General features: G+C 69.3%; 53 protein-coding genes and 3 pseudogenes. 32 read left to right on the plus strand and 24 right to left on the minus strand.

Annotated elements, in window-relative coordinates; translation table 11 throughout:
* Window positions 1–110: 110 nt before the first annotated feature.
* The 3 genes and pseudogenes from ACFZDJ_RS36630 to ACFZDJ_RS36640 form a co-directional block, all read right to left on the minus strand.
* A pseudogene (locus ACFZDJ_RS36630) lies at window positions 111–597 on the minus strand (transposase).
* The gene (locus tag ACFZDJ_RS36635; RefSeq protein ID WP_391065445.1) at window positions 594–1,190 is read right to left on the minus strand and encodes a winged helix-turn-helix domain-containing protein; all 597 of its coding nucleotides are present in this window, start codon (window positions 1,188–1,190) and stop codon (window positions 594–596) included. Before ACFZDJ_RS36635 ends, ACFZDJ_RS36630 begins: the two are co-directional and overlap by 4 nt.
* A 52-nt stretch (window positions 1,191–1,242) precedes the next feature.
* Entirely contained in the window at window positions 1,243–1,647 is a 405-nt protein-coding gene (locus ACFZDJ_RS36640; protein ID WP_391065448.1) for an alpha/beta fold hydrolase, read from the minus strand.
* A gap of 427 nt (window positions 1,648–2,074) precedes the next feature.
* On the opposite strand from ACFZDJ_RS36640, the gene ACFZDJ_RS36645 reads away from it, so the two are divergent.
* The 3 genes from ACFZDJ_RS36645 (at window position 2,075) to ACFZDJ_RS36655 (ending at window position 5,016) form a co-directional block, all read left to right on the plus strand.
* Window positions 2,075–2,803 (plus strand): alpha/beta fold hydrolase, encoded by a 729-nt coding sequence (locus ACFZDJ_RS36645; protein WP_391065450.1) that lies wholly within the window; start codon window positions 2,075–2,077, stop codon window positions 2,801–2,803.
* A 978-nt stretch (window positions 2,804–3,781) separates the two neighbouring features.
* Window positions 3,782–4,504, plus strand: coding sequence for a hypothetical protein (locus ACFZDJ_RS36650; RefSeq protein WP_391065453.1), 723 nt, complete (start codon window positions 3,782–3,784; stop codon window positions 4,502–4,504).
* 365 nt (window positions 4,505–4,869) lie between these two features.
* Complete coding sequence (locus ACFZDJ_RS36655; protein WP_390933961.1) at window positions 4,870–5,016, plus strand: hypothetical protein; 147 nt, start codon at window positions 4,870–4,872, stop codon at window positions 5,014–5,016.
* A 9-nt stretch (window positions 5,017–5,025) separates the two neighbouring features.
* Here the strand turns inward: ACFZDJ_RS36655 and ACFZDJ_RS36660 are convergent, their stop codons facing one another.
* The 5 genes from ACFZDJ_RS36660 to ACFZDJ_RS36680 all read right to left on the minus strand — a co-directional run bounded on the left by ACFZDJ_RS36660 (window position 5,026) and on the right by ACFZDJ_RS36680 (window position 8,034).
* Window positions 5,026–5,832: a recombinase family protein gene (locus tag ACFZDJ_RS36660; protein WP_391065969.1), complete on the minus strand. Its 807-nt coding sequence runs from the start codon at window positions 5,830–5,832 to the stop codon at window positions 5,026–5,028.
* Window positions 5,833–5,841: 9 nt separating this feature from the next.
* Entirely contained in the window at window positions 5,842–6,141 is a 300-nt protein-coding gene (locus ACFZDJ_RS36665) for a hypothetical protein (RefSeq protein WP_391065456.1), read from the minus strand.
* Between the two features lie 331 nt (window positions 6,142–6,472).
* Complete coding sequence (locus ACFZDJ_RS36670) at window positions 6,473–6,901, minus strand: DUF4267 domain-containing protein (RefSeq protein WP_266435123.1); 429 nt, start codon at window positions 6,899–6,901, stop codon at window positions 6,473–6,475.
* Between the two features lie 238 nt (window positions 6,902–7,139).
* The gene (locus tag ACFZDJ_RS36675) at window positions 7,140–7,526 is read right to left on the minus strand and encodes a VOC family protein (protein ID WP_391065459.1); all 387 of its coding nucleotides are present in this window, start codon (window positions 7,524–7,526) and stop codon (window positions 7,140–7,142) included.
* Window positions 7,527–7,683: 157 nt separating this feature from the next.
* Window positions 7,684–8,034: an antibiotic biosynthesis monooxygenase gene (locus ACFZDJ_RS36680; protein WP_014173895.1), complete on the minus strand. Its 351-nt coding sequence runs from the start codon at window positions 8,032–8,034 to the stop codon at window positions 7,684–7,686.
* 262 nt (window positions 8,035–8,296) lie between these two features.
* Here ACFZDJ_RS36680 and ACFZDJ_RS36685 point away from each other — a divergent pair, with 262 nt between their 5' ends.
* Complete coding sequence (locus ACFZDJ_RS36685; protein ID WP_014173896.1) at window positions 8,297–8,878, plus strand: TetR family transcriptional regulator; 582 nt, start codon at window positions 8,297–8,299, stop codon at window positions 8,876–8,878.
* A gap of 247 nt (window positions 8,879–9,125) precedes the next feature.
* Here the strand turns inward: ACFZDJ_RS36685 and ACFZDJ_RS36690 are convergent, their stop codons facing one another.
* From ACFZDJ_RS36690 to ACFZDJ_RS36705, 4 genes are all read right to left on the minus strand, one after another.
* On the minus strand, window positions 9,126–11,711 hold the full coding sequence (locus ACFZDJ_RS36690; protein WP_391065462.1) for a Tn3 family transposase: 2,586 nt from the start codon (window positions 11,709–11,711) through the stop codon (window positions 9,126–9,128).
* On the minus strand, window positions 11,708–11,983 hold the full coding sequence (locus ACFZDJ_RS36695; protein WP_391065465.1) for a hypothetical protein: 276 nt from the start codon (window positions 11,981–11,983) through the stop codon (window positions 11,708–11,710). The genes ACFZDJ_RS36690 and ACFZDJ_RS36695 overlap by 4 nt, the downstream gene beginning before the upstream one ends.
* Before the next feature lie 301 nt (window positions 11,984–12,284).
* Window positions 12,285–12,602, minus strand: coding sequence for a hypothetical protein (locus ACFZDJ_RS36700; protein ID WP_391065468.1), 318 nt, complete (start codon window positions 12,600–12,602; stop codon window positions 12,285–12,287).
* A gap of 469 nt (window positions 12,603–13,071) precedes the next feature.
* Complete coding sequence (locus tag ACFZDJ_RS36705; protein ID WP_384921929.1) at window positions 13,072–13,683, minus strand: TetR/AcrR family transcriptional regulator; 612 nt, start codon at window positions 13,681–13,683, stop codon at window positions 13,072–13,074.
* A gap of 164 nt (window positions 13,684–13,847) precedes the next feature.
* On the opposite strand from ACFZDJ_RS36705, the gene ACFZDJ_RS36710 reads away from it, so the two are divergent.
* The 7 genes from ACFZDJ_RS36710 (at window position 13,848) to ACFZDJ_RS36740 (ending at window position 22,431) form a co-directional block, all read left to right on the plus strand.
* Window positions 13,848–14,420, plus strand: a complete 573-nt coding sequence (locus ACFZDJ_RS36710; RefSeq protein WP_391065470.1) for an ester cyclase — start codon at window positions 13,848–13,850, stop codon at window positions 14,418–14,420.
* A gap of 379 nt (window positions 14,421–14,799) precedes the next feature.
* On the plus strand, window positions 14,800–15,675 hold the full coding sequence (locus ACFZDJ_RS36715; protein ID WP_390933951.1) for a helix-turn-helix domain-containing protein: 876 nt from the start codon (window positions 14,800–14,802) through the stop codon (window positions 15,673–15,675).
* Between the two features lie 200 nt (window positions 15,676–15,875).
* A complete protein-coding gene (locus ACFZDJ_RS36720) occupies window positions 15,876–17,867 on the plus strand; it encodes an iron-containing alcohol dehydrogenase (protein ID WP_391065473.1) in 1,992 nt (663 codons plus the stop codon).
* A gap of 14 nt (window positions 17,868–17,881) precedes the next feature.
* Window positions 17,882–19,645, plus strand: a complete 1,764-nt coding sequence (locus tag ACFZDJ_RS36725; RefSeq protein ID WP_391065476.1) for an FAD-dependent monooxygenase — start codon at window positions 17,882–17,884, stop codon at window positions 19,643–19,645.
* A gap of 116 nt (window positions 19,646–19,761) precedes the next feature.
* Entirely contained in the window at window positions 19,762–20,544 is a 783-nt protein-coding gene (locus tag ACFZDJ_RS36730) for a CoA transferase subunit A (RefSeq protein WP_384921944.1), read from the plus strand.
* Window positions 20,544–21,188 (plus strand): CoA transferase subunit B, encoded by a 645-nt coding sequence (locus tag ACFZDJ_RS36735; RefSeq protein ID WP_385385512.1) that lies wholly within the window; start codon window positions 20,544–20,546, stop codon window positions 21,186–21,188. The genes ACFZDJ_RS36730 and ACFZDJ_RS36735 overlap by 1 nt, the downstream gene beginning before the upstream one ends.
* A 52-nt stretch (window positions 21,189–21,240) precedes the next feature.
* The gene (locus ACFZDJ_RS36740; protein WP_391065480.1) at window positions 21,241–22,431 is read left to right on the plus strand and encodes an acetyl-CoA C-acyltransferase; all 1,191 of its coding nucleotides are present in this window, start codon (window positions 21,241–21,243) and stop codon (window positions 22,429–22,431) included.
* Between the two features lie 16 nt (window positions 22,432–22,447).
* Here ACFZDJ_RS36740 and ACFZDJ_RS36745 read toward each other — a convergent pair whose 3' ends face one another.
* Window positions 22,448–22,909, minus strand: a complete 462-nt coding sequence (locus ACFZDJ_RS36745) for a MarR family winged helix-turn-helix transcriptional regulator (RefSeq protein WP_168504994.1) — start codon at window positions 22,907–22,909, stop codon at window positions 22,448–22,450.
* Window positions 22,910–22,994: 85 nt separating this feature from the next.
* On the opposite strand from ACFZDJ_RS36745, the gene ACFZDJ_RS36750 reads away from it, so the two are divergent.
* The 3 genes from ACFZDJ_RS36750 to ACFZDJ_RS36760 all read left to right on the plus strand — a co-directional run bounded on the left by ACFZDJ_RS36750 (window position 22,995) and on the right by ACFZDJ_RS36760 (window position 25,490).
* Window positions 22,995–23,555, plus strand: coding sequence for an NADPH-dependent FMN reductase (locus ACFZDJ_RS36750; RefSeq protein ID WP_067375024.1), 561 nt, complete (start codon window positions 22,995–22,997; stop codon window positions 23,553–23,555).
* Window positions 23,556–23,738: 183 nt separating this feature from the next.
* Entirely contained in the window at window positions 23,739–24,734 is a 996-nt protein-coding gene (locus tag ACFZDJ_RS36755; protein WP_391065482.1) for an LLM class flavin-dependent oxidoreductase, read from the plus strand.
* Window positions 24,735–25,361: 627 nt separating this feature from the next.
* Window positions 25,362–25,490 (plus strand): hypothetical protein, encoded by a 129-nt coding sequence (locus ACFZDJ_RS36760; protein ID WP_391065484.1) that lies wholly within the window; start codon window positions 25,362–25,364, stop codon window positions 25,488–25,490.
* Window positions 25,491–25,820: 330 nt separating this feature from the next.
* On the opposite strand, the gene ACFZDJ_RS36765 is transcribed toward ACFZDJ_RS36760, so the two are convergent.
* Window positions 25,821–26,939, minus strand: coding sequence for a SpoIIE family protein phosphatase (locus ACFZDJ_RS36765; RefSeq protein ID WP_391065487.1), 1,119 nt, complete (start codon window positions 26,937–26,939; stop codon window positions 25,821–25,823).
* A gap of 598 nt (window positions 26,940–27,537) precedes the next feature.
* Between ACFZDJ_RS36765 and ACFZDJ_RS36770 the strand changes: the two genes are divergently transcribed.
* Window positions 27,538–28,068 carry a DoxX family membrane protein gene (locus ACFZDJ_RS36770; protein ID WP_391065971.1) on the plus strand — a complete coding sequence of 177 codons (531 nt, stop codon included), beginning with the start codon at window positions 27,538–27,540 and terminating at the stop codon, window positions 28,066–28,068.
* Between the two features lie 237 nt (window positions 28,069–28,305).
* On the opposite strand, the gene ACFZDJ_RS36775 is transcribed toward ACFZDJ_RS36770, so the two are convergent.
* Complete coding sequence (locus tag ACFZDJ_RS36775) at window positions 28,306–28,755, minus strand: MarR family winged helix-turn-helix transcriptional regulator (protein ID WP_168505006.1); 450 nt, start codon at window positions 28,753–28,755, stop codon at window positions 28,306–28,308.
* A gap of 75 nt (window positions 28,756–28,830) precedes the next feature.
* Between ACFZDJ_RS36775 and ACFZDJ_RS36780 the strand changes: the two genes are divergently transcribed.
* Window positions 28,831–29,658 (plus strand): SDR family NAD(P)-dependent oxidoreductase, encoded by an 828-nt coding sequence (locus tag ACFZDJ_RS36780; RefSeq protein WP_391065490.1) that lies wholly within the window; start codon window positions 28,831–28,833, stop codon window positions 29,656–29,658.
* Window positions 29,659–30,072: 414 nt separating this feature from the next.
* The gene (locus tag ACFZDJ_RS36785; protein WP_391065492.1) at window positions 30,073–32,184 is read left to right on the plus strand and encodes an acyltransferase family protein; all 2,112 of its coding nucleotides are present in this window, start codon (window positions 30,073–30,075) and stop codon (window positions 32,182–32,184) included.
* A 235-nt stretch (window positions 32,185–32,419) separates the two neighbouring features.
* Here ACFZDJ_RS36785 and ACFZDJ_RS36790 read toward each other — a convergent pair whose 3' ends face one another.
* On the minus strand, window positions 32,420–32,575 hold the full coding sequence (locus ACFZDJ_RS36790; protein WP_095856802.1) for a DUF6131 family protein: 156 nt from the start codon (window positions 32,573–32,575) through the stop codon (window positions 32,420–32,422).
* 115 nt (window positions 32,576–32,690) lie between these two features.
* Window positions 32,691–34,022 (minus strand): annotated as a pseudogene (locus tag ACFZDJ_RS36795) (PP2C family protein-serine/threonine phosphatase); the annotation flags it as partial.
* Between ACFZDJ_RS36795 and ACFZDJ_RS36800 the strand changes: the two are divergent.
* Window positions 33,922–34,734 (plus strand): SAM-dependent methyltransferase, encoded by an 813-nt coding sequence (locus ACFZDJ_RS36800; protein WP_385382150.1) that lies wholly within the window; start codon window positions 33,922–33,924, stop codon window positions 34,732–34,734. The pseudogene ACFZDJ_RS36795 and the gene ACFZDJ_RS36800 overlap by 101 nt on opposite strands.
* 118 nt (window positions 34,735–34,852) lie before the next feature.
* On the opposite strand, the gene ACFZDJ_RS36805 is transcribed toward ACFZDJ_RS36800, so the two are convergent.
* Together ACFZDJ_RS36805 and ACFZDJ_RS36810 are read right to left on the minus strand one after the other, a co-directional pair.
* Entirely contained in the window at window positions 34,853–35,257 is a 405-nt protein-coding gene (locus ACFZDJ_RS36805) for an ANTAR domain-containing protein (protein WP_390933941.1), read from the minus strand.
* A complete protein-coding gene (locus ACFZDJ_RS36810) occupies window positions 35,254–35,490 on the minus strand; it encodes a hypothetical protein (RefSeq protein ID WP_390933940.1) in 237 nt (78 codons plus the stop codon). The genes ACFZDJ_RS36805 and ACFZDJ_RS36810 overlap by 4 nt, the downstream gene beginning before the upstream one ends.
* A gap of 132 nt (window positions 35,491–35,622) precedes the next feature.
* Here ACFZDJ_RS36810 and ACFZDJ_RS36815 point away from each other — a divergent pair, with 132 nt between their 5' ends.
* The 4 genes from ACFZDJ_RS36815 (at window position 35,623) to ACFZDJ_RS36830 (ending at window position 41,569) form a co-directional block, all read left to right on the plus strand.
* Window positions 35,623–35,997 carry a MarR family transcriptional regulator gene (locus tag ACFZDJ_RS36815; RefSeq protein WP_390933939.1) on the plus strand — a complete coding sequence of 125 codons (375 nt, stop codon included), beginning with the start codon at window positions 35,623–35,625 and terminating at the stop codon, window positions 35,995–35,997.
* A gap of 490 nt (window positions 35,998–36,487) precedes the next feature.
* Window positions 36,488–37,051: a hypothetical protein gene (locus tag ACFZDJ_RS36820; protein ID WP_391065495.1), complete on the plus strand. Its 564-nt coding sequence runs from the start codon at window positions 36,488–36,490 to the stop codon at window positions 37,049–37,051.
* Window positions 37,051–39,360, plus strand: coding sequence for an ABC transporter substrate-binding protein (locus ACFZDJ_RS36825; protein ID WP_391065498.1), 2,310 nt, complete (start codon window positions 37,051–37,053; stop codon window positions 39,358–39,360). The genes ACFZDJ_RS36820 and ACFZDJ_RS36825 overlap by 1 nt, the downstream gene beginning before the upstream one ends.
* 10 nt (window positions 39,361–39,370) lie before the next feature.
* Window positions 39,371–41,569, plus strand: a complete 2,199-nt coding sequence (locus ACFZDJ_RS36830; RefSeq protein WP_391065501.1) for an ABC transporter substrate-binding protein — start codon at window positions 39,371–39,373, stop codon at window positions 41,567–41,569.
* Window positions 41,570–41,601: 32 nt separating this feature from the next.
* Here the strand turns inward: ACFZDJ_RS36830 and ACFZDJ_RS36835 are convergent, their stop codons facing one another.
* The gene (locus tag ACFZDJ_RS36835; protein ID WP_391065504.1) at window positions 41,602–41,748 is read right to left on the minus strand and encodes a hypothetical protein; all 147 of its coding nucleotides are present in this window, start codon (window positions 41,746–41,748) and stop codon (window positions 41,602–41,604) included.
* 300 nt (window positions 41,749–42,048) lie between these two features.
* Between ACFZDJ_RS36835 and ACFZDJ_RS36840 the strand changes: the two genes are divergently transcribed.
* Complete coding sequence (locus tag ACFZDJ_RS36840; RefSeq protein ID WP_168505022.1) at window positions 42,049–43,500, plus strand: cytosine permease; 1,452 nt, start codon at window positions 42,049–42,051, stop codon at window positions 43,498–43,500.
* A 54-nt stretch (window positions 43,501–43,554) separates the two neighbouring features.
* Here the strand turns inward: ACFZDJ_RS36840 and ACFZDJ_RS36845 are convergent, their stop codons facing one another.
* On the minus strand, window positions 43,555–44,112 hold the full coding sequence (locus ACFZDJ_RS36845; protein WP_384908827.1) for a TetR/AcrR family transcriptional regulator: 558 nt from the start codon (window positions 44,110–44,112) through the stop codon (window positions 43,555–43,557).
* Between the two features lie 75 nt (window positions 44,113–44,187).
* On the opposite strand from ACFZDJ_RS36845, the gene ACFZDJ_RS36850 reads away from it, so the two are divergent.
* The gene (locus tag ACFZDJ_RS36850) at window positions 44,188–45,483 is read left to right on the plus strand and encodes an MFS transporter (RefSeq protein WP_391065508.1); all 1,296 of its coding nucleotides are present in this window, start codon (window positions 44,188–44,190) and stop codon (window positions 45,481–45,483) included.
* A gap of 185 nt (window positions 45,484–45,668) precedes the next feature.
* Here the strand turns inward: ACFZDJ_RS36850 and ACFZDJ_RS36855 are convergent, their stop codons facing one another.
* Window positions 45,669–45,860 carry a hypothetical protein gene (locus tag ACFZDJ_RS36855; RefSeq protein ID WP_030190387.1) on the minus strand — a complete coding sequence of 64 codons (192 nt, stop codon included), beginning with the start codon at window positions 45,858–45,860 and terminating at the stop codon, window positions 45,669–45,671.
* Window positions 45,861–46,035: 175 nt separating this feature from the next.
* Here ACFZDJ_RS36855 and ACFZDJ_RS36860 point away from each other — a divergent pair, with 175 nt between their 5' ends.
* A complete protein-coding gene (locus ACFZDJ_RS36860) occupies window positions 46,036–47,169 on the plus strand; it encodes a glutathione-independent formaldehyde dehydrogenase (protein ID WP_168505026.1) in 1,134 nt (377 codons plus the stop codon).
* Between the two features lie 276 nt (window positions 47,170–47,445).
* Here the strand turns inward: ACFZDJ_RS36860 and argG are convergent, their stop codons facing one another.
* Complete coding sequence (gene argG / locus ACFZDJ_RS36865) at window positions 47,446–48,894, minus strand: argininosuccinate synthase (protein WP_390933932.1); 1,449 nt, start codon at window positions 48,892–48,894, stop codon at window positions 47,446–47,448.
* Between the two features lie 213 nt (window positions 48,895–49,107).
* Between argG and ACFZDJ_RS36870 the strand changes: the two genes are divergently transcribed.
* A complete protein-coding gene (locus ACFZDJ_RS36870) occupies window positions 49,108–49,806 on the plus strand; it encodes a LuxR C-terminal-related transcriptional regulator (RefSeq protein ID WP_391065510.1) in 699 nt (232 codons plus the stop codon).
* Between the two features lie 126 nt (window positions 49,807–49,932).
* Here the strand turns inward: ACFZDJ_RS36870 and ACFZDJ_RS36875 are convergent, their stop codons facing one another.
* Window positions 49,933–50,964, minus strand: coding sequence for a substrate-binding domain-containing protein (locus ACFZDJ_RS36875; protein ID WP_391065513.1), 1,032 nt, complete (start codon window positions 50,962–50,964; stop codon window positions 49,933–49,935).
* 134 nt (window positions 50,965–51,098) lie between these two features.
* On the opposite strand from ACFZDJ_RS36875, the gene ACFZDJ_RS36880 reads away from it, so the two are divergent.
* The 6 genes and pseudogenes from ACFZDJ_RS36880 to ACFZDJ_RS36905 all read left to right on the plus strand — a co-directional run bounded on the left by ACFZDJ_RS36880 (window position 51,099) and on the right by ACFZDJ_RS36905 (window position 56,052).
* Window positions 51,099–51,263, plus strand: a complete 165-nt coding sequence (locus ACFZDJ_RS36880; RefSeq protein ID WP_385382193.1) for a hypothetical protein — start codon at window positions 51,099–51,101, stop codon at window positions 51,261–51,263.
* Window positions 51,264–51,476: 213 nt separating this feature from the next.
* Window positions 51,477–52,496 (plus strand): substrate-binding domain-containing protein, encoded by a 1,020-nt coding sequence (locus tag ACFZDJ_RS36885; protein WP_391065516.1) that lies wholly within the window; start codon window positions 51,477–51,479, stop codon window positions 52,494–52,496.
* Window positions 52,497–52,501: 5 nt separating this feature from the next.
* A pseudogene (locus ACFZDJ_RS36890) lies at window positions 52,502–52,677 on the plus strand (ABC transporter permease); the annotation flags it as partial.
* Window positions 52,678–52,879: 202 nt separating this feature from the next.
* Window positions 52,880–53,737, plus strand: coding sequence for a TIM barrel protein (locus ACFZDJ_RS36895; protein WP_391065974.1), 858 nt, complete (start codon window positions 52,880–52,882; stop codon window positions 53,735–53,737).
* Between the two features lie 84 nt (window positions 53,738–53,821).
* Window positions 53,822–55,018: a Gfo/Idh/MocA family oxidoreductase gene (locus tag ACFZDJ_RS36900; protein ID WP_391065519.1), complete on the plus strand. Its 1,197-nt coding sequence runs from the start codon at window positions 53,822–53,824 to the stop codon at window positions 55,016–55,018.
* Between the two features lie 35 nt (window positions 55,019–55,053).
* Window positions 55,054–56,052, plus strand: coding sequence for a TIM barrel protein (locus tag ACFZDJ_RS36905; RefSeq protein ID WP_391065523.1), 999 nt, complete (start codon window positions 55,054–55,056; stop codon window positions 56,050–56,052).
* The last annotated feature ends 122 nt before the right edge of the window (window positions 56,053–56,174 follow it).

Consider the following 56,174-nt stretch of genomic DNA (forward strand, 5'->3'; position numbering starts at 1 on the left):
TCAACTCGGAGAACGTCATCTACCTCGCCATGGCCATGCTGCTCCTACGGCGACTCGCAAGAGCGCCCCGCTGACCGGCTTTTCAGACGCCCTCTACTGACTTCGGCGCATTAGGGTGACGCTGGGTCGTCGAAGGTCAGGCCGGTGCCTGCTATGAAGCCGTCAAGAGTGTCGGGCCGGTACTGGAGGCGTTTGAGCCGGTGGCGTACGAGGACTTCGAGCCGGTCGAGGGCGACGACGGCGAGGTTGGCCAGGCTGCGCTTGACATGTGCCCATACCCACTCGACGGGGTTCAGGTCCGGCGAGTACGCGGGCAGCAGGAATACCGTCAGCCATTCACGCTCGGCGATCAACTCACGTATGGCGTGGGAGACGTGGGTGTTCAGCCGGTCCCAGACCAGCACGATCGGGGCCTTGACGAGGTGGTGGACACCGTCGATCAGCGCGATGAAGTCGCGTTCGCCCATGCTGCGGCGTTTGCCTTTGCCCGCGGGATGGGTGCGCAGGCGGTGGCACAGCCGGGTGCGGGAGCCGGGCCGCATCGCGATGAAGTCCGGCCACCGACAGGCGGCCCGAGCGTCGCCCGCTCACCGTCACCTGCGGGGTGCGGCCGCGCCGGCCCCAGGTGCTTCCTTTGGGCGGTCGGCGCGTGAAGCCCGCCTCGTCCTCGAAGCAGACGTAGCCCCCGCACGCCGCCCGGGCCCTTTTACCTCGTCCCAGGTCGCCTCCTTCCACACGGTCACGGCCTGCTCATCGCGCTCGGCCACCCGCCGCGCGGGTACCTGAGGGCTGAAGCCGAGCCGGTGCATCAGCCTCGTGGCACCCGAGACGCTGTAGGAGACGTGGAACTTCCTGCCGATCAGCGTGGCCACCCGGGCAGCCGTCCACACCTGGTCCTCCACCCAGCCATGCGCGGCAGGCCCCCCATCGAGATACGCAGCCAGCCTTTCCAGACAGCGCGGGGACAGGCGGCATCGCGATCCACTCGGGCCACGAGAGACCAGAGCCTGCACGCCACCGTCCCGCCACATCTGCTGCCACTGGTAGGCCGACTTCGAGCTCACCCTCAGGCGCCGTGCGACCTCCGGCGGCTTGATGTCCTGCTCGAACAGCTCCGCCGCCTGCATCCGTACCGTCTCCCGGCGCTGACGTCCCACAGGGGTCAGGCCGCCCCCATCCGCATACCTCATACACCACGGAATACAGACAACACTCCAGGCCCATCAGGGACTTCGAAGAAGATCACCCTAACGAGCCGAAGTCAGTAGTGCCGCCAGGTGCGGAGGGGTCGGGGTACTTGCGGACCTCCCACTTGTCGGGGGTCAGTTGCGAGCCCGGGTACTTGTCCGCCGGCAGCGCGGTCGCTGCGCTCTCGCCCTTGTCGAGGGCGAAAGCCGCAACGTAGACCAGAGCCTTGACGTTCCTGAGACCGGCGGCGGCCTGGGTGATGACTGCGCCGCCGTAGCAATGACCGACCAGGACGACAGGACCGTCGATGGTCTGCAGGAACGATTTGATGTAGGCGGCATCGCCAGACGGGGATCGCAGAGGATTGGCGGGGGCGTACACGGTGTATCCCAGGTTGTGGAGTCTGGTCACCTCGGGCGCCCAGCTGCTGGCATCGGCGAAGGCACCGTGGACGAGCACGATCGTGGGTTTGGTGTGGGCGTGCTCGGAACCACCGGCGTCGGCTCCGGAGGCCGAGACCGGGGTCAGAGCGACCGCCGCAGCCAGGGCGAGGGCGGAAGCCGGGAAGAGGGTGCGCCTCCATCAGAACGTCACGGTGGACATCGCTTGCTCCTTCGCTTGGGAGAGGACAGCGCGGATGCTTCTCCTCGTTGCTTCGGTGCGTAATCCCGTGTCGTGCGTTGTGGTGAAAGGGGCACGACCACGTGCTCTGGAGCACACGGGATTAGGTCGGCTGGCGACTACGGACCGCACGGGATGCCGCAGTGTGCCCTTCATAGGAAGGTGGTCTTGATAGCGCTCTCCCAGCAGGGGTGCCTGTCCACACCGTGGCCCGGGGGCCAGGCCGAAGGCCGAGGCCGCCGGGGGAAGCGAGAGGAATACGACCATGACGTTACCCGCATCGTCGGTCACCGTGGTGCTCGTGCACGGCGCATTCGCGGACTCATCGAGCTGGTCGCGCGTCGTTGCCCGCCTGAGCGCAGCGGGCGTGGCGGCCATTGCGCCGCCGAACCCGCTTCGGGGTCTCACCTCCGACGGTGAGTACCTCGCAAGCGTCGTGAGCCAGATCGACGGCCCTGTGCTGCTGGTCGGCCACTCCTACGGCGGCCCGGTAATCACCTACGCATCGGCCAAGGCCGAGAACGCCAAAGGACTGGTCTTCGTCGCCTCCTTCGGGGTCGACCAGGGCGTGTCCACTCTCGGCTCGAACGAGGCATTCCCGTCCGCCGAACTCGACAGCTCCCTTCTACCGCGAACATTCCCGCGCGGCGACGAGACCGGCACCGAGTTCTACATCCAGCCGGACCGTTTCCACTCGGTGTTCTGCGCCGACCTGTCCGACGACGAGGCCGCCGTACTCGCCGTCAGCCAACGACCCGCGACCGACGTGGCGTTCGGCGAGCCCCTGGCGGTGGAGCCGGGCTGGAAGAGGCTTCCGAGCTGGTTCGTCGTCGCCGGCGCCGACCACGCCATCAACCCTGACGCGGAGCGTGCCGCAGCCAAGCGCATGGGATCGACCGTCACCGAGATCGCCGGCGGCTCACACGCCATCGCGCTCTCCCACGCAGACGAGGTAGCCCAGGCCATCGTCGGGGCGCTCGGCGAGATCGGGTGATGTCTGACGCGTTGCTCCAAAGGTGAGGACCGGCAATTGGAGGGCGGCGTCATGCACGACCTGCTCGCTCGGGCGATTCGGGCGCACTGCGGGGCCGAGCACTGGCGCGCGCTCTCCGGCATCCGCGCCCGATCCCACGGCCAAGGAGCCATCGGGCCGGTCAGGGGCAAGCCAGGAGCTTTCGGGAAGTTTGTTGTCGCCGGGGACAGCCGGGCACAGCGTCTGACCATCGCGCCTTACCCCAGACGTGGGCTCGGCATCACGTGGGAACCGCAGCACCAGGCCATCGTGCAGGACGACGGTATCCTGGCGGCTGAACGATTCCATTGCCGGGCCCGGTTCGACTCCCACACCCGGCAGACACCGTGGGACGACTTCCATTCCGGGTATTTCGCCGCGGAAGTCCTGTGGAACTACCTCACCGTCCCGTTTCATCTGCTGCGTGATGACATCCGTACCGAGAAGGCAGAACCCTGGTACGGGGCGATAGCCATCTGGTCGGCTCTCCGCGTCATCTATCCGGACACGTTTGCCGCATCGTCGAGACAACAGACCTTGTACTTCGATGAATCGGTCTTCTGCGCCATACGGACTTCGGTTTCGACCTGCTCTGCCCCGGACCGGCGGTGCACTATGCCTCGTCGCACCGGTGTTTCGACGGGGTCGTCGTTCCCACTCGGCACCGGGCCTACGTCCGTAACCCGGACTGCACCCGGGCGCGCGAGTCCACCTCTCTCGCGATCGGCATCGAAGATGTGTACTTCAGCTGACAGCCCAGCCGAAGAGGAGCAACCAGACGTCCGGGCTGCTAGGCGAGCGAACGGCGTTCATCATGCAAAACAAGCGGCTCACCGTGGCGCTCCCAGTCTGCGTCAAACGCACCTGGGAGGCCGCGTGGTCCTCGGCATCGCGCTTTCCGGGCCTTTCCAGGTTCCGTGAGACACACCCGAGTATCCGGCCACTGGCCGTGGAGGAGACATGACCGGCCTACTCTCAGAAGTTCTCGAGGCCCACGGCGGCACAGAACGATGGGGCCAGTTCAAGACCGTGACAGCCACCATCGTCAGTGACGGAGAGCTCTTTTCGGCCAAGGGTCTGCCGCGAGACCTCCAGCCGCGCCAGATGACGGTCAACATGCACAGGGAGCACGCTTCAGTACATCCCTTCGGGGCCCCTGATCAGCACTCAGACTTCACACCTGACCGCATCGCGATCGAACGCGCCGACGGCACCGTCGTGGCCGAACGTCTCAACCCGCGGGAGGCTTTCACGGGACACACCCTGGAAACGCCTTGGGATCCACTGGACCGCGCCTACTTCAACGGCTACGCCCTGTGGACGTACCTCACCACGCCGTTCTTCGCGATCATGAAAGGCGTGATCGTGGAGGAGGCGGACCCCTGGAGCGAGTCGCCGACTGAGAAGTGGCGCCACCTGCGGATCACCTTTCCGGACGACATCGCAACCCACAACACCGTCCAGGACTTCTACTTCGGGGACGACCACCTGCTCAGGCGCCACGACTACCACGTCGACATCGCCGGTGGCTTCGCAGCCGCTCAATACGTCTACGACATCGACGAAGCAGACGGCATCAAGTTCCCCACCAAGCGTCGGGCATACCTGCGCCGGCCCGACGGGCACCCCGACCATGATCACGTCATGGTCAGTATCGACCTGAGCGACGTCCACTACCGCTGAGGGCTGGTTGCGGCGCTCCACGCCAGTGCTGAACGGGCCGGAATGGCCTGCGGTCGGCATGGGGCGCCCTACCGGGCCAGTGGTCAGCCTGACCGCTGCGCCACGACATCGCGGGGCCGGCGCCGTCCTTATCCCCAGCGCACGTAGTCCTGCGCGGAATATCGCCACGTACTGCACGTGATGTGAGATTGCGCCGCACGCGGCAGCCTGTGTAGACGGGCGTAGTTCGGCCAGGTCGGCGATCGGACGGCACGCCAGTGGGCCGGATGGCCTTCTCCCTGGTCACCTGCTCAGATGCGTTTCCGGACGGCCAGTGACGTTCCCGGCCACCTTCGCCGTCCCCGACACGCCAGGAGACGAGTCACATGCTCGCAATGCACCTCACCCAGTTCGGGGAGCCCGAGCAGAGCCTGAAAGTCGTCGACATTCCCGAACCGCAGGCTGCCGCCCCCGGTCAGGCACTGATCCGGCCCCGGGGAACAACGGAACAGCGGTTGGCGCTAAGCGATTGATCTTGCTGGTTACTCGGCCTCGGTGGGCTGGAGGACCTGGTCTTGGAGGCGCTGCCGGAGGTCGGCTTCCTCCAGAGTGAGCGGATCGTCCGGGCGCCGGATGCGTACTCGGCGGGGACGCGGGATGCCGTCGACGTCCTGGAGGTCGGCGAAGTCGGCGTGCGCCGCCTCGACGGCCTCGGGGTACGCCTCCTTCTTCTCGTGCTCGGCGAGCGCGCGGTAGATGCTGGCGACGCTGGAGGCCTGGCCCTTGCGCTTGCCGGTGGGGATGATCAGGTCGGGCTGGATCTGCTCGACCGACTCGCCGTTCGCTCGGCGCCGCAGCACGGTGTGCAGCATGTCCTCGGTGATGACAGGTGGCCGGCCGCCGTGCTTGCCCTTGCGGGCCGCCGCGTCGAGCCCTTCGAGGGTCGACTCCCGGATGTTCTCCCGCTCGGTCTCCGCCATCGCCGCGAAGAACGCGAACAGCAGACGGCCCGGCCCGCTCGGGTCGTACATCCCGGGCAGGGGTCCGGCGAGCATTTCGAGGACCAGGCCGTGGGCGGTGAGGTGGTCGGCGAGTGCGGTGAGTTGGGCGGCGTCGCGGCCCAGGCGCTTCATCTCGTAGACGGTGAAGATGACCCGGCAGTGCGGGGCGTGGGCCTTGATCTGGCGGGCGAGTGCGAGCGCGGCCTCGAACTGTGGGCGGCCGCGGACGCGGGTGCTGATCTTCTCGGAGAACACCTTGTCGCGCGGGATACCGTGCTTGGCGAGGGCGTCGAGCTGGGACTGGAGTTCCTGAGTGAGGGTCGAGCAGCGGGCGTATCCGATGCGGATGTCGGCGGTCTAAGTGTCCGGGGCGAGGGCGAGCGGGACCGGGGTGCCGGAGCGCCACGGCTGGCCGGGGCCGCGGTCGGCAGGGGTGGGCACGCGCAGGAGCTTGGCGAGCCGGGGCACCTTGGTGAAGCGGCCGGTGTGGTAGGTGCCGGCGACCGCGCCGGAGCGCGAGCGGCAGGGCGAGCCGGGCTCGGCCCGGCAGCGCGGACAAGGGTGCCGCTCGACGTCGTCCGCGTCGCTCGGGGAACAATTCTCAGAAGTGCCGCAAACCCGCCTTTGAGTGAGAACGAGTTCTGCGAACCGAACCACCGGTTCGCGATCACTGGAGCGCGCTGTTTGATCTCGCTCGGGCAAAGGATCGTTTATGAGAATCGGGGCAGGGGGCCGGTTCGACTCAACCGGCTCGGGTCTCGTTTCCGTGGTGGCGCGGGTGATGAGCGGCATGGTGGTGACCGGGGCACCCGTGCCCAATACCAGCCAGTTCAGGTGGCCGTGGCCGCTGCGGCGCAGCAGGCCGCCTCAGCTGTCATGCCGCCGCCGGCTGGAAGAAGATCGTTTGCCTGCCCCTTCTCGGCGGTCGCTGACGGATAAGGGGTGGCCCGGCCATGTGGCCGGGCCACCCCTTGGGGGCATGCAGCTGTCAGGCGGGCTGTGCGGCGGGCGCCGGGGCGGTGGCCTTGTGAGCCTTACTGGTCTCCCGGAGGGTCAGCAGGCCGGTGATCGCGATCAGCGCCGAGGTCAGGCCGTGGATGCCGAACGCGGCGGCGAGGGGGCCGTGGTGGGCCAAGACGTTGATCATGTCGCCGAACGGGGCGACGGCCTCCATCAGCAGGACCCAGCCCAGGGCGCGGCGGTGGCCCGTCAGCAGGAGGATGCCGATGACCAGGCCCATCGAGAATTCGCGGGTGCCCTTCATGATGAGGAAGCCGTCGCCGTTGCCGGCGGGCCAGGTCGGCAGGCCAACGCCTTGAGTGGACGCCTCCGGGGCCAGGATGAAGGACAACCCGAGGTAGAGGACGAACAGGGCGCAGACGGTGGCCAGGACGGTGTTGACGTTCTTCAGCGACATGGTTCTTCTCCTTTGACGTTCAGCCTGGGGTGGGGCAGGGGTTCAGCGGCGGATGCGGCGGGCATAGCGGGGCGGTCGATGACGTGCCAGATGACGCGGACCGGCGCGGGACGGGGGCCAAGATCGCCTTACTCGGTCTCTGACCGCGCCGGCCTGCCGGTTCGTCTTCGCCGATGCCGGTTTTGCCGCGATCCCGCCACCACCGGTGAAGCCGTGATCCGCTGGGCCGCCATCGGCCTCACGACCCGGCGCCGCCCGGGGTGAGGATTTCCATGAGATGTCCGTCGGGGTCGCGGAAGTAGGTGCCCCTGCGGCCCATGGTGTGCTTACTGCGATAGATCTGCCCGATCTCTTGGCATGCAGGATCGCCGTAGTGGGTGATCCCGCCGTGCTGGATGCGGGCGAGGGCGGCGTCGAACTCCTGCTCGCTGACTATGAACGCGTAGTGGTGTGGCTCGAAGTCGTCCAGCTGGTCGTAGTCCAGACTGACCTGGTTGGCCAGTGTGACCGGCGTGAAGTGTGCCACCGGCGGATCGACACTCAGGCCGAGGATGTCGGCCAGGAACTGCGCCGAGGCTTGCGGGTCACGGGCGGGGACGATGGTGTGATTCAGTTCCACGGGCATGGCGACTCCTCTTCAGGGACGGGGCTACGCGTGGTGGGGCGCACGGCGCGGCCGGCTTCGGGCTCGGCCTTGGCGACCCGGCATGGTGCATGGATGCGTGACTGCCGGGGGGAGGGCAGGGCTTCTCCGGCTGCCCTCTCTGGCTGCAGCTGCCGTGTCATACGTTGATCTGCTCGAAGATGTGCGGGTACGACACGATGTCGTCGCTGAACTCGGCCGCCATGCGCTGGAACTCCGGGCTGCCGAACGCCGTGGCGAGCGCCTCGGTCGACTCCCAGACCGCGACGTTCATCAGAAGCTGGCTGTCCGCCGTTCCCTTGTGCATCTGCAGGGAGACGAATCCCGGCTGAGCCTTCATGAACTCCGCCTGCCTCCGAAAGAGGGCCAGGAACGCTTCAGTCCTCTCCTTCGGGACGACGAAGGTGTTGGCCAGGACGATGGGTCCGGTCTTCTCCTTGAACTGCGCGAACATCGGCGTATTCGGGTCGAGACTCTGCAGCTTGGCCATTTTCGGTACTTCCTCTCGCTGTCGGTTGCCCCGCGGCACTGAGGCCGGCCACCGCCGTACTGGGTCCGGCGACGCTCACGACGCTCGCTATCTGTGGCACGAGGGGATCTGACGGTCACTCAAGGGCATCGCTGGTGACACCAAGGCCTCCAGCGACTGCGACCTCGCCAACGCTTGTTGGTCAACGCCGTTGGCCAACGTTGTTGGCAAACGTAGAGCCGCAGCTCTGGACTGTCAACACCTGTTGGTCTACGTTGTTGGCATGACCGGCACCACGGAGAACCAGCAGGCCGCACGGCGTTCCGACGCCACCCGCGCCACGATCCTCGACGCGGCCCGCGAGCGGTTCGTGGCGGACGGCTACGAGAAGGCGACCATCCGGGCCATCGCGCGCGACGCGAAGATCGACCCGTCAATGGTGATGCGCTACTACGGCAACAAGGCGGGCCTGTTCGCGGCGGCCGTCGCGATCGATCCCGGGTTGCCGGGCCTGTCCCTCGAACCGCGCGAGGAGATCGGCCGTACGCTGGTGCGCCACTTCCTCACCCTGTGGGAGGAGAACGGGGAGCTCACCGCGCTGATGCGGGTCGGCGCCACCGACCCGGCCGCCGCCGATCGCATGCAGAGCGTGCTGCGCGAGCAGATGATCCCGCTGGCCCGCCGACTGGGCCACGAGCCGGAGCAGGCGCAGGCGCGGGCTGCACTGTGCGTCTCGACCGTGCTGGGGCTCGCGCTGACGCGCTACGTGCTGCGGTTCCCGGCGAGCGTGGCGCTCGGCCGCGAGGAGATCGTGGACTGGCTCGGACCCACGGTCCAGCGGTATCTCACCGCACCCACGCCCTGAAGAACGCGTCCAGGCACCCACCGCGACCTCGGTCACGGCGGATGCCCTCAAAGGGAAGACCGAAAGGATCAGCCCTGCTTCTGCGGCTTGCGGGACTTGCCGCCGAGCATCATGAGGCCGGCGGGCACGCAGCCGGAGGTCCACACGGCGCAGCCGCAGATCACCGGGCCCCGTACCCCAGACGGGCATCCGCCCCGGAAGCTGCGATGCTCATTGATCACGACCCGATACGCGCCCTGACGCCGCGTCATTCGCCGGTGCCCTCGTCGTCCTCGTCGAGGTGGACGGTCGCCGGGTCACGCAGTGGGCGCAGGCCCTCACGTGGCGGGCGGGCGGCGAAGCTGTATCGGCCCAGGCAGTTGAGGTTGGCGTGCTTCAGCGGGGAGATCCGGGCCACGTCCTCGTTGAGGACGTCATGCTCCCGCTCCTCGGGCGGCAGGGCCCGCAGGCGGTCGACGGCGGCGTCGAGGTAGCGGGTTGTCCAGAGCACGGCGGCATTGAGGACCAGGCCGAGCGCCCCGAGTTGGTCCTCCTGCCCCGTCCTGTATGCCTGCATGATCTGTCCGCGCTTGCCGTGGCAGATGTCGCGGGCGAGCTTGTGCCGCGACTCCTGGACGGTGAGCTGCCGGTTCATCTGTCGGCGGTAGGTGTCGTCGACCGGATCGACGACCCGGAGCAGGTGCAGGGTCTTGGCGATCCGCCCGTACTCGGCGAACGCCTGCCCCAAGGGCGTGGGCCGCCCCTCGCGGCCGAACATCCGCAGCAGGTCGTACGCGCGGACCTGCCCGGTCACCAGCGAGCCGGCGACCCGCAGCATCTCCGGCCAGTGCATGGTGACCTTGCTCAGGTTCACCTTGTTGCGGGCCAGGTCCTCCAGCGGTCCGTAGCCACCGGTCTCCACACCGGGCATCTCCGCCCGCCAGAACCGCTGGTCGCCCAGGTCCTTGAAGCGCGGCGAGAAGTTGTAGCCCAGCATCGTGAACAGCCCGAACACCATGTCGGAGTACGAGGCGTTGTCGGTGGCGACCATCTCCCGCTTCACCCCGGCATCCAGGTTCAGCAGCGCGTCCAGGATATGCAGAGAGTCGCGCGGCGTGCCCGGCACGACCATCAGCCCAATGCCCGCGACCTGGTCATTTACTGCGTTCAGCCAGGTGATGCCGCGCTTGAAGTGGTAGTACTTCGGCGACGGCCCGGCGTGGATGGTCCGCTTCGGCACCACGAACCGCAGCCCGTCGACCGAGGCCAGCAGGCCCTCACCCCAGAACTTCACGATCGACACCTTCGCCTGAGCCTCGATCAGCTTCGCGTTCGCCGCGGCGATGGTGTCCACCCGCAGGTAGTACTGATCGACGTGGACCAGCCGGGCCCGGGTGAGCGCCTCGTCGTCGGCGTCGATGACCGGCGTGTAGCCGATGTTGCACGCCTCGCTCACGAGCAGCGCGACCAGCGAGGTCTTGATGTCCTCCATGCGCGTCCGGCCGTCGCCCAGGTGCACGAAGGCGTCCAAGAACCCGGTCCAGGAGTCGACCTCGAACAGCAGGTCCGGCAGGTCGAACTTCAGGAGCATCTTCGCCGTGGTCTGTCGCAGCCACTTCAACGACGCGCTCTCGCCGAGTGCGCCGAGCCGGTCCACGTTCAACTTCAACCGGCCGTTGGGCTGGATCTCGAAGCTGAGCTTCGCGTCCTGCCCGGCCTCCTCCAGGGGCTCCGCCATCAACTGCCAGGCCGCATCCAGCGCCTTAACCCGTCCCTTGAGATGCTCCTCCACGGGTTCGTTCAAGCTCAGGCCCGCCAGGGTGTCCTCACGCACCGCCTCCCACGCCTTGCCATCCAGCAGTCGCGCCCGCGGGTCGGACCACCGGTTCGACGGTGACGCGAACACGTCCCGGCGCTGAAGTGCGCGATAGAGCTGTTCCAGTACGCACACCACGTATGCGTCGCGGTCCACCGCCCCGGCCGGGAGGTCCGCGTTGTTGAGCACCGCCCGCCGCCAGGCCGGCGGCACCAGCTTGCTGTCGATCTCCCTGGGCAGCAGCGGCTTGTCCTTCACCCGGCGCCTCGACAGTGCCGGCAGCTTCTGCACGGCGGCCAGTACCCGGCGCCCGCCCGACGCGGCCCCGAGCGCCGTCGACCTCCCGAGCAGGGTCAGGAACGGACGCACCGTGTTGTACCGGGAGGCCAACAACGCGCGGACCGCCGCCTCGGTCGCGTCGTCCCCGGGCGGGACCAGTTCCTCCACCGACGACCACCAGTCGTGCACGAGCCCCCGAAGGCGCGCCGACTCGGCCTCAGCGCGGTCCTTGTGCGGGTCGTCCACGATGAGGAGATTCACGTCGAAGCCGGTAAGGCCCGACCCGATCGACACGGAGCGGACGCCGCCGCCCGCGGTGGTGTCGTAGTCCTGCGCGGCCGACGAGCCGGCCAGCAGCTCCAGGTCGTACTCGTCGCCGTACTCAGTGATGTACCGGCGCACGGTCTTGCCGCGCCGCATCGCCAGATCATCGGAGTACGAGGTGACGGCCACGCGGTCCTCGCCGTGCAGGCACAGCCACCGGAACGGAAACCACTCCGCCACCGTCGTGGACTTGCCGACCTGGGACGGCGTGAACACCATCAGCCGGTCGTAGTCGCCGCGCTCCAGCTCGACGAGGGCATTCGCCATCACCCGCAGGTGCGGGGGCAGCCGGTACCGCGGATCGAGGCCGCGCGCCAGGGTGACCGGGTCGCACAGCAGGTCCTGCGCCACAGCCTTCTTCGCAGCCTGAAGTTGCTGGTACACCTCGGCGTCTTCGAGGTGCGCCAGCTCATCGGGGATCGGCGGCTCCCTCACTCCTGGGTGTCGCCCTCGCCGGACGGGACGGGATCACCGTCGTCGTCCTCGTCGTCGGCGCCGTCCAGCGCCTTCGTGCGGCGCTGCACGGCCGCGGCGAGGTCGGACAGGCGCACCCGTCGCTGCTCCGGGGGCAACTGCGCGAACTCGGCGAGCTGCACGGCGAGCGGGTTCCCGCCGGGGCCGGTCACCGCGATCGTCGCCGCCGGGTCGCCGAACAGGACGCGCCGGTGCCGCATGGCGACGTCGCGCAGCCGGATGAAGTCGCCCACGGTCATCTTCTGCGCGTCAAGGGTGCCCAGGCGCTGCGCCAGCTTGCCGACGGCCGCGCCCAGGATCCTCGCGTCGCTCTCGGCCGCTTTCCGCCGCTCCTCGACCCATCCGGCCTCATACAGCCGGACCAGGTGCCGGTCCCACGCCTCGGCGCGCTCCCTCCACCGGAAGCGGGCCGCCGCCTTCGGTCACGGTAGGTGACGAACTGGCCGTGCTTGCGGGGTGTCTCGTCGGGTTGCTGCTCACAGGGGTCAAGGGTCGTACTGAGCGTGATCGGGGGCTGGTTGGCGGTCATGGCGGTCAGGCGGGGGTGTCGAGGTACTGGCGGGCCCACAGCTCCAGGGCCTTGTGGCGGTGCTCGGCGGGGATGTCGCCACGGGCTACAGCCTGCTGTAGTGCTCTCTCGACGGTTGCGGCGGCCTTGGCGGGCATGGCGTCGGTGTGGAAGATCGTCGTGAGGGGGGCCATGCCGTGGTGGTGAGGTTCGCCTGTGTCCTGGTCGAACCAGCCGTCGGTGAGCTCGGGGGCGTGGGCCTTGAAGGACTCCAGGATGATGCCGAGGGCTGTGGCGACGTTGGTGACGTCGTAGCTCTTGGAGGCGAGGTCGAGGGCGCCCATGGTCTGGTCGTACTGGCGGAGGGCGGCGACCCATACGGCGTCGGAGGAGGCGGCGAGGCCGAGGGCGTCGCGGAGGACGTCTTGGGCTTCCTTGAGGTCGTCGGGGAGGAAGACGATCGCGAGGGTCTGGAAGGTGAGGTTGGCTTCGCCCGCTCGGCGGGCCGGTCCCCGACCCGGCCGCCCTCCGCATCCGCTCCCAGGAGGCCGCGAACGACCTGCTCGCCCTCGCCCGGGCCGGCCGGCTGTAACCGACGCTCACCCCGGGATCATCGACCTCGACGACCCGGTCCTCCGTGTGGCGTCCCACCCGGGTCGACGTCGATGCCCTCCGCCGGACAGGCGCTCCGTCTGCCGAGGACGTCCGTCCAGGCCGGCGGGAGCCGTCGAGCGGCGTCCGGACGAGCGTCGCCGTGCAGTCGAGCGGCGTCCGGACGAGCGTCGCCGTGCAGGCGGCTTTCGGCGAACGGTTTCAGCGAAGGGTCGCGACCGAAGTGCGGTAGAGGACTTCCTCGGCTCGGTCCCATGACCAGCCGTTCTCCACCACGAGCGTTCGCCAGCCGGTGGGACCGAACCAGTACCAGAGAAGGTCGGCCGTCTCCTTCACCGAGTGGGAGGGCGCCGGAGTCAAGTCGTGCAGGTGGCGGGCGGTCGCGTGGAGTGCGTCCCGGTACGCCGCGGTCGCGCGCTCCCACAGGGCCTCGCCGTTCTCATGCACGGGCAGCGCCTTGCGGATCGCTTCATGCACGGCGAACTGCCCCTCGTTACCCATCCGCGTGCCGTGGGCCAGGGCTTTCAGGACCGACTCCGGCGTCCGCAGGACGAGCAGGTCCTCCATGGCCTGCTCGTAACCAGAGGCGATCACACCCTGGTCGACGATCCGGTTCAGGATGTCGCTCTTGCTCCCCACACTCGCGAAGACGGTCTTCGAGGCGACGCCGGCCGCTGAGGCGATGTCGGCGACGGTCACTCGACCGTAGCCGTGCTCGGCGAACAGTTCCGTGGCCTGGCCCAGGATCAGTGCCCGCGTCCGAGCGGCGGCCTGCTCGCGCAGCGGGGAGACGTAGCGGCGCTTGGACGGCATGGCGCCATCCTAAGACGTGAATTCATTAGGCGTGCTATAACCTCAATATCGCCGGTCGGCCGCACGCTCGGCCCCGGTCACGACCGCGTCGCCTGTCCCCCCTCGGACGGGTCGACGTCACCCCTCAGAGCGCACACCCGTCGAAAGGGATCAACGCAATGGGCATGGATGCCACGGACCTGGCCCACGGACTCTTCCGGGTCCTCGAGACAGGCGATCCGGCACTGGCCGCCGAGGTGGTGCACGAGGACTTCCACAACCGCGAGGCAGCTGTGTCGCCCACGGCCTGCGCACTCCCCGGACCTGCGGGAGTTCTTGCCTCCGGCGCGTGGATGCGCTTCGCCTTCAGCGACCTGACCTTCCCTGTCCTCGGTATCGCCCGCAACGACGAGCAGATCTGGGTGCGGCTTCGCATGCAGGGCCGCCACACCGGTCCCTTCGTCCGCTTCCGTGACGGCGCACTCGACCAGGCCATACCCCCCACCGGGCGTGACATCGACTTCGAGCAGATCCACGTGCTCGAACTCCGCGACGGCAAAGTGGCCGGACACGAAGCGGTGCGCGACGACATGACCATGCTCGGCCAGCTCGGCGTCTTCCCGCCCGCTCCGGCCACCGCGCTGCGCATGGTCGCCTGGCGGGTGACCGGAAGGGCCACGCGCGCCGCGTCCGACGTCACGGCTGAAACCGTCGAGGCGGCCGGCCGCCTGCAGGGCATCCCGGGACCGAGCCGCTGAGGCGCTGAGCCGAAAGCCTCCTCGACGTCCAAGCAGGCCAGACTCGAAGGCTCGACCGGGATGACGTAGACAGGGAGCCAACACGGACCGCCCGCTGCGCCCTCCGTCGTCCCGCTCGGCCGCACCTCCGGCCGGGTCGCCGTCGGTGGGCTCCTGGTCCAGCCGCCCGCGTCGGTAGTGACGCCCCTGAGGTCGATCGACTGCGTCCCGCAGACCGATCCGCCCCCTCCCGGCGGGACGGCAACGCCAGGAGGGGCCGTCCGCCGTCTCCGCCCGACGGGAATACCCGACAATGATTTAGCACTCAACAATATGGACCTGATCGCGGACCGTATGGGAGGCTCACATGGGCACCACCGCCGAGATCGGGGATGGAACTATGTCTGAGCTGGGGCTCCTCGACACCGGCGGCATCCTGCGCCAGGCATGGGTCACCCCGGACCGGACGAGCTCGGGTCTGGGCTGGGAGCACGCGTATCTGTCCACCCAGCGGGAATCGCCGTACCACTCGACCTTCGACGGCGCCCCCACTCACCTGCTGATCCTTCACCTGAGTGGTCCGGTGACCGTCCGACGCCGGTCGGGCCGGTCGATGCGGGCCCAGCGGATTCCGGCAGGGGGGCTCTTCGTCCACCCGGCAGGTCGCGCGCTGGATGTCGAACTCCAGGGGGGCCTCGACACCGTCCACCTCTATCTCAGCGACTCGGCCCTCCAGGAAGCGCACGGCGGCCGTGAGGCGGTGGAACTCGCCGAGGAACTGGGCAGCTCGGATCCGCTGATCGAGCAGGTCATGCTGGCTCTGGACGGCGCCGTGCGGCAGTGGGAGCCCTCCGCCCGTACCTACGTCGATCACCTCGTCGGCATGCTCGCCGCCCAGCTCGCCCAAGCGCACACGGCCGGTCGGCCCGCGGCCCCGGCCGGTGCGATGTCGGGGCTGACCACTCAGCAGCTCGTGTCCGCACGGGAGTTGATGGAGCAACACATCTCCGACCCGCTACGCGTCTCCGATCTGGCCGCGGCCACCGGGCTGAGCGCGAGCCAGTTCAGCCGGCAGTTCAGGACGAGCACCGGGAAGTCCCCGCACCAGTTCCTGTTGCAACTGCGGCTGGACCACGCACGCCGGATGCTGCGCACCACGGTCCTGCCCATCCCCGACGTGGCCGTCCACTGCGGTTTCTCCCATCAGGAACACCTGACGCGCGTGATGCGTGCCAAGCTCGGCACGACCCCCGCCGCGGTCCGTCGCGCGGGCTGAGGTCGCGTTCCACGGCCTGCCCCGCCCCTTTCCTGCGGCGCACCACGGGCACCGCATCCACCCCGCGCCCCCGTCAGGCCACCGCGCCGCGCCGATCCTGCAGAAACACGCTCGAAACGTGCAGGAGTCCGGGCGCCTGTCATCCCCACACTCGGTGTCAGAAATTCAGGGACCCACGGCACACGCGAAGGCGGACCCCCATGCGGAATTTCGTGTACACCTCCCATCCCTCGCGGGTCGTCTTCGGCACCGGAACGGTCAGCCAGGTCGGTGCGGAGGTCGAGCGACTCGGCTGTTCCCGAGTCCTCCTCCTGTCCACTCCGTCGGTGGCCAAGGCCGCCGCCCGGGTCCGTGATGTCCTCGGTGACATCATCGTGGCGGAGTTCGACGGTGCCACCATGCACACCCCGGTGGACGTGACCGAACGGGCCCTCGACGTCCTTCGGGAACACTCCGCCGACTGCCTGGTGGCTGTCGGCGGTGGTTCCACCACGGGGCTGGCCAAGGCACTCGCGCTCCGCACCGATCTGCCCCAGCTGATCCTTCCCACCACTTACGCGGGTTCCGAGGTCACCCCCGTCCTCGGGGAGACGCAGGACGGACGCAAGACCACGGTGGCCTCGCCCGCGATCCTGCCCGAGACCGTCGTCTACGACGTCGAGTTCACCCTCGGCCTGCCGGTGGGCCTCTCGGTCACCAGCGCGGTCAACGCCATGGCGCACGCCGTGGAAGCCCTGTACGCGCCACAGGCGAACCCCGTCATCGACGCCATGGCGCTCGATGCGATCGCGCTGAGCGCCCGCGCCCTGCCGGCTCTCGTGGCCGAGCCGTCCGACACCGCGGCCCGCGCCGACCTCCTGCATGCCGCGTGGCTGGCCGGTACCTGCCTCGGCTCCGTCGGTATGGGCCTGCATCACAAGCTGTGCCACACGCTGGGGGGTGCGTTCGACTTGGCACACGCCGAAACGCACACCGTGATCCTGCCGCACGCGATGGCCTACAACGCCCCGGCCGCCCAAGACGTCATGAGCCGCATCGCCGGCGCACTCGGCGTGCCGGACGCTCCGAGCGGGATGTTCGACCTGATCACCTCGCTCGGGGGCCCCACCTCGCTGCGCGAGCTGGGCATGGCGGAGGCGGACCTGCCTCAGGCCGCGCGGCTGGCGGTCGCCACGCCGTACCCCAACCCCCGCGAGCTGACGCCCACGGGAATCGAGAGCCTGTTGCGCGATGCCTGGCAGGGCCGCCGTCCGGCGGTTCCCGCGGCGCCGACTCCTGCCCCGCAGGCCCCTGGGCTGTCGGCCCCCGCGGCGCACGGCGTGGCTTCGGACCTGGAGCGCCTGACCGCCCAGGTGGTGGCGAGCTTTGCGGACGCACCCGATCCGCGGGGTAGGCAGCTGCTCAGCGACCTCGTACGGCACCTGCACCACTTCGTGACGAGCAATGACGTCACCGAGTCCGAGTGGCAGCAGGCCATCGACTTCCTGACCCGTACCGGACAGATCTCCACCAGCACCCGCCAGGAGTTCGTGCTGCTGTCCGACACGCTCGGGGTCTCCAGCATCGTCGACCTGCTCACCCATTCACGCACCCCGCAGACCACACCGTCAGCGGTCCTCGGCCCCTTCTACACGGACGGACCGCCGGAAACCGCGCAGGGCGCCGACATCTCACAGGGCGTGGCCGGCACTCCGCTGTGGGCCGACATCCTCATCACCGATACGGACGGACGGCCCGTGCCGAATGCCGTCACGGACGTCTGGCAGGCCAACAAGGACGGTTTCTACGACGTCCAGTTGCCCGAGTTCGACGGACCGGTGCTGCGAGGCCGCCTTCGCACCGACGAGCAGGGACGCCTGCGCTTCTGGACGACCCTGCCGGCCGAGTACCCGATCCCGGACGACGGACCGGTGGGACAGCTGCTCCAAGCCGTCGAACGTCATCCCTACCGTGCGCCCCACCTGCACTTCATGATCTCCGCCGCCGGCCACCAGCGCCTGATCACCCAGCTGTTCGTGAAGGGCGGCCCCTACATCGACTCCGACACCGTGTTCGGCGTCAAGGAGGGCCTGATCGTGGATTTCACACGCCAGGTCGGACCGACCCCGGACGGCCGTGCCGTCGACGGGGAGTGGCGCAGCCTGCAGTTCACCTTCCGCATCGCCCGCCTGGCCGACGGCCCCGCACACTGACCTGGAGCAGTCTCATGGACTCGACCCGCACCTACGACACCGACGTCCTCGTGGTCGGCAGTGGCCCCGCCGGTGGATCCGCGGCCCTGCTCCTGGCCACGTACGGCATTCGCACCCTGCTCGTCACCAAGTACGGCTGGCTGGCCGACACCCCCCGTGCGCACATCACCAACCAGCGGACCATGGAGGTACTGCGCGACCTCGGCGTGGACGGCGAGGCCGCCGCGGCCGGGAGCCCCGCCGAACTCATGGGCGACACCGTTCTGTGCACCGCCCTGGCCGGCGAGGAGATCGGCCGGATCCGCAGCTGGGGCACCGGCCCGCACGCGGCGACCGAGTACGGTGCCGCCAGCCCCGCGCAGATGATCGACCTTCCGCAGACCTTTCTGGAACCGATCCTGGTGAAGAACGCCGCGGCGCGGGGAGCCAAGATCCGCTTCGACACCGAGTTCCTCAGCCTGGAACAGGACGCCGACGGAGTCACCGCCCGGCTCCGGGACCGGGTACGCGGAGACGAGTTCACCGTGCGGGCCCGCTACCTGATCGGTGCCGACGGCGGCCGCAGCAGCGTGGCGGAGCAGATCGGACTGCCGATCGCCGGGCAGAGCGGCAAGGCCGGCAGCATGAACATCGTCTTCAAGGCCGACCTGTCCCGGCACGTGGCCCACCGCCCGAGCGTTCTGTACTGGGTGATGCGACCCGGCGCCCACATGGGCGGCATCGGCATGGGGCTGGTGCGCATGGTGCGGCCGTGGAACGAATGGCTGCTGGTGTGGGGATACGACATCGACCAGCCCCCGCCCCACATGGACGAGGCGACCGCCCGGGACATCGTCCACGACCTCATCGGCGACCGCGACATTCCCGTCGAGATCACGTCGAGCTCGCTGTGGACGGTCAACCACAGCTATGCCACGACGTATTCGGCCGGGCGGGTCTTCTGCGCCGGGGACGCGGTCCACCGGCACCCGCCGTCCAACGGCCTCGGCTCCAACACCTCGATCCAGGACTCGTACAACCTCGTCTGGAAGCTCGCCATGGTCATCCGCGGTCAGGCCGGACCGGAACTCCTCGACACCTACACCACGGAGCGGGCACCGGTCGGCCGGCAGATCGTCGATCGCGCCAACCTCAGCCGTGACCAGTTCGGCCCGATCTTCCAGGCACTGGGACTCGACGAGTACAGCGAGGAGGAGGACATCGTCGACGGTCTCGCCGCGTGCCGCAGCGGGACGGCCGACGGCACCAAGCGCCGGCAGGCGCTGGAAGAGGCCATCCAGCTGAAGAACTACGAGTTCAACGCCCATGGCGTCGAGATGAACCAGCGCTACGACTCCTCCGCGGTCGTCCAGGACACCGGCGCCGCCGAGGAATGGACCCGGGATCCGGAGCTCTTCCACCAGCCGACGACCCGCCCCGGCGCGAAACTCCCGCACGCCTGGCTCGTCGACGGCAACGGCCACCGCCTGTCCACGCTGGACGTCGTCGGCAAGGGAACCCTCACGCTGATCACCGGCCTGTCCGGTGAAGTGTGGGAGTCGGCCGCGGCCGACTGCGCCGAGGCCCTGGGGATTCCCCTGAAGTGCGTCCGCATCGGCGCCGAGGACAGCCGCGACGCCTATGGCGAGTGGCGCCGGACATCGGAGGTGGCCGAGGACGGATGCCTGCTCGTCCGCCCGGACGGACATATCGCCTGGCGGGCCTCCTCGGCGCCGGACTCCGACTCCGCGGCCTACGGCCAGCTGCTCGAAGCCGTGAGGACCGTACTGCACCGTTGACGACCGCGACGCGACACCCGCGTACAGCCACACACTCACACCCCCACACGGAAACCCGCACACAGGCAGTCACGGCTCGGGGCGAGTCTGCCGGACCGGAACGGAGCGCAGTGCACATGGACAAGGTGGTTGCCACGGCCGAGGAGGCACTGGCCGACGTCATGGACGGAGCGTCCCTGGCCGTGGGCGGCTTCGGCCTCAGCGGCGTCCCCGACGTGCTGATCCACGCGCTGTACTCGACCGGCGTGACCGGGCTGAGCGTGGTCTCCAACAACTGCGGCGTGGACGGCGGCGGCCTGGGCATCCTGCTCGCCGCCGGTCGCATAGCCCGCGTCACCGGCTCGTACGTCGGCGACAACAAGGAGTTCGCCCGCCAGTACCTCTCCGGTGAACTGCTGGTCGAACTGACGCCGCAGGGCACGCTCGCCGAGCGTCTGCGCGCCGGCGGATGCGGCATCCCCGCCTTCTTCACGCCCGCCGGTGTCGGTACCCAGGTCGCCGAGGGCGGCCTGCCCTGGCGGTACGCCCCCGACGGCACCGTGGCCGTCGCCTCACCGCCCAAAGAGGTCCGCGAGTTCGACGGCCGGCGTTACGTGCTCGAGCACGGCATCACCACCGACTTCGCGCTGGTGCGGGCCGCCAGGGGCGACCGACACGGCAATCTCGTCTTCCACCGCTCGGCCCGCAACTTCAACCCGCTCGCCGCGATGGCCGGCCGCGTCACGATCGCCGAGGTCGAGCAGTTGGCCGAGCCCGGCGAGCTCGACCCGGACGAGATCCATCTCCCCGGCGTGTTCGTCCAGCGTGTGGTGGAACTGACGCCGGAACAGGCCGCGGACAAACACATCGAACGGCGCACTGTCTCCGCGCCGTCGCAACGAGGGACGGTGCGGCACTGATGCCATGGACCAGGGACGAGATGGCCGCGCGCGCGGCGGCGGAGATCCAGGACGGCGACTACGTCAACCTCGGCATCGGACTGCCCACGCTGGTGCCCGAGCACGTGGCCGAAGGAGTGCACGTGGTCCTCCAGTCGGAGAACGGTGTCCTCGGCGTCGGACCGTACCCGGCCGAGGAGGACGTGGACCCCGACCTGATCAACGCGGGCAAGGAGACGGTCACCGTACTGCCGGGTGCGAGTTTCTTCGACTCCGCGTTGTCCTTCGGAATGATCCGGGGCGGTCACATCGACACCGCCATTCTGGGCGCCATGCAGGTCTCCGCCACCGGAGACCTCGCCAACTGGATGATCCCGGGCAAGATGGTGAAGGGCATGGGCGGTGCGATGGACCTCATCCACGGCGCCCGCCGGGTCGTCGTCGTGATGGACCACTGCGCCAAGGACGGCAGTCCGAAGCTCGTCGACGCGTGCACCCTGCCCCTCACCGGCGTGGCGTGCGTCGACCGTGTCATCACCGACCTCGGCGTGCTGGACGTCACCGAGGACGGGCTCGTCCTCGTGGAGACCGCTCCCGGCGTCAGCACGGACGAGATCGTCAGCCGTACCGCCGCGCCCGTGCGCGTGCCGGACCCCGTCGGCTGATCCCGCTTCAGTACTCCCCCTCCCAACTTCCCCCCCACCAAAAGGAGTCCCGATGAACGAGCGCCTGCGGGACGTCTACGTCGTCGACGCCGTCCGCACCCCGATCGGCCGCTACGGCGGTGCCCTGTCCGCCGTGCGCCCCGACGACCTCGCCGCCGGAGTCGTACGTGAACTGCTCCGCCGCAGTCCCGCCCTGGACCCGTCCCTCATCGGTGACGTGTTCTTCGGAAACGCCAACGGCGCCGGGGAGGACAACCGGGACGTCGCCCGTATGGCCGTGCTGCTGGCCGGTCTTCCCGTGACGGTCCCCGGAACCACCGTCAACCGGTTGTGCGGCTCGGGGATGGAGGCGGTCATCCAGGCCGCCCGCGCGGTGGCGCTCGGCGACGCCTCTGTCGCCGTGGCCGGCGGAGTGGAGTCCATGAGCCGCGCCCCGTGGGTCCTGCCCAAACCGGAGCGGGCCTTCCCGGTCGGCAATCAGCAGCTGTACTCCACCACCCTCGGCTGGCGGATGGTCAACCCGCGGATGCCCGATGAGTGGACCATCCCGCTCGGCGAGAGCGCCGAGCTGATCGCCGACAAGTACGGCATCACCCGCGAGGCCCAGGACGCCTTCGCGCTCGCCAGTCACGAGAAGGCCGCCCGGGCGTGGAAGGAGGGTGCGTACGACACCGAGGTGGTCCCCGTCGAGAACGTGGACCTGCCCCGCGACGAGGGGATCCGGGACAACACCTCACTCGAAGCGCTGGCCCGCCTCAAGCCGGTCTTCCGTGCGGGCGGCACGGTCACGGCCGGCAACGCCTCGCCTCTCAACGACGGCGCGGCGGCCCTGCTGCTGGTCGACGAGGCCGGACTGGCCGAGACGGGGCGCGAGCCGCTGGCCAGGATCCGCGCCAGTGCCGTGACGGGCATCGAGCCGCAGTACTTCGGCCTCGGCCCGGTCGACGCCATCCGCAAGGCCCTGACGAAGGCGGGCCGCACCTTGGACACCCTGCACACCGTCGAGCTCAACGAGGCGTACGCCGCCCAGGCGCTGGGCTGTCTCGCCGCCCTGCCGGAACTCGACTCCGGCATCCTGAACCCGAAGGGCGGCGCGGTCGCCATCGGGCATCCCCTCGGCGCCTCCGGCGCTCGCATCACCGGAGCGGTTGCCCATCAGCTCGCACAAGCGGGCTCGGGCACGGGCCTGGCCGCGCTCTGCATCGGCGTCGGGCAGGGCTTGGCCCTGGTCCTGGAGCGCTGAAGCGGCCACCTCCGGGTCAGGGTGTCGTCGCCACACGTTCCAGTGCGGCGGTGAGTGCGGCGAGGTCGTGGCCCGCGAGGTTGTCGAGGACATGCCGTCGGATGCTGGCCAGGTGGGCGGGCCAGGCCTCCTGGAGGCGGGCGAGGCCGTCGTCGGTGAGGACGGCGTTCCAACCGCGCAGGTCTTCCTGGCACTTGGCTCGTTGGACGAACCCCTGCTTTTCGAGGCGGTTGACGACACGGGTCATGCCGCTGAGCGAGAGATTGCAGGCGGTGGCGAGCTCACTCATCCGCATCCGGCGGTGGGGCGCCTCGGACAGGAACATGAGGGGGGTGTACTCGGAAAGGGGCAGCCCTCCGTCGCCGACCATGTCCGCGTCCACCATTCGTGGCAGCGCCATCATGACGTGGGCCAGGGCGCGCACGAGCGATTCCTCGGTCTGGTCCAAGGGGCGCAGGGGCTGTTCGTCGTAGGGCATGCCTCACACCCTATCTCCTTGACACGGCAAGCACTCATACATTTACTTGACTCGACAAGCACACATACAAGCGAAGGTGCAAAACATGACAAGGATCGGGATCATCCTCGGCAGCACGCGCCCCGGACGTAACGGCGAGGCCGTCGCCCACTGGGTGCACGAGCTGGCCACGCACCGCACCGACGCGCAGTACGAGCTCGTCGACCTGGTGGACTACAAGCTGCCGCTGCTGGATGAGGCCTATCCGCCGGCGATGGGCCAGTACAGCCAGCCGCACACGCAGCAGTGGGCCGCGAAGATCGCCTCGTTCGACGGCTTCGTCATCGTGACCCCCGAGTACAACCACTCGGTGCCCGGCGCGCTGAAGAACGCCATCGACTTCCTGGCGGCCGAGTGGGCCAACAAGGCCGTCGGCTTCGTCAGTTACGGCTCCACCGGCGGCGTCCGCGCCGTCGAGCACCTGCGTCTGATAGCCGGTGAACTGCAGATGGCGGACGTCCGCTCCCAGGTGGCGCTCTCCCTGTTCACCGACTTCGAGAACTTCAGCGTCTTCAAGCCCGCCGACAGCCACCGTGACGCCGTCACCGCCACCCTCGACCAGGTCGTGGCGTGGAGCAACGCCCTCGCTCCGCTGCGCGTCGGCTGAGAACAGGAATCACGGGGCGCCGCCCACTCACACCCCGCACCGGCGCCCGACACCGGTGCGGGGTGTCGGGCCCGAGCCCCCTTTCGACCGTTACGGGAAAAGAGAAATCCGCCGATGTCAGAACGTGCCGCCTCCCCCGCGGGTGGGCACCCGATCACGCTTGGACTGGACACGTTCGGCGACGTGACCGACGACACCCAGGGCCGACCGCTCTCGCACGGCGAGACGATCCGCAACCTGGTGGCGGAGGGGATCCTCGCCGATGAGGTCGGACTCGACCACTTCGCCATCGGTGAGCACCACGTCGACTGGATGCCGCTCTCGGCGGCGGATGTGGTGCTCGGGGCGATCGCGTCGCGTACCTCGCGCATCCGTCTCGGATCCGGTGTCACCGTCATCAGCTCGGACGATCCCGTTCGGGTCTACCAGCGGTACGCGACCCTCGACGCCGTGTCCGACGGCCGTGCCGAGGTGATTCTCGGCCGGGGCTCGAGCACGGAGTCCTTCCCGCTGTTCGGCTACGACCTCGGCGACTACGACACCCTCTTCGAGGAGAAGGTCGGCCTCTTCGCCGAACTGCGCAAGGAAAAGCCCGTCTCCTGGTCCGGCAGCACTCGGCCGGCGCTGGCCGACCAGCCCGTCTACCCGCACAGCGAGTCCGGAGCGATCCCCACCTGGATCGGCGTCGGCGGCAATCCTCAGTCCGTCGTCCGTGCCGCACGCTACGGATTCCCGCTGATGCTCGCGATCATCAGCGGTCCGACGGCACGGTTCGCGCCCTTCTCGCAGCTCTTCCGCCAGGCGCTGGAGAAGTTCGACCGGCCCGACCTGCCGGTCGGGGTGCACAGTCCGGGGCATGTGGCCGCGACCGACGAGCAGGCGGTGGAGGAGTTCTGGCCGTACTACGAGAAGACCATCCGCATGATGGCCCGGCAGCGAGGATTCCGCGTCCCGACATTTGAGCACTTCATGAACGATGTCGGTCCTGGTGGCGGGCTGTTCGTCGGATCACCGGAGACCGTGGCACAGAAGATCGCCACGACTCTCCGGGAGCTCGACGCCAGCCGTTTCGACCTCAAGTACGGGATGAACGGTCTGCCGCACGAGACGCTCATGACCACCATCGAACTCTTCGGCACCAAGGTGGCCCCACGGGTGCGGGAGCTGATGGCCTCGTGAGGTGGTCCACCCTCAAGCCGACCGGCGTCGCCGTCCAAGCCGCCTGCACCCCGTGATGGCTGACACGGATGCAGGAGGGTCGCGATCGTGGGAGCACGCGACCCATCGGACACGGCTGTAGCCGTGTCCGTCGGGGCGGTATCCGTGGCCCGCGCACCGAGTGCGCGACGGAGGGCCGACGGATACCGCCCCTTCCCGTCACTGACGCCGCAACCTTCGGCCCGTGCCGTGCGTCCACCTGACGCGAGCCGAACGAATCCGCGGGCGAGCCATTTCGGCACGGTCGGCCGAATCGGTCCACCTCACCGGCCAGGGGGCGATGTGACACTTGACGACGGAGAGCACTCTTTCCGTGAAACCGTGTGCGGCGGTTCTTCTGGCTGCCACGGCAGGCCTCTCGCGATGCCGCCCCTGTCCGGACCCTGGCGCGGGTCTGGGTCTTCGTGGTCGCGGCGGGGGCCGGCGCCGCCACCCTCGGCTGGGGGGACATGATGGTGGTCGTGATGTTCGTCGGCATCGTGCAAGCCCTCCTCGACGACGTGATCAAGGGGGTACGACATCGCCGGCCGGACTTTTGTCACCGCTCTGTCGGCAGGATGGTCCGCGGACAGGCTCACCAGAGCCGTGGTGTCCGCTCCCGCCGATCCCGACTGGGCCGACTGGGCCGACTGGGCCGACTGGGCCAGCCTCGCGTGCGGGAGTCTGGCCGCCTTCGTGGCTGTCACGCATCTACCGGCCGACCCCCGGCGCGCGTGACGTTCAGCCGGCTCGGCCGGTACAGGACCGAGCACTGCCTCAGCTCACGAACTCTTCGTCCCCGTAGCGCACCTCGGCTTTGTTCCGGTCGACGCCGAGTTCGACCGTGAACCCGCAGTGGGGCAACCCCGAGCGGCCGGGATTGCCTGTGCGCTTTCCGCGCCCGCAGCTCCCAGCGCCAGGGCGGCAACCGTGGCCAGGAGGTGTAACTGCCGCCGCGTGATGACGTTCTTCATGCCGTGATCAACGAGTCTTGGCCGACTTCGTTGCGTCACCGCCCGTGCTGCACCGCGAATCCGACCGCGGGCCCCGACCACGGCATCCGGCCACTTACTCCGGGTACTCCGGTGCCTGGGTGTTCGGGCTTCTCACTGCGAGGGCCGCGATGTCGTCGTTGAGCCTTCCGCCGCTGTGGTGGAGCAGGTCCTGGTGAAGCCGGTCGAGCAGCTCACGGGGCGACCTCGGGCCCTGCCGCCGCATCCAGTCCGGGAGCGGGAAGAACTCGCCGGTGCGGTCCCGGGTCTCCGTTACGCCGTCGGTGTAGAGCAGCAGCTGATCGCCCGGGGTGAAGGCGACGGTGTCGACGCAGTAGTGGTCGCCGATGAGCGCCGCGAGGTGGAGAGGCGGCGAGGGAGCGGTGGGATCCAGGACGCGGATCTTCCCGCGATGCGAGAGCAGCGGCGGCGGGTGCCCACAGTTGAGAAGTCTGACGTGGCCGCCGCCGTGCGGGATCTCGACGATGAGAGCGGTGGCGAAGCGCTCCGGCAGGTCCTGCGCCGGAAACGCGGCGCTGTGCCGGATGATGCTGATCTCCAGACGCTGGATGACGCCTCTCAGGTCGGGCTCGTCGTACGCGGCCTCCCTGAAGCAGCTGATCACCGCTGAGGCCGCCCCCACCGCGGACAGGCCCTTGCCGCGTACGTCGCCGATGAGCAGCCGGACCCCGTACGGCGTGGCGGCCGCTTCATAGAAGTCGCCGCCGATCCGGGCCTGTTGTTGGGCCGCCAGATACAGCGACTCGATCTCGACGTCGTCCATGCGGCGCGGCAGAGGGCGCAGCAGTACCTTCTGGGCCGCGTCGGCGACGAGGCGGACGTGGAAGAGCGCCTCCTCCCGCTGGAGTCGGACATGGCTCGCGTATGCGGCCGCCAGGGTGACCGCGACGATCGCAGCCGCGGTGTACTGCGTCCCCAGGTCGGTGTAGACGAAGCTGAGGCCGATCATGACCAGCAGGCAGAACGTGCCCAGCAGGATCGTGGGGAGTACGGGCCACATCGCGGCGGCGAGGGCGGGGGCGGCGGGCAGAAGTCGGCTGACGGCGATCTCCCTCGGTGTGGAGAACGCCAGGCAGGTGATGATGAGGGTGAGGATCACCGGTGACAGCGGGGCAGCTTCCCACCAGCCACCGCCGAGGGAACGACGGCGCCGCAGCCGTCCGGACATGATCACAAAATGCATCATATCGGTCGAAGTGGACATTGAGCGGGGCGCCGGGCGGTCAGGCCCGGCGCGAGGCAGGGCGGGTGACGCGCGGCGGGACGGTGGAGTGGCGGATCCGAAGCGTTCGGTGCGAAAGGCGGCGACATCCCGCACCACGCGGACGAGTAGATCGCCGACCGCCTCGACGAAGCCGGCGAGACCGCGGACGTTGAGGGCTTCCCGAAGGGAGCCGGGCCGTCAGCTCTTCCAGATCGGCCTGTCCGATGAGGCCGGGCTTGCTCACGAGTGCTCAGATACCTTCCCCGTCGAACGGTCGACCATGGGGAAAGGAATGGAGTAAGGAATGGAGTAAGGATGGGGGAGTGCGGCCGTATCGCCGCACGACAAATCGACCGGCGGCCTGACGCGATCCCACACGAGAATGTCCTTTCCGGCCGCGTGCGGCAGCGTTGTGGCCCTGCGTACATGGCGTCATGAAGGTCTTGAAGTTCTTGCACGCGTCATGGCGACCGGACCATCAGCTCTGCGAGCTCCTGGATGGTCAGCCGGTACCGCTCCGGAGCACGCTGCAGAGAAGAGCACCCCCGTGAATCACATAACGCAGCGACTGCGCTCTTCTACCGCCCCGACAGTCGACGCCCCCTCGCGGGCAGCGGTCTCCGCCGCTGACTGCGGTCTGCTTCTCATCAGGCTTACGTTCGGCCTGCTCATGGGAGCACACGGCGCCCAGAAGCTCTTCGGGATATTCGGTGGCGACGGCCTCACCGCTACAGGCAGAGGATTCGCCGCGCTGGGGTACCGTCCCGGAAAGGTCTACGCCGCCATAGGCGGCGGCTCCGAATTCCTGGGCGGCATCGGCTTTGCTCTGGGGCTGTTCACGCCGCTGGCGGCGGCAGCCCTGATCGGCGTGATGATCAATGCCATGGCGACCGTGTCCGGGGCGCATGGATTGTGGGATACCCAAGGCGGTGTGGAGTACAGCGTGTGTATCACTGTCACCGCACTCGCCGTCGCGGCCATCGGCCCGGGAAACCTGGCCGTCGACCGTCTTTTCCCTTGGGGCAAGGGAGGCTGGGCCGAAGCGGCCCTCGCCCTGTTCCTGGGCGGCATAGGCGCCGCGATCGTCCTCATCCTCTAGCCGTTCTCCAGCCACGCCACGGAGTCATTCCGCCGATCAGGTGGGAGGGCCACACGGAGGGCTCGCCGGGTCGGGAGCCGTGAGGTGGGCTTCGGCACATCGGCTGAAGGCGGTCACGAGACGGCTGTGCGGTCGCCGGCGCGGGTGGCCGACACGACGTGGCTGGGTTGGCCCTCCAAGGTGATCAGGTCGGAGTACACCTTCAGACGTGCACCGGGGCGGTGGCCGATACCGCCATCAGTCCTTGAGCTTGAGGAGAATGCGGGCCAGTTCCTCGAGTTCGGCCGGGTCCAGCCTGTCCGCCAGGACGGGAGCCAGGGTTTCGCGGCGGGCGGCGTCCGCGCGCTCGAAGAGGTCGCGGCCCTGCGGTGTGATGGTCACCTCGACGGACCTGGCGTCGGTGGCCGAAGGGGCGCGGGTGACCAGTTCGCGGGCCTGGAGGGCGTCGATCACCCGGGAGACCTGGCTGCGGCTGATCAACGCGCAGGAGCCGAGATCGGTGGCCGACAGCGGCCCGTCCTGGTGGTAGAGCCAGAGCAGTACCTCGAACCATGAGGCCGGCAGGCGGAAGCCCTCCTCCAAGCGGGCGCTCGCGCGTGAGGTGAGGGCACTGCTCACCCCCACGAGGCGGTAGTACGCCTGGTCCTCGACAGGCAGTTCTGCCTGCTTGAGCTTGATGTCCGTCACCAGGCGAGTCTACCAATTTGCGTGCACGCACACACAACATTAATGTGTGTGTACACGCAACCATGGAGGTTCGTCATGAAGATCGCCCTTGTCACCGGCACGTCGACCGGCATCGGCCTGGAAACCGCCGTACTCGCCGCAAAGGCGGGCTACGAGGTCGTCGCGACCATGCGGAACACCGACAAGGCCGCAGCGCTGCTCGAGCGGCTGCCCGACGCCGACGTCCGACAGCTCGACGTGACGGATCCGGACTCGGTCAGGGCCTGCGTCGACGGTGTGATCGCCGACCACGGACGGCTGGACGCGCTGATCAACAACGCCGGGGCCGGACACCTGGGCACCATCGAGCTGGAGAGCGTCGACGACGTCCGCGACGTCATGGAGGTCAACTTCTTCGGAGTCGTCCAGGTCACCAAGGCCGCGCTGCCGTACCTTCGCTCCGCCAAGGGGCGCCTGATCACGGTCACCAGCATCGGAGGCGTCGTCGGCCAGCCGTTCAACGAGGCCTATTGCGCTGCCAAGTTCGCGGTCGAGGGCTGGATGGAGAGTCTCGCCCCCGTCGTCGGCAAGCTCGGTGTCGCGGTGAGCGTGATCGAGCCCGGCGCGGTGGCCACCGAGTTCGTCGCGAACGTGCGGGCCGACCGGGACGTCGAGGCCCTGGTCGCCGGAGCCGGGGACTACCAGTCGGTGATCAACGGATATCTGGCCCGCACCCAGCAGGCGTTCTCCTCGGCGCAGTCGGCCCGGGAGTGCGCGGAGGTCGTCGTGGGCGCGCTGACCGCCGCCGAGCCCCGGTTCCGCTACCAGAGCTCCGAGTCCGCGGCCGGCTTCACCGCGGTCAAGCTGGCCGACGCCGACGGCTCGGCCGTACAGGCTCTCACCACTTCCTGGCTCGGGGCGTGAACAGGGAGGACTGAGCCGGAAGAAACGTGCAGTTCATCGTCGATGCCGGCCTGGTCGTCCCCCGTCGCGAACACCCCGGCCGACCGCTCCTCGCCGGTGAAGAGGAGGACGGCGGCCCCGCGGACACGGCCCGCAGGGCGTCGGCGGTTTGTCGCCGGGCGACTGGACGGGCTTGTTGACGCCCAGGAGACATGGCGCAGTGGCGACCACGTAGGCGCCTCGTCCAGAGGCCAGGCGGCCCTCCCTCATTCGACCGCCTGACATCCGCATGGCGGGGTCACCCCTCCGGCCGACGGGATCCGCACGGGCACGCCGGGGATTCCCGTGAAGTTGAGGCGTTGTTCATCCGAACTCCGGGCGGCGGCCGGACAGTACGGCATCAATCCATGTCAGTCCCCCAAGGAGTTGCGCCTGATGCCGAGCACCACGCCCGCCGAGGTCCGTACCATCCCAGCGGGCGGCAGAAACGCACCACCCGGACGCCACGCCTTAAGGTTGGACATCCAGGGGCTGCGCGCGGTGGCCGTCACGCTCGTGGTGCTTTCCCACGCCGGAGTGCCGCAGGTCAGCGGCGGATACGTCGGGGTCGACGTCTTCTTCGTGATCTCCGGCTTCCTCATCACGTCCCTGCTGCTGCGCGAACTCGCCACCACCGGCCGCTTGTCGGTCCGCACCTTCTACGCCCGCCGGGCGCTGCGGCTGCTGCCCGCGTCGTCCCTGGTCATCGCGGTCACGCTGGCCGGGTCATGGCTGTTCCTGTCGAAGGCGCGGCTCGCCGAGTACGCGGGCGACGCCCTCGGCAGCGCGCTGTACGCGGTCAACTTCCGGCTGGCGGCGGCCGGTACGGACTATCTCGCCCAGAACAGTCCGCCTTCGCCGTTCCAGCACTTCTGGTCGCTCGCCGTGGAGGAGCAGTTCTACCTGGTGTGGCCGCTGCTCCTGCTGCTCAGCTGGCGGACCGCCCGCGGCCGGCGCCGGCTGATCGCTCTGGTGCTCGGGGCGCTGTGCCTGGTGTCGTTCGTGATCAGTGTCCTGGTGACGAACTCCTCGGCGCCCTGGGCGTACTTCGGCTCCCCCACCCGGGGCTGGGAGCTCGGCGCCGGCGCGCTGGTGGCGCTGGCCACGGCACGGCTGGAACGGCTGCCCGCCGCCCTCGCGGCCCCGCTGACCTGGCTCGGCCTGGCCTGCGTCGTGCTGGCGGCGGTCCGGTACGACGCCGAGACGCCCTTCCCGGGCTACCACGCCCTCCTGCCGGTCCTCGGCGCCGCGCTCGTTCTCGCCGGCGGCTGCGCGCCCGCCTCGCACGGCGCGGAGTGGCTGCTCGGGCGGCGGCCTCTGGTGTGGCTGGGCGGGCTCTCGTACGGCTGGTACCTGTGGCACTGGCCGCTGCTGGTCGTAGCCCCGGTGGCGCTGGGCCGTACGGACGGCACCGCCGAGGTGCCGCTCGCACTCGGGCTGTGCGCCGTCGCGCTGGGCCTGGCCTGGCTGACGCTGCGCCTCGTCGAGAACCCGGTCCGCTTCCACCGGGCGTTCCGGGGACGGCCGCACCGGGCCCTGGCTCTGGGCGTCGGGCTGTCGGCGGGGGCCACGGTGCTGGCGCTGACGGCGGCGGCGGTTCCGCCGACGATCGAAGTGGGCGGGCCCGCGCCCGTACTGGCGGAGGAGCTGGCCGGCGCGCCGGACCCGCAGGCGCGGCTGGCCGAGCTCCTGGCGGCGTCCTCCGGCAGCCTGCCGAACAACCTCACCCCGGCCCTGCCGAAGGTGAAGTCCTCCCGGTCCGCGGTCTACCGGGACGGCTGCCACGTCGACTACGACAGCACGCGGAATCCGCCGTGCGTCTACGGCAACCGCGCTTCCTCCCGGACCGTCGTACTCTTCGGCGACTCCCACGCGGCCCAGTGGTTCCCGGCTCTGCAGGGCCTCGCGGCCGAGCGCGGATGGAAGCTGGTCTCACTGACGAAGGCCTCGTGCAAGACCGCCGGCGTGACCATCATCAACCGCCACAAGCCGTACACGGCCTGCGACACCTGGCGTTCCAACGCCGTGGCGAGGATCAACGCCCTTCACCCCGCCCTGGTGGTCGTCTCCTCCTCGGACGCGGGCGACCCCGCCCGGCCCGACGACGACACCCTGCGGCAGTGGACCACCGGCTTCGAGGACACCTTCCGGGACCTCGGCACCTCCGGTGCCCACGTCGCCGCCCTGCTCGACACCCCCTGGCCCAAGGGCGACCCGGTCGACTGCACCGCCGACAACTCCCTGCAACTGCACGCCTGCGCGAACCACCTGCCGGACGCGATCCACGATGCGACCCGCCAGACCGCCATCCGCGACGCCGCCGCCGCGACCGGCGCCACGGTCATCGACCCCCGACCCTGGGTCTGCGCGATCCGCACGGGCATCTGCCCCGTCGTCGTCGGCAACACCGTCGTCTACCGCGACGAAAGCCACCTCTCCGAGGCTTACGCCGCGGCCCTCACCCCTGTCCTCGCCGAGCCCTTGGACCGCCTCGTCGGCAGCTCCTGAACATCGATGCGCAACGCCCGCACCTGAGTTGACCGATGGCCTCGGCCCAACCGGGGGTGCGCCAGAGCGCCTGTCAGATCTGAGGTGTGGGTCCCCGGAGAAGATCCGGACACGGTGACCCACACCCCTGCGACGTTTCTGCGGACGGAGGACGGCTGCGTGGTGTACCGGGTCGGCTCCGGCGACCACCGCTTCACGACGTAAGGCACACACGGGCCTGCCCGCGCGGCCCCAGTCACCAGTAGTGGCGGCGACCACCGACAGCGTGTCCGGCAGCCCCGAGGATCCACAGGACGAGTCCGATGATCACAAGGATCACGCCGATCGTCCAAAGAATGCTGATGCCCGTGACGAAACCGACGACGAGCAGAATGATGCCGAGGACAAGCATTGCAACCTCCCGCAATGAGCCCCCCTCGTCCCTCCGTGTACCACCGCTGGGCAACTCCTAACGCGGTTGCGGCAGGCGATCGGGGGAGCTCTCCGGCTCCTGCGGTGAGGGTGGGCTCGTCGTACGTCCCCATGCCGAGTCCGAGGGGCAGGCCCGGGCTGTTGAGAGTGACCGGCCTGGTCCGTCCGCCCGGATCGCGGATCAGCGGGGGCGGGTGGCCGGCTCCGACGAAGGTGCAGATGCGGCGCCTCGCGTCCCACTCGGCGTACATGCACGTGGCGAAGGAAGCCCCCGGTGTGTCACAGGCGAGCGCGTCGAGGCGGCGCATCAGCGCGGCCGGGGAGATGTCCAGTCCCGCCAGGGTACGGACGGCGGTGCGCAGCTGGATCATGGCGACGGCCGATTCCGGACCGTGCCCCATGGCATCTCCGATGATCAGACTGACGCGGCCTCCCGACCGGGGCAGCACGTCGAACCAGTCCCCGCCGATGACGTTGTCGTGCCCGGCGGGAAGGTAGCCGTGGGCGATACGACATCCCTCGAGCACCTGCTCGGCGGCAGGGAGCAGGCTTCGGCGGATGGCCAGTGCCGTACGGCGTTCGCGTTCGTACCGGCGCGCGTTGTCCAGGGCCACACAGGCGCGCGCGGCCAGCGACTCCGCTGCCTCGGCGTCGGCGGGCAGGAAGGGCGCTTCGTCCGGGCCCCGCGTGCAGGCGATGAATCCGACGGCGATACCGCGCAGATGGAGCGGGACGACGAGGAAGGAAGCCGTGCGCAGGAGGACGTCCATGCGGGCGTCGCCGCCACCGGAGGTGCTGAGCCGCGCGGACGTATGGGCGTCGACCATGTCGAGCAGTTGCGCCTCGAGGGAGGCGATGGCACGTGTGTAGGGCGTCCCGCGCGGAAAGACGATGACCTCGCCGACCGGCAGCAGCCCCTCCCAGTCCTCGGGCGCGTCCGTTCCGATGCGCAGCGCCAGTCGGCGGGCCTCGATCTGCGGTGGTTCCGCGGAGGCGTACGCGTTCTCCTCCAGCAGCCAGCGCTCCAGCAGGTAGACCGAGGCCGCGTCGCAGAACCCGGGCGTCAGCGCGTGGACGACATGGCTGCCGGTCAGGCCCAGGTCGAGTTCCGAGCCGATGGCGTCGGCCGCGGGGAAGAAGGCCGGCTGACGGCGTGAACGCGTGGTGGCGGGTTCGTCGTCCGTGGGACATCGCGCTTCGTTCCGCAGGGTTGTGCCTTTCCGGTGGGGCTCGACTCCGGCAGCGTGGCCTGGGCATCGTCCCGCCACACATGGTCGGCAACTATATGATGGAGCCTCAAGATCACGTGTATGAAAGGGAGTTGAGTTGGCCGACAACGACGGTCTCCCGCAGGGGATCGATCCCGACAAGGCGAGCGTCGCCCGGATGTACGACGCGATGCTCGGCGGACAGCACAACTTCCCCATAGACCGGGAGGCGTTGGCGGCCTTCACGGCGATCGACCCCCAGGTGCGCACGCTGGCGCGGGCCAATCGCGCCTTTCTCGGCCGGGCCGTGCGTTTTCTGGTCGAGGCCGGGGTGCGGCAGTTCATCGACCTCGGATCGGGCATCCCGACACAGGGCAACGTCCACGAGGTGGCACAGGCGGCCAGCCCGGAGGCCCGGGTGGTCTACGTGGACAGCGACCCGGTGGCCGTGGCCCACAGCACTGCCCTGCTCGCCGACAATCCCGGCGCTGACATCGTCGATGCCGACATCCGCCGACCGGCCGAAATCCTGTCGTCCCCGCAGGTACGGAAGCTGATCGACTTCGAGCAGCCCGTCGCGGTGCTGATGATCACGATCCTGCACTTCATCACGCCCGAGGAGAACCCCGCCGGCATCGTGGCCGCGTTCCGGGACGCCCTGCCCGAGGGGAGCTGGCTGGCGCTCACGCATGCGACGAACCAGGATCGCCCGGACACGGCCGCCGCCGTGGGGCAGCTGTACCGGTCCAAGGCCACATCCCCGGTCACGGCCCGCTCCCGCGACGAGATCCGGGATCTCTTCGACGGCTTCGACCTGGTGGAGCCCGACCTGGTCTACGTACCCCTGTGGCGCCCGGCCCCGGACGACCACATCCCGGAGAACCCGTCGGAGTACTGGGTGTACGCGGGCGTCGGCCGCAAGCGTGCGTGACGGGGCTTCGGCGAGTTCGGCGAGTTCGGCGAGTTCGGCGAGTTCGGCGAGTTCGGCGAGAGGAACCTAGGCGTCAGCAGGAAACGGGGGCGCGGGCGGTAAGGCCGAAGGCCGGGGATCAGAGCGGGTCCGACGACAGATCGCGACGATGGTCGGACATCGGCAGCGTGCTTCTCTCACCGCCTGCCTGTGACCTCCGGTCGGCGGGAGAGCACCACTCGACGCTCGGATGGTTGGGGGCATGGGGACCGAGTACTTCGGCGACCGCCGTGGACACCTGCTGCCGGAGCGGGTCGGGAAGCGGGTCTCCGTTGACGGCACCGACCAGGTCCTCGGCGACATGGTGGACTTTGGTGTTGGTGTGCTGGGACACCTCGACCAATACACTCCAGGCGTCGTCGGCGCTAAGGCCGAACGAGGCCATCAGGACTCCCCGGGCCAGATCGATGACCGGCCGGGTCTGCATGGCCCGTTTGAGCTGGACGACTTCGGTGCGCAGGTCCTGCTCGGCGTCGCCGCTCAACCCATCCTCCTTGTGCGCTCTGTCGCTCTTGCCGGGATGCCTGTCACTGCCGTCGGCGGTCCGCCGATCGACCGCGTGAGGGCTTGGCGCAGGGAGCGCTGGAGTTGGTGCTCGGTGTCGATGTCACCGCAGACAGCGGCGACCGTCCGCTCACGGGCCGGACGTGCCACGGCCTTCAGAAGCGGGCAGAAGCCTTCGCTGCCGACCTGGACGGAGAGTGGACGTTCGTGCATGGCAGTCGCTCCTGGGGCATCCGCCTATCTCACTTCTCCAAGCGTCAGCCTTCAGATCCTCACACGTCAAGACATACAGGAACTTTCTTTCACCCTTTTGAATGCGCGAATGCAGGGCCGTATCCTCGAGACATGGGTGAAGTACCACAGGGACATTCCGGCTGGACCTTTCTCACCAACCACGCCCGGGTGCTGGCCGCCATCTCCAGGGATCAGGGAACCCGAATCCGCGACATCGCCGCACGGTGCAGACTCACCGAGCGCGCCGTCCAGAAGATCATTTCCGATCTGGAGCAGGACGGCTATCTCACCCACACCCGCCAGGGCCGCTCCAACATCTACCACATCGAACCGGGGACCATCCTCCGGCACCCGGCGGAGGCCGGGCTGAGCGTAGAGGGCTTGCTGACCCTCCTCGACCAGCACGACACACGGCGCGACGGCAGGCCGGAGGCCGAGCAGCACTCGCTCACGTTCGATCATTCCGCTCGGCGCGCGAAGGACTGACTTCCGAGTCCACCTTCGCCATCTTCGACGTGTTCCCCCGACGACGCCGCCCGCCGGGCCCACCTGGCCGACGGCGTGGGCGAGGCACTCACGGAAAAGGGACCCGAGCCGCTCCGTGAACGGCCCTCCATCGAGTACGTCGACGTGCTCGCGAGCAAGCTCCCCAATACGTGACCGATTACGTGTTTTCACTGAGGCTGCCGTCGTCGCAGCCGTCTACGTTCGAGGAGTCGGACGACACGGACGGTTTCGAGGGGACTGAGTGAAGAACAACTCCGCAGGTGGGCTCGGGAGTTGGGTGCCCCTTCTGATCGCAGGAAGTCTGCTGACCGGCTGTGCGGGCGCTTCCGGCGGTGCGGCCTCACCCAGCACCTCGCAGGGAACCCGAGGGACCCCTACAGGTGGTTCGAACGCCGCTTCCAGGTCAACACCCGAGACCGCACCTGTCCCCCGGACCTCGAAGGACGCGCGAAGACTGGTCGACTCCGTCGTGCTCGCCCCGAGCGACTGGGGCCGGGGCTTCGTCGCCCAGGATCCGGCCCGGAGCACTCCCGGTACCTGGGCCGTGCTGGACGGCGGCTGCCGCTGGCAGCGGGAGAAGCTCCCCCACGGGGTACTGGCCAGCACGTCCCGGTACAGCCGACTGACCGGGCGCGAGGGCAAGGGCACTGTCAAGGTGACGGCCGCGGCCACCGCGCACTCCTCCGTCCTCGGCGCCGACGACCAACTGGGCACCACCCTCGAGGAAGTTCTGCGCTGCCCACAGCAGCAGCCCCGGACCGACGAGCGGATCACGGGCCTGATGTCGCTCGGCACCCCCTTCGGCGCCCGCGAGCAGCAGTACGCCGACGACTCCGTACTCGAAGCGGGCCAGTACGTCGAGAAGGGCGGCGCACAGTCGTACCGGTGGATGGTCGCCCGGCTCGGCACGGTCGTCGTGGCCGTCTCGGTGACGGGCGCGAAGGGGCGCACCCAGCCGGAACTCGATCAACTGGGCACCAACGCCCTGGCGCAGATGCTGACCCGCGTCCAGCAGCGGTTGAAGGGGAAGTGATGGAACCGCTCCGTACGTCCGACCCGGCCAAGCTGGCGGACTACCGGCTGCTCGGGCGACTCGGCGCGGGCGGCATGGGTGTGGTGTACCTGGCCCGCTCCGCCGGGGGATCGCTGGTCGCGCTGAAGGTGATCCAGGCCGAGTACGCCGAGGACGCCGACTTCCGGGAGCGGTTCCGGCGCGAGGCGGAGACGGCCCGCAGGATGACCAGCCCGTGGGTGGCGTCCCTCGTGGACGCCGACCCCGAAGCGGCGGCACCCTGGCTGGCCACCGCCTTCGTACCGGGGCCCTCGCTCGGTGAGGCCGTCGCCGCGCACGGTCCGTTCCCCGCGCGGAGCCTTCGGGTGCTGGGCGCCAGGATCGCCGACGCACTGCGGGACCTTCACGCCGTCGGTCTCGTGCACCGGGACGTCAAGCCGGGCAATGTGCTGCTGGCGCTCGACGGACCACGCCTGATCGACTTCGGTGTGGCCCGCGACCCGGAGGACACCGCGCTCACGTCGACCGGCGTCGTGGTCGGCACCCCTGGCTTCCTGTCACCGGAACAGGCCCAGGGCGGGCGGGACTTGGGACCGGCCGGTGACATCTTCTCGTTGGGCTGCGTGCTGGCCTACGCGGCCACCGGCCGCCCGCCGTTCGGTACCGGTTCGCTCGACGCGCTGCTGTTCCGCGCGGTGCATGACGCGCCGGATCTGGAGGGTGTTCCGGAGGAGCTCGACCAGGTGGTGCGCGGTTGCCTGGAGAAGGACCCGCATCTGCGGCCCACGGCGTCGGCGCTGTCGAAGGCTCTCGCGGTCCCCGGGGCGGACTCCTCCACCACTCCCCTGCTTCCCGCGCAGGACGCTGCGCCCCCCGATCCCCGCGAGGCCCTGCGGGTGCGGAACCGGGCCTCCGAAGACAACGTCCCCGGCGACGAAGCCGCCTGGCTGCCCGAACCGTTGATCCAGCTGATCGCCGAACGGTCGGCCGCGGGGCTCGCGCTGCCCGGCATCGATGACACCGAGTTCGACTCCGCGGCGATCGGTTCCAGTGCGGCGGACGCGGAAGGCGCCACCGTACCGGCGCCCCCCTCGCCGCAGCGCCGCGCCGTGGGCAGACGCCACCTCCTGCTGGCCGGTGCCGCTACGGCCGTCACGGCCGGGGGCGGCCTGGCCGCCTGGGCGGCGCTTTCCGGTGACGGCGAGCGCAATGGCAACGCCTCCGGCTCGGCCTCGACGGTCGCCCGGCGCGTGCACACCATCGGGCTGCACGCCGACCTGACCGGTGATCAGAAGATGGTCGGCCAGGCTCAGGAGAAGGGACTGCGGCTCGCGGTCGCCGAGTTCAACGCCCCTGCGGACAGGCCCTTCACGCTCGCCGTGAAGACCGTGGACGACGGCGGCGATCCGGCCAAGGCGCCCGCCGCGGCGGAGCAGTTGGTCGCCGACCGTTCCGTCCTGGCCGTGATCGGTCCCACCACGGACGCCACCGCCCAGGCCTCGCTCGCGACGTACGACGCCGCTCTGCTGCCCGTCATCGCGGTCTCGCCCGGAGCCACCGTGCTGACGGTGATGGGCAGCCGGTCCCTCCTCCACGCCCGTCCCACGGACACGATCCTGCCCTTCTATCTCAGCGCGTATCTGCGCGGCATCGCGAAGTCGCGCACGATCGGGATCGTCGACGACCGGGCGGCGGACGCGTACGCCTGGGAGATCAGCAGCACGCTGAGCCGGGTTCTGCGGGACGCGAGACAGCCGGCCGTGCCGAAGGTGGTCAGCGCGTTGCGGACCGACTTCGGGCCGACCCTCGACGCCCTTCTCGACGGCGGAGCGGACTCCGTGGTCTTCGCCGGCTATCAGGACCGGGCCGCGTTGCTGGCACGGGAGCTGAAGAGCCGTGCCTTCCCGGGGGCCCGGACCGCCGCCGAGGGGGTGCTCGACCCCCGGTTCCTGTCGGCCGCCGGGGACGCGGCCGAGGGCTGGGTGATCGTCGCCCCCGTCATGGACTCCTCCGTGGCTCCGCAAGCCAGGGCGTTCGCGGCCGCGTACCGCAGGCGTTTCGGTGCCGAGCCGGAGCGGTACGCCGTGGAGGCCTACGACGTGGCCCGCCTCGCGGTGAGGACTCTGAGTACGCTGCCCGCCGCGCGCGTCACCCGCCAGGACCTGACGACCGCGCTCCGTTCGGCCACGTACCGGGGGATCACGAAGAACTTCGCGTTCGACAAGAAGACCGGGGCTCTCGTCATCGACGGCACCGGGGTCTTCCTGTGGAAGGTCACCGGCGGCCGGTTCCGGTACCAGGGCGTGGCGCCGTACCAGGTGTCCACCTGATGGGGCGCTGATGGAGCCGCTGCGCGGCGCCGACCCGGCCGGCATCGCGGGCTACCGGTTGCTGCGCCGGCTGGGCGCGGGCGGCATGGGGGTGGTGTATCTGGCCCGCTCCGCCGGGGGTTCGCTCGCCGCGCTGAAGGTCATCCGCGCCGCGTACGCGGACGACCCGGGCTTCCGTGCCCGGTTCCGTCGTGAGGTGGAGACAGCGGGACGGGTGTCCAGCCCCTGGGTGGTACCGCTGCTCGACGCGGACCCGGACGCGCAGTCGCCGTGGCTCGCCACCGCTTTCGTGCCGGGCCCCTCGCTGGAGGACGCGGTGGAGGGGGGCGGACCGCTGCCGCACCGCTCGGTCCGGTTCCTGGGGGCCCGCCTCGCCGAGGCGTTGGACGCCGTGCACGGGGCGGGTCTGGTGCACCGGGACGTCAAGCCCGGCAATGTGCTGCTCGCGGTCGACGGACCGCGAATGATCGACTTCGGTATCGCCCGCACTCCGGAGGACACCGCGCTCACCGCCAGCGGGATGGTGGTCGGCTCCCCCGGGTTCCTCTCCCCCGAACAGGCCAGGGGCAGGGGCAGGGAGATCGGGCCGGCCAGTGACGTCTTCTCGCTCGGCTGTCTGCTCGCGTTCGCCGTGACGGGCGAACGCCCCTTCGGCCGGGGCTCGGTGGCCGAGGTGCTGATGCGTACGGTCAACGACGAGCCGGACCTCGACGGTGTTCCGGCGACGTTGCTGCCGCTGCTGCGGGACTGCCTGGGGAAGGAGCCCGGCTCCCGTCCCGCCGTGGCCGAGGTACGGCGGACCCTGGACCGGGAGCACCCTGACGGCCGGCACAGCGGGGGCTGGCTGCCGGAGTCGCTCACCCGTCTGATCGCGCTCGGATCGACGGCCGTACTCGCCCTGCCCTCCGTCGAGGCGACCGAGATCTCCAGGACGACGGCGGTCGACGTGCCGCCCGGAGACGCTCCGGTACCCGGCCCGGAGCAGCCGCCGAAGGCCTCCGCACGACGCCGTTTCCTGGTGCTGGCCTCGGCCGCCGGGGTCCTGGCAGCGGGCGGAACGACGGCCTGGTGGACCGCGGACCGCCCCGGTCGTGCCTCGACCCGGGGGACCCGCGCGCGGATTCCTCGGCTGGCCGTCGCCCTGCACGCCGACCTGAGCGGAAGCCACGCGGCCGCGGGCCGCGCGCAGGAGAACGGCGTCCGGCTCGCCGTCGACCACCTCAACTCCCGTGCCGACCGCGCCTTCGAGCTGGCGCTCCACGTGCACGACGACGCGGGCAGCACGACCCGGGCGGAACGGGTCGCACGGCAAGTGGCGGCCGACGACCGGGTCCGCGCGGTGATCGGGCCGACGACCGACGGTTGCGCGAAGGCCGCCCTCGACCGTTATCAGCAGGCTCTGCTCCCGATGGTCTCCGTGTCGGTCGGACTCGACGACGTGTCCTCCTTCACCTACCGGGTGTACGCGGCCACCCGCCCGGCCGACGCCACCCTGGCGGCGCCGATCGTCGCCCATCTCGTGCGCACCGCCCGGGCACGCGGGACGGTGCTGGTCGACGACGCGGCCGAGGGCGGCTTCAGCTGGGAGATCTGCACACGCGTCAGCGAGGCCATGCGAGCCGGCGGGCACACCACGACCCGGCGCACCCTCGCCGCCGAGAACGACGCGGCCGACGACTACCGCACCCTGGCCGAGAAACTGACCGAGTCGGGCGCGGACGCGGTGGTGTTCGCCGGAGGGTACGCGCGCGCCGCGAAACTGGCCCGTGCGTTGCGTTCCACGGGCTACCCGGGTACGCGACTGGCCACCCAGCGCGCCCTCGACCCCCGCTTCCTCACCTTGGCGGGCGACGCCGCCGAGGGCTGGGTCTTCTCCACCGCCTTCCTCGATCCGACCCGCGTGACGGCCGCGCGGTCCTTCGTCACCGCCTACCGCGAACGCTTCGGGGGCGCCGCCCCGCCCTGGTACTCCGCCGAGGCCTACGACGCGACGCTCTTCGTCGCCCGTGTCATGACGACGGGGGGCGCCTCCCGCGCGGAACGGGGCGCGATGGTGGACCGGCTGCGCGACACCGACTACCGGGGGATCACCAAACGACTGCACTACACGGCATCGAGCACCGGCTACAACGTGGACGGGCTGTATCTCTTCCAGGCCTCCGGTGGCCGTTTCCGCTATCTCGGCCAGTACCAGGACGTCACGGCCTGAACCGCGCAGTCCGTATCTCGCGCAGTGTGCGGTCAGATCTCGCAGCTGATCTCGACATCGGGCCCTTCCTCTCCCGGGACACTCTGGGTGTTCTGGTCGATGTTGTCGCCGAACAGCAGGTCGTTCCCACCGCGCCCGTAGATCACATCGCGCCCGGCGGTCGCCCCGGTGGCGTCCATCAGGGAACTGCCCCCGAGGCGCCGAAGAAACCCAAGGCGTCCCCGATGAGGCTGTCGTTGCCGTCGCCGTCCTCGAGACGGTCGTTCGCACCTCCGGAGGCGGTGTCGCCCCTGCTGTCGCCCACCATGCTGTTGTCACCGATCAGGGTTCAGTGGCGTGGCGCACCTGGGGTTGCACGGCGTACCGGTCGGACATACTGACCGGTACGACCCTCCTCGGCCGGTACGACAAGAGGATGAACGTGATCATAGGTGGTTAACCTTCTCATCACATGATTAACCCGCTCAAAGGAGGCACTCGTGACCACATCGTCGCAGCCACGGGTATCGGGTCTGGAAATCCGCTCCATCGACTACGTCCCCCTGGACGAGCGGCACGGAAAGCTCTGGCACCTGGGGCCTCTGTGGTTCATGTCCAACGCTCAGATCGCCACCCTGGCGGTAGGGCTGATCAGCATCACCGAGGGCGGCAACCTCATCTGGTCGCTGATCGCGATCGCCGCGGGCACCATCCTCGGCACGTTCTTCATGGCCTTCCACTCCGCGCAGGGCCCGCAGCTGGGACTGCCGCAGATGATCCAGTCACGGCCGCAGTTCGGCTACGTCGGGGCTCTGCTCGTATGGCTGTTCGCCTATGTGCAGTACGCGGGGTTCAACATCTTCAACACGATCCTGGCCGGTGAGGCCCTGCACACCACATTGCACGGCGGCGTCAAGCTGTGGGTCGTCGTGGTCACCCTCATCGGGTTCGTCATCGCGCTGGTGGGCTACGACGTCATCCACCGCGCCGAGCGGGTCCTCACGTACACCTTCCTGGTCATCTTCGGGATCTTCACCGTGGGCATCCTCCTCACCCTGCACTACCCACCGGGCTCCTTCGACCTCGACGGCTTCCAGTGGACCCCGTTCCTCGCGCAGTTCGGCGTGGTCGCCGGATACCAGATCAGCTGGGCCATCTACGTCTCTGACTACTCCCGCTACCTCCCGCCGGACGTGACCGTCCGCAAGACGTTCTACTGGACCTACTTCGGGTCGGCGCTCGGCGGCATCTGGCTGATGTGTCTCGGCGCTCTGCTCGCCGCATGGGCGGGCAAGGACTTCGAGACCGTCCGCTCGATCAACGCGGCGGGCGACAAGGTCTTCAGCGGCTTCGGCGCGATCGTCCTGCTGTTCTCCGCTTTGGGTCTGATCTCGGTGACCGCGCTGAACATGTACGGCGGGTCCCTCACGCTCATCAGCGCGATCGACTCGTTCAAGAGAGTGCGGCCGACCGTCGCCGTACGGCTCGTGACGATCGGCCTCACCGCGGCGCTCTCCGTGGTGGGGGCACTGGCCTCCACCGCCCACTTCCTTGAGAACTTCAACAACTTCCTGCTGTTGGTGCTCTACCTGTTCATTCCATGGACCGCCGTGAACCTCATGGACTACTACGTGGTGCGCCGCGGCCACTACGCGGTCGCCGAGATCTTCAACCCGCACGGCATCTACGGCCGTTGGGGCTGGCACGGCATCATCGCCTACCTGGTCGGCTTCGCCGTCATGGTGCCGTTCTTCTCCGTCGGCACGCTCTACGTCGGACCCGCCGCCCACGCGCTCGGCGGTGCGGACATCGCCTTGTTCATCGGGCTCCCCGTCTCCGCGCTGCTCTACTGGCTGCTCACCCGGTCGATCGATGTCGACGCCGAGGCCCGCCTGGCCGAGGCGGAGGTCGCGGCGCTGGAATCGGCGGCCCACGAGCACCGGGAACCATGACCTTTCCATGGGCGCCCGGAACAACGGCCGGGGAAGGGCTCCCGGCGCAATGACCTACACCGCCGCGAGCAACGGCGCGACCAAGCCCCGCGCCCACTCGCCGGACGCGGGCTCCCCGCTGAAGATCGCGCGGTAGTACAGCGGACCCAGCAGTCCGTCGACGGCCCGCTCCACGCTCGGCGCCTTGCCTCCTCGAGCGCGCTCCCGCTCGATGATCGCCCCGAGCTGGGCGTGTCGGTCGGCCGTGCAGGCGCTGCCGCCCTCCGGACCCGAGCCGATCGTCGCCCGCATCAGGGCAAGGACATCGGGATCGGCGAGGTCGGTGGCGACATCGCCCGTCCACCGCTCCAGGTCACCCACCAGAGAGCCGGTGTCCGGCACCACGACATCGCCACTGAACCGACTGGTGGCGACGTCGGCCAGGAGCTGCGCCACTGAACCCCACCGCCGGTACACCGTGGTCGCGTGCACACCGGCGCGCGCCGCGATGGCGGGAATGGTCAGCACCTCGGCCGGCTCTTCGGCGAGCAGCTCCCCGACCGCGCGATGAACGGCCGCGCGCACCCGCGCGGATCGGCCGCCGGGACGGGGCTGGACTGTTGCTTCGGTCATGCGGAAATTATCGCACTGATCGCTGCGTTAGGGTAGGACTGCTAACGCAGTGATCACTGCATTCGGAGAGAGCGCATGTCTGACGCACCCACGTCCCACAAGAAGATCCCGTCGACCCCAGCCCCAGGCGGCCAACCGTCCGGTCGCGTGCGGCGCGGGCTGAGCCGGCCGATGGCCTTCGCCTCCATCGCGGCCGTCTTCGTCCTCTTCATGGCCGCGTCGAGCGCGCCGTCGCCGCTCTACGTCATCTACCAGCACGAATGGAGCTTCTCGGCGACCACGCTGACCACCGTTTTCGCGGTGTACGTCGTCGGAATGATCGCGGCACTCCTCGTGCTCGGCGCACTGTCCGATCACATCGGCCGCCGACCGGTCCTGGCCTCGGCCATCGCTCTCGAAGCGGTGGCGATGGCACTGTTCATCGTCGCCGACGACGTCTCGATCCTTCTGACGGCCCGCTTCGTCCAGGGCGTCGCCACCGGCGCGGCCATGACGACACTCGGCGCGACCCTGGTCGATCTCAACCCGCCCCACGCGCCGCACCGCGCCGGCGTCATCACCGGTGCGGCCCCGACGTTCGGGCTGGGCCTCGGCGCACTGGGCTGCGGCGTCCTTGCGCAGTACGGGCCGCACCCGACCCGATTGGTCTACGGTCTGCTGCTCGCGGCTCTGGCCCTCGCCGGTCTGCTCGTCGCCCTCATGCCCGAGACGGCACAGCGCCGGCCCGGCGTCGTACGGTCGCTTCAGCCGCGTCTCGGCGTTGCTCCGCGACTGCGCACGGACCTGATAGCACTCGTGCCGATTCTGGTGGCGAGCTGGGCACTGGGCGGACTGTATCTCTCACTCGGTCCGTCAGTGGCCGCCAACCTGTTCGGCCTCTCCAGCCATGTCATCGGCGGCCTCGTGGTCACCCTGCTCTGCGCACCCGCCTCGATCACGGCGTTCGCGTTGCGCGGCTGGCCCACCGAGCGCACGCTCGCGCTTTCGGCCACCTTGCTGCTCCTCGGCACGGCAGTGGGTCTGGGCGGTGTGGAGGCGACCTCGCTCACCATGGCCGCAGCCGGCACCGCCATCGCCGGAATCGGCTTCGGTGGCTCGGCCCTGGCCAGCTTCGGCACACTGGCCCGAATCGCCGAGCCCGCCGAGCGGGGCGAACTGTTCGCGGTCGCGTTCGTCATCTCCTACCTGGCCTTCAGCATCCCGGCCGTGGTCGCAGGGATCGCCACCACGAACGTCGGCCTGCACGAGACCTCGGTCGTCTACAGCGCGGCCGTCATCGCCTTCAGCGCCCTTGCGCTCGCCGCCCAACGGCTCCGCACGGGACGGGCCAGGAACACCGGCCCCTGCGGACAGACTGCCGGGGCCAACTGAGGAACCTCCCACACGGGCGCCCCCCTCCCCGAACCATGACGGGTGGGCGGACACGCGAAGCTCCCGGCAGAGACAGAGCTCACTGCCGGGAGCTTCGCGGTTCTCGCGTCAGAAGCGGGGCCGACGGTCGCGCCGGAGCATCCCGTCCGGAAACCGATGAGGGCAGGCCCCATGCAAGGGAGAGGTCAGCGGTCGGCGATGTCCTCGCGCAGACCGTCGGAGAATTCCCACCATGACAGGGGAAGCCAGTCGCCGTTGACGAAGGCGTCGACCGTAGCGCCTCGGCCGCGGACCGTCACGGTCGTTCCCGGCGGGTAGGTAGTGCCGGACAAACCCGGCACGGGGACGAGCAGCGTTCCCAGTCGCTGTGCTGACATTTTCGGCCTCCCTCTCCACTGCATTTCCCTGCACGGCACCGGGCAGTTATTCACATCGACGTTACCGGCTTGTCCGATCGTGCAGGACGGAGAATCATGAGAGATGGGTCACGCGGAGAATATGGGCGGGGGCGTGGACATCACATACATGCGTCACCGAGCGGAGGTGGCAGCCGTGAAGGCCGTCGTTTACAAAGGGCCGTTCAGCGTTGCGGTCGAAGAGGTTGAAAAGCCCAGCATCCAGCACCCGAACGATGTGATCGTACGGGTCACTTCCACCGCGATATGCGGATCCGATCTGCACATGTACGAGGGCCGTACCGCTGCCGAGCCCGGCATCGTCTTCGGCCACGAGAACATGGGAATCATCGAAGAACTCGGCCAGGGCATCACCTCACTGAAGGAGGGCGACCGCGTGGTCATGCCCTTCAACGTCGCCTGCGGGTTCTGCATGAACTGCGTAGAGGGATTCACCGGTTACTGTCTGACCGTCAATCCCGGTTTCGCCGGCGGCGCGTACGGATACGTCGCCATGGGCCCCTGGAAGGGCGGCCAGGCCGAATATCTGCGCGTACCCTTCGCCGACTTCAACTGCCTGAAGCTGCCGCCGGGAAACGAGCACGAGAGTGATTTCATATTGCTCGCCGACATTTTCCCCACCGGATACCACGGTTGTGAGCTCGCCCAGGTCCGCCCGGGCGAGAGCGTCGCGGTGTACGGCGGAGGACCTGTCGGACTCATGGCCGCCTACTCGGCTCTGATGCGCGGCGCGAAGCAGGTCTTCGTCGTGGACCGGGTGCCCGAACGGCTGCAGAAGGCCGAGGAGATAGGCGCGGTTCCGATCAACTTCTCCGAGGGCAGCCCGATCGAGCAGATCAAGGACCAGACGGACGGCATCGGCACGGACAAGGGTATTGACGCCGTCGGCTATCAGGCGACAGGGCACGGCACGGACCGCGAGGAACCGGCGACCGTCCTGAACTCGCTGGTCGGCACGGTTCGAGCCACCGGAGCGCTCGGCGTGCCCGGCCTCTATGTGCCCTCAGACCCCGGCGGCCCGGACGAGCAGGCCAAGCAGGGCATGCTCCTCGTCTCGATCGGCAAGCTCTTCGAGAAGGGCCTGCGGATGGGGACGGGACAGTGCAACGTGAAGCGCTACAACCGGTACCTGCGCGACATGATCATCGAGGGCAGGGCGAAGCCCAGTTTCGTCGTCTCCCACGAACTGCCCCTGGATCAGGCGCCGTCGGGCTACGACAAGTTCGACAAGCGAATCGAGGGCTACACGAAGGTGATACTGCACCCGTAGCCCTGCGGACCGCAGCCTCCGGCCGCTCCCACTCGCCGACTGTCGCGATGTGATGCCCTGTCAGATGCGCCGGGAGCTCCCCAGCGGACAGGGGACGTCGGCGGACGGTGTGTCCGTGGGGCCTGGCCCCGCCACTCCTCCCCGTGCGAGGTCGCTGTCGGCGACGGGAGCCAAGGCGGTGAACCCCTCCCCCTCGCACAGCGGACGACGGCGGGCCCCGGCGGAACAGAATCCGCCGGAGCCCGCCGCTCAGGTGCGTACGACCGGTGACCGGCGTCAGTCCGTGCCGGACTCCATCGCGGCGCGGTCCAGCATCGTCTCCTCGTCCGTGGCCTCGCCCCGCGAGGCGATCACCTCGGCGCCGCCCTCGTCCATGGCGCCGATCAGACCGGTCGAGGCCGCCTGCGCGGCGCCGATCGGCGTCGGGTGGTCGCCGCCGACCAGGCCCAGGACCGCGTACTGCTCGAGACGGGCACGGGAGTCGGCGATGTCCAGGTTCCGCATGGTGAGCTGGCCGATGCGGTCCACCGGGCCGAACGCCGAGTCCTCGGTCCGCTCCATGGAGAGCTTGTCCGGGTGGTAGCTGAGCGCAGGGCCCCGGGTGTCGAGGACCGAGTAGTCCTCGCCGCGCCGCAGCCGCAGGGTCACCTCGCCGGTGATCGCCGCGCCGACCCAGCGCTGCAGCGACTCGCGCACCATCAGCGCCTGCGGGTCCAGCCAACGGCCCTCGTAGAGCAGCCGGCCCAGCCGCCGACCCTCGTTGTGGTACGCGGCCACGGTGTCCTCGTTGTGGATCGCGTTGACCAGACGCTCGTAGGCGATGTGCAGCAGCGCCATGCCGGGCGCCTCGTAGATGCCGCGGCTCTTGGCCTCGATGATCCGGTTCTCGATCTGGTCGGACATGCCGAGGCCGTGCCGGCCGCCGATCGCGTTGGCCTCCATGACGAGGTCGACCGGGGAGCCGAACTCCTTGCCGTTGATGGTGACCGGACGGCCCTGGTCGAAGCCGACCGTCACGTCCTCCGTGGCGATCTCCACCGACGGGTCCCAGAACCGCACGCCCATGATCGGGTCGACCGTCTCGATACCGGTGTCGAGGTGCTCCAGGGTCTTGGCCTCGTGCGTGGCGCCCCAGATGTTGGCGTCCGTGGAGTACGCCTTCTCCGTCGAGTCCCGGTACGGCAGCCCGTGCGCGAGCAGCCACTCCGACATCTCCTTGCGGCCGCCGAGCTCCGTGACGAAGTCCGCGTCCAGCCAGGGCTTGTAGATCCGCAGGTGCGGGTTGGCGAGCAGCCCGTACCGGTAGAACCGCTCGATGTCGTTGCCCTTGAACGTGGAGCCGTCGCCCCAGATCTGCACCCCGTCCTCGAGCATGGCCCGCACCAGCAGCGTGCCGGTCACGGCACGCCCCAGCGGCGTGGTGTTGAAGTACGGACGCCCGCCCGACCTGATGTGGAACGCGCCGCAGGCGAGCGCGGCCAGCCCTTCCTCGACCAGTGCGGCACGGCAGTCGACGAGCCTGGTGATCTCGGCGCCGTACGCGGTGGCACGGCCGGGCACGGACGCGATGTCGGGCTCGTCGTACTGACCGATGTCGGCGGTGTACGTGCACGGGACCGCGCCCTTGTCACGCATCCAGGCGACGGCGACCGAAGTGTCGAGTCCGCCGGAGAAGGCAATGCCGACGCGCTCGCCGGTGGGGAGGGAAGTGAGGACCTTGGACATGGCAAGATTATGCAACATAACGCATGACCATGCAAGGCGCGCCGGGTCATCGAGAAGTGACCGAGACCACAAAGGAAACGATGTCGTTTCGATAGCGTCGGGGCTATGGTGATGACACTGAGGTGAACGAAACCGTTTCGTTCACAGGGAGTGCGGTGGCGGACACCCGGCCCACGTCGGCAGTCGCCCCCACCCTCACGAAGGGCGGCCGTCATGACCTCCGTACTCGTCGTCCACAGCCAGTCCCTGCACCGTCTCGGTCTGCGCATGCTCCTGGCGGCCGAGCCCGACCTGACCGTCGTCGGCGAGGCGACGAGTGGCGCCGAGGCGGTCCGCATGAGCGCCGCGCTGGGTCCCGACGTCGTCGTGATGGGCAACCAAGTAGCCGATCCGAACGGCGTCGAGGCCATCCGCCGTATCACCCGGCCCCTCACCCCCCTTCCGGCGCCCGAACCCGTCAGAGCCGGCGTGCGCCCCCCGCGCGTACTGGTCCTGACCCCCAGCAGCCACGAGGGGTACGCCTACGCGGCACTGCGCGCCGGAGCCGGTGGATTCCTCCCCCAGGACGCCACCCCCGACGAACTGACCGCGGCCGTCCGTATCGTGGCCGCCGGAGACGCCGTCACCACTCCCAGCGTCACCCGTGCGCTCATCGACGCCGTCCGCCAGGAGCGCCCGGCCCGCACCGCCGAGCAGGGAACAGGGCTCGACACGCTCACCGAGCGGGAACGCGACGTCCTCACCGCCGTCGCCTCCGGCTGGTCCAACGCCGAGATCGCCGCGCGGCTCTCCATCGCGCCGACCACCGTCAAGTCACACGTCAGCCACATCCTCGCCAAGATCGGTGCCCGCGCCCGTGTGCAGGCAGTGACCTTCGCCTACGAGTCGGGCCTGGTGCGACCGGCCGCCTGACGCCGGCGGGCGCCGCAGGGCCGCCGACTCCGCGAGCAGATCCGCGTCGCGGGGCCACTCCACGTAAACCACGCCCCCCTTCGCACGGCGCCCCGGCCAAGGCCCGCCGCGACCCCAAAACGCCTGTCAGACGCACTCCGTGGTGGTGCCACGCAGAACGAGGCGTGGGGCCAGTACGACCTCGCGGGACTCGGTGCGGCCCTCGTCCAGGCGCTCGACGGCGGCGACCACCGCATGCCGTGCCTGTTCACGGGCGTTCTGGCTGACCGTGGTCAGATTGAAACAGCTCAGGCGGGAAAGGGCGTCGTCGTCGTAGCCGACCACGGACACCGCGCCCGGGACGGCGACACCCGCACGGGACAGAGCCGCCAGGACGCCGATGGCGGACTGGTCGTTGAACGCGACGATGGCGGTGGGGAGTTCGGCGCCGTCGAGCAGATGACGGGCGGCACGTTCGCCGGCCGCCTCGGTGTTGTCGCCGCGAAGGACCCCGATGTGCGCGTCCAGGCCGTGACGGCGCATGGCGGCGCGGTAGCCGCGGCGACGGTCGGTGGCGATGACACCCTTGCCGCCGTCGACGTACGTGATCGCACGGTGGCCGAGTTCCACCAGGTGATCGACCACCTGGCCGACCCCGTCGTCGTCGGCCGAGCGGACGACATCGAGTTCGGCGTCGAAGATCCGGCGACCGACGGCGATGACGGGAGCCTTGCGGTCCAGCGCGGCGAGTGCGTCGCCGGAGGCGGTCGGGCCGAGCAGGATCAGGGCCTCGCTGCGGAAGGCCAGCAGCGTCTCGACGGCGGTGTGTTCGTCGCGGGTGCGGGTCTGGGTGCTGAGGACGAGGTCGTAGCCGACCTCCTCGGCGGCCGTGTGGAGGTGCTCGACCAGTTCCGCGTGGAAGGGGCTGTGGATGTCGACCATGACACCGAGCAGCCGGGTGCGTCTGCTGGCCAGCAGACTGGCGGTGCGGTCCACCTGGTAACCGAGTTCGGCGGCGGCTTTCAGGACGCGCTGCCGGGTGCGCTCACTGGGGCCGGGTACTCCACGCAGCACCAGGGAGACGGATGCGGTGGACACGCCCACGCGGGCGGCCACGTCCTCCAGCCGGGGACGTTTGCCCGCGCCGTCCCTGCGACTCGCGGAAGCGACATCGTCCACTTGCACCTCCCGGCAGATCTCCTCGGGCAACAGCCTTGACACGTTTACGAAACGAGCCGATAGTACCAGAACTTAAAGCGCTTTAAATTGTCCTGATGTACCGACGCCGTCAGATGCGCCGGAGAGGAGCCCCAGTGAGGACGCAGCCGATCGGGGTCGACGTCATCCGCGTCGACACGGCCGACCGCTACGGCTCCCGGCGTTCCGAGGCCGGCCACGTCACCGTCTTACAGACCGAGTTCCCCAAGCCACCGCACCGTCTCGATCCCAAGACGGTCATCGCACCCAAGGGCCACTGACTCCACCGGGTCGAGTACCTGCGTCCGGCTGCCACCAGCTTCCGGGCACCCCGCCCTCTTCCGAGACACGCTGCACCCGATTCAGCCAGGTCTCTCCTTCGCACCGCGCCCCGACCGAGGCCGCCGCGAGCTCCCCGGCCCCATCCAGCAGCCGCGGATCCACAGCCCACCGCCGATCACTCCCTCTCACTTGCACAGCGAGGTGCACGAACCATGAGCCGCACATCCCTTCCCCGTTCCCGCAGAATCGCCCCCGTCGTGGCGGTGGCCGCAGCCGCCGCTCTCACCCTCGCCGGCTGTTCCAGCAGCTCCGGCGGAAAGAAGTCCGAGGAGAGCGGGGCGGCGGTGTCGGCCGGCAAGGCCGACACCCCCCGCATGACGATCGCCATGGTCACCCACGCACCCTCCGGCGACACCTTCTGGGACACCATCCGCAAGGGCGCCGAGGCCGCCGCCGCCAAGGACAACGTCAAGCTCATCTACTCCAACGACGAGACCGCCGCCGACCAGGCCAACCTCGTGCAGAACGCGATCGACCAGAAGGTCGACGGCATCGCGGTCACCCTCGCCAAGCCCGACGCCATGAAGGCCGTGGTCGCCAAAGCCGAGGCGGCCGGCATCCCGGTCGTCGGCTTCAACGCCGGCCTGTCCGAATGGAAGAAGCAGGGCCTGCTGTCGTTCTTCGGTCAGGACGAGTCCGTCTCCGGCCAGGCGCTCGGCACCAAGCTCAACTCCACCGGCGCCAAGCACGCCCTGTGCGTCGTGCAGGCCCAGGGTGACGTCAACCTGGAACAGCGCTGCGCCGGTGTGAAGAAGACCTTCAGCGGCAAGACCGACAACCTCTACGTCAACGGCACCGACATGCCGTCCGTGAAGTCGACGATCACCGCCAAGCTCGCGCAGGACAAGTCCATCGACGAGGTCGTCACGCTCGGCGCCCCGTTCGCGCTGACGGCCGCGCAGGCGACGTCCGAGGCCGACAGCAAGGCGAAGGTCGCGACCTTCGACCTCAACAAGGACCTCATCTCCGCCATCGAGAAGGGCACGATCCAGTTCGCGGTCGACCAGCAGCCCTACCTCCAGGGCTACCTGGCCGTCGACTCGCTGTGGCTCTACAAGACGAACGGCAACTACAGCGGCGGCGGCGAGCAGCCGATCCTGACCGGCCCGGCCTTCGTCGACAAGTCCAACGTCGACACCGTCGCCACCTTCGCCGCGAAGGGCACCCGGTGAAGACCATGACCCAGCAGGCTGAGCCGGCGGTGACCACACCGCCGGCCCCGGCCCCGGCCCCAAGGAGACCGACGGCCGGACCGCCCAGCGCTCCCTGACGCTGCGGCTGCTCGCCCGCCCCGAGGTCGGCGTGCTCCTCGGCGCCGCCGCCGTACTCGTGTTCTCCCTGAGCGGGTCACCCCGGGCGTCCTCGCCCGCACCGCCAACAACAAGATCTCGTTCGGGCACGTAAAGGCCCCACGCGCAGGGCGGACATGACATGGCGGCATCCCGGTGCACAAGCGGTCCGCCAACCGCCACCCACCTCCGGGCCCCCGCCGCTGGACCGACGACGTCCCGCCCCAACGCTCCACCGTCTCCCCGTGACCGGAAGGCACACCCCCGTGAAGATCGCCCTCGACCCCTACATGATCCGCAACGTTCCGCTCCTCGAACTGCCCGCTGTGGTAGCCGAGTTGGGCTACGAATGGATCGAACTCTCCCCCCGGGAGGACTTCATCCCCTTCTTCCGGCACCCGCGCGTCGACGACGCGACCGTGCGGAAGTTCCGCAAGGCGCTGGACTCGGCGGGCGTCGGCATCTCCTCCGTTCTGCCCCTGTTCCGCTGGTCGGGACCGGACGAGGATGCCCGGCAGGCCGCCGTCCGCTACTGGAAGCGCGCCATCCGGATCACCGCCGACCTCGGCGTGGACAGCATGATCTCCGAGCTCAACGGCCGGCCCGAGGATCCGGACCGCAGCGAGGCCCAGTTCTGGAAGTCGATGGACGACCTGCTGCCGCTCCTGGAGCAGGAGGGCATCCGCCTCACCCTGGAGCCGCACCCCGACGACTTCATCGAGAACGGCCGCGACGCGATCAACCTGATCCGCGGCATCAACCACCCGAACGTCAGCTTCCTGTACTGCGCCCCGCACACCTTCCACATCGGCAACGACGCTCCGGGCATCATCGAGTACGCCGGCGACCTGCTCACCCACGTCCACCTCGCAGACGCCCTGGACCACACCGCGTCCTCCGGCAACCGCTACATCCTCAACCCGCCCGGCACGTCGGCCCGGATCCACCAGCACCTCGACATCGGACAGGGCGAGGTCGACTTCGACGAACTCTTCCGCGAGCTGCGCGCGAACGGCTTCGACGGCACCCTCACGGCCTGCGTCTTCGCCTGGGAAGAACGCGCCAAGGAATCCTCCGTCTACATGCGGAAGAAGATCGACGAATACCTGACCACCTGGTCCTGACGGACCACGGCCGCCCCGGCACGGACGTCCCGGGTGCGGGCTGACATTCCTTCCTTGTGAACCTTCCTTGAGAGAGGCACCCCCATGACCACGTCCGCCAAACCCCTCTCCGTCGCGGTGATCGGTGCCGGCATGGCAGGCCGCAGCCACGCCGCCGGCTACCGCAACGTCAACACGGTCTTCGGTGCCGGTCTGCCGCCGGTCCGGCTGGCCGCGATCGCCGATGCCAACGTCGAACTCGGCGAGGACGCCGCCCGCCGCTACGGCTTCGAGAAGGCACTCCCGAGCTGGCAGGCCGTCGCCGAGGACCCGACCATCGACGCCGTCAGCATCGTCGTCGGCAACGCGCTGCACCGACCGATCGCCGAGGCACTGGTCGCCGCGGGCAAGCACGTGCTGTGCGAGAAGCCGCTTGCCGGGTCGTTGGAAGACGCCCGCGCCATGGCCGAGTTGGAGCGCTCCGCCGATGTCGTGACCGCCGTCGGGTACACCTTCCGCCGCTCCCCCGCCATCGCCGCGATCCGCGAGCACGTCCGGCGTGGCGAGCTGGGTGACCCGACCCTGTTCAGCGGCCGCTACTGGTGCGACTACGCGACCGACCCGAACGGGCCGCTGAGCTGGCGGTTCAAGGGCGGCCTCGGTTCGGGTGCGCTCGGGGACATCGGCTCGCACGTCATCGACGCCGCCGAGTACGTCGCGGGGCCCATCGCCTCGGTCTCCGGTGCCTGGCTGTCGACACAGATCCCCAAGCGGCCCCTGCCGCTGGGCGCGGTCGTGGGGCACAACGCGGCTCCCGTCTCCGACGAGTTCGGTGAGGTCGAGAACGAGGACACCGCGTCCTTCACCGCCCGCTTCGAGTCCGGTCTCGTCGGCACCTTCTCGGTGACGCGCACCGGCTTCGGCCTGCCCAACGGGCTGTCCTTCGACATCCTGGGCGTCGGCGGCCGCGCCGCGTTCGACCAGCACCGGCCCGCCGAGTACCTCTTCGACGACGCCCAGCCCGAGGCTCGTACTCGAGGCGCACGCCAGATCATCGCCGGCCCGCAACTGCCGTACTTCGCGGGCGGCGTCCCGATGGAGGCGCCGGGCGTGGGCGCCAGCAACGCCGACAACTTCACCTACCAGGCCCGGGCCTTCCTCGACCAGGTCGCGGGCGTCGCCGAGCCGCTGCCGGCCTGCGCCACGTTCGCCGACGCGCTGCGGACCATGGAGATCATCCGGGCCGTCGTCGAGTCCTCCCTGGGCGGTGGCGCCGCCGTCACGGTTCCGCCCGCCGCCTGACCGCCTGCCCCCACCCGCGTCCAAGGAGCACACACATGGCCCTCAAGCTCGGCGCCTACACCGCCTGTCTGCACGACCGGCCCCTCACCGAGGCCCTCGACATCCTCAAGGAGAACGGCCTGACCTCCGTGGAGGTCAACACCGGCGGCTTCATTCCGTCCCCGCACTGCCCGGTCGACCTGCTGCTGTCCTCGGCCACCGCACGCGAGGAGTACCTGGCGACCTTCGCCGACCGCGGGATGGAGCTGACCGGCCTCAACTGCAACGGCAACCCGCTCAACCCGCTCCCCGGCGTCGGCCCGAAGCACGCCGACGACCTGCGCCGCACCATCCGCCTCGCCGGCCTGCTCGGTGTGAAGCACGTGGTCACCATGTCCGGCACACCGGGCTCCGACCCCGACGCCAAGTACCCGTCCTGGGTGGTGAATCCGTGGGACGGCGTCTACATGGACGTCCTGGACTACCAGTGGGGTGTGGCCGTCGAGTTCTGGAAGGAGATCGACGCGCTGGCCCGGGAGAACGACGTCCGGGTCGCCATCGAGATGCACCCCCACAACCTCGTCTTCTCCCCCGTCACCCTGAAGCGACTCGTCGACGAGACCGGCGCGAGGAACGTGGGCGCGGAGATGGACCCCTCGCACCTGATGTGGCAGGGCATGGACGTCGTCGCCTCCATCAAGTGGCTGGGCCCGCTGGTGTTCCACGCAGCGGCCAAGGACGCGACCCTCTGCCCCGGCGCCGACATCCGCGGTGTGCTCGACACCTCGTTCACCCGCGTGCCCGCCGACGCACCCGACAAGGTGCCCACCGGCTACGGCTTCTGGTGCAACGCCTGGCCCGAGAACCCGGCGTGGAAGTTCGTCGCCGTCGGCGTCGGACACGACATCGCCTACTGGACCGAGTTCCTGCGCGCCCTCGCCGAGATCGACCCGGACATGGCCGTCAACATCGAACACGAGGACGCCGCCTACTCCCAGACCGAGGGACTGGCTCTGGCCGCCAAGAACCTGCACAGCGCCGCGACCGCCCTGTAACTCCACCCCGCCGCATGGCCCCGTGCCCACCGAACGGGCGCGGGGCCATCGACTGCCGCGGCACACCCGGTCAGCTGCGAACCAGGCTCACAAAGAACTCAGTCTCCGGGTCGTGCCGCCGG

Origin of the sequence: Streptomyces sp. NPDC007896, assembly GCF_042959425.1 — a bacterium.
Classification (GTDB): Bacteria; Actinomycetota; Actinomycetes; order Streptomycetales; family Streptomycetaceae; genus Streptomyces.

Excerpts from the sequence above, each read along its gene's own strand:
- ACFZDJ_RS36720 (WP_391065473.1), top strand. The coding sequence starts at position 15,876 with ATGCGGAATTTCGTGTACACCTCCCATCCCTCGCGGGTCGTCTTCGGC.
- ACFZDJ_RS36905 (WP_391065523.1), top strand. The coding sequence starts at position 55,054 with ATGGCCCTCAAGCTCGGCGCCTACACCGCCTGTCTGCACGACCGGCCC.
- ACFZDJ_RS36745 (WP_168504994.1), bottom strand. The coding sequence starts at position 22,909 with ATGCCCTACGACGAACAGCCCCTGCGCCCCTTGGACCAGACCGAGGAA.
- ACFZDJ_RS36870 (WP_391065510.1), top strand. The coding sequence starts at position 49,108 with ATGACCTCCGTACTCGTCGTCCACAGCCAGTCCCTGCACCGTCTCGGT.
- ACFZDJ_RS36650 (WP_391065453.1), top strand. The coding sequence starts at position 3,782 with ATGACCGGCCTACTCTCAGAAGTTCTCGAGGCCCACGGCGGCACAGAA.
- ACFZDJ_RS36675 (WP_391065459.1), bottom strand. The coding sequence starts at position 7,526 with ATGCCCGTGGAACTGAATCACACCATCGTCCCCGCCCGTGACCCGCAA.
- ACFZDJ_RS36645 (WP_391065450.1), top strand. The coding sequence starts at position 2,075 with ATGACGTTACCCGCATCGTCGGTCACCGTGGTGCTCGTGCACGGCGCA.
- ACFZDJ_RS36885 (WP_391065516.1), top strand. The coding sequence starts at position 51,477 with ATGAGCCGCACATCCCTTCCCCGTTCCCGCAGAATCGCCCCCGTCGTG.
- ACFZDJ_RS36850 (WP_391065508.1), top strand. The coding sequence starts at position 44,188 with ATGTCTGACGCACCCACGTCCCACAAGAAGATCCCGTCGACCCCAGCC.
- ACFZDJ_RS36740 (WP_391065480.1), top strand. The coding sequence starts at position 21,241 with ATGAACGAGCGCCTGCGGGACGTCTACGTCGTCGACGCCGTCCGCACC.
- ACFZDJ_RS36785 (WP_391065492.1), top strand. The coding sequence starts at position 30,073 with ATGCCGAGCACCACGCCCGCCGAGGTCCGTACCATCCCAGCGGGCGGC.
- ACFZDJ_RS36655 (WP_390933961.1), top strand. The coding sequence starts at position 4,870 with ATGCTCGCAATGCACCTCACCCAGTTCGGGGAGCCCGAGCAGAGCCTG.
- ACFZDJ_RS36705 (WP_384921929.1), bottom strand. The coding sequence starts at position 13,683 with ATGCCGTCCAAGCGCCGCTACGTCTCCCCGCTGCGCGAGCAGGCCGCC.
- ACFZDJ_RS36670 (WP_266435123.1), bottom strand. The coding sequence starts at position 6,901 with ATGTCGCTGAAGAACGTCAACACCGTCCTGGCCACCGTCTGCGCCCTG.
- ACFZDJ_RS36825 (WP_391065498.1), top strand. The coding sequence starts at position 37,051 with ATGGAACCGCTCCGTACGTCCGACCCGGCCAAGCTGGCGGACTACCGG.
- ACFZDJ_RS36855 (WP_030190387.1), bottom strand. The coding sequence starts at position 45,860 with ATGTCAGCACAGCGACTGGGAACGCTGCTCGTCCCCGTGCCGGGTTTG.
- ACFZDJ_RS36730 (WP_384921944.1), top strand. The coding sequence starts at position 19,762 with ATGGACAAGGTGGTTGCCACGGCCGAGGAGGCACTGGCCGACGTCATG.
- ACFZDJ_RS36725 (WP_391065476.1), top strand. The coding sequence starts at position 17,882 with ATGGACTCGACCCGCACCTACGACACCGACGTCCTCGTGGTCGGCAGT.
- ACFZDJ_RS36680 (WP_014173895.1), bottom strand. The coding sequence starts at position 8,034 with ATGGCCAAGCTGCAGAGTCTCGACCCGAATACGCCGATGTTCGCGCAG.
- argG (WP_390933932.1), bottom strand. The coding sequence starts at position 48,894 with ATGTCCAAGGTCCTCACTTCCCTCCCCACCGGCGAGCGCGTCGGCATT.
- ACFZDJ_RS36790 (WP_095856802.1), bottom strand. The coding sequence starts at position 32,575 with ATGCTTGTCCTCGGCATCATTCTGCTCGTCGTCGGTTTCGTCACGGGC.
- ACFZDJ_RS36635 (WP_391065445.1), bottom strand. The coding sequence starts at position 1,190 with ATGAGGTATGCGGATGGGGGCGGCCTGACCCCTGTGGGACGTCAGCGC.
- ACFZDJ_RS36835 (WP_391065504.1), bottom strand. The coding sequence starts at position 41,748 with ATGGACGCCACCGGGGCGACCGCCGGGCGCGATGTGATCTACGGGCGC.
- ACFZDJ_RS36810 (WP_390933940.1), bottom strand. The coding sequence starts at position 35,490 with ATGCACGAACGTCCACTCTCCGTCCAGGTCGGCAGCGAAGGCTTCTGC.
- ACFZDJ_RS36815 (WP_390933939.1), top strand. The coding sequence starts at position 35,623 with ATGGGTGAAGTACCACAGGGACATTCCGGCTGGACCTTTCTCACCAAC.
- ACFZDJ_RS36715 (WP_390933951.1), top strand. The coding sequence starts at position 14,800 with ATGTCTGAGCTGGGGCTCCTCGACACCGGCGGCATCCTGCGCCAGGCA.
- ACFZDJ_RS36845 (WP_384908827.1), bottom strand. The coding sequence starts at position 44,112 with ATGACCGAAGCAACAGTCCAGCCCCGTCCCGGCGGCCGATCCGCGCGG.
- ACFZDJ_RS36750 (WP_067375024.1), top strand. The coding sequence starts at position 22,995 with ATGACAAGGATCGGGATCATCCTCGGCAGCACGCGCCCCGGACGTAAC.
- ACFZDJ_RS36900 (WP_391065519.1), top strand. The coding sequence starts at position 53,822 with ATGACCACGTCCGCCAAACCCCTCTCCGTCGCGGTGATCGGTGCCGGC.
- ACFZDJ_RS36735 (WP_385385512.1), top strand. The coding sequence starts at position 20,544 with ATGCCATGGACCAGGGACGAGATGGCCGCGCGCGCGGCGGCGGAGATC.
- ACFZDJ_RS36710 (WP_391065470.1), top strand. The coding sequence starts at position 13,848 with ATGGATGCCACGGACCTGGCCCACGGACTCTTCCGGGTCCTCGAGACA.
- ACFZDJ_RS36780 (WP_391065490.1), top strand. The coding sequence starts at position 28,831 with ATGAAGATCGCCCTTGTCACCGGCACGTCGACCGGCATCGGCCTGGAA.
- ACFZDJ_RS36830 (WP_391065501.1), top strand. The coding sequence starts at position 39,371 with ATGGAGCCGCTGCGCGGCGCCGACCCGGCCGGCATCGCGGGCTACCGG.
- ACFZDJ_RS36685 (WP_014173896.1), top strand. The coding sequence starts at position 8,297 with ATGACCGGCACCACGGAGAACCAGCAGGCCGCACGGCGTTCCGACGCC.
- ACFZDJ_RS36700 (WP_391065468.1), bottom strand. The coding sequence starts at position 12,602 with ATGGGCGCCCTCGACCTCGCCTCCAAGAGCTACGACGTCACCAACGTC.